General features: G+C 74.1%; 54 protein-coding genes (1 of these 54 cut by a window edge). 31 read left to right on the top strand and 23 right to left on the bottom strand.

The window, feature by feature from the left end:
- The first annotated feature begins 197 nt into the window (after positions 1–197).
- Positions 198–722 carry a hypothetical protein gene (locus FZ988_RS08685; protein ID WP_149203642.1) on the top strand — a complete coding sequence of 175 codons (525 nt, stop codon included), beginning with the start codon at positions 198–200 and terminating at the stop codon, positions 720–722.
- 273 nt (positions 723–995) lie between these two features.
- Entirely contained in the window at positions 996–1397 is a 402-nt protein-coding gene (gene msrB, locus FZ988_RS08690) for a peptide-methionine (R)-S-oxide reductase MsrB (protein ID WP_149203643.1), read from the top strand.
- Positions 1398–1488: 91 nt separating this feature from the next.
- On the opposite strand, the gene FZ988_RS08695 is transcribed toward msrB, so the two are convergent.
- The 3 genes from FZ988_RS08695 to FZ988_RS08705 form a co-directional block, all read right to left on the bottom strand.
- On the bottom strand, positions 1489–1944 hold the full coding sequence (locus FZ988_RS08695; protein WP_149203644.1) for a MarR family winged helix-turn-helix transcriptional regulator: 456 nt from the start codon (positions 1942–1944) through the stop codon (positions 1489–1491).
- Positions 1941–3587, bottom strand: a complete 1647-nt coding sequence (locus FZ988_RS08700; RefSeq protein WP_149203901.1) for an MDR family MFS transporter — start codon at positions 3585–3587, stop codon at positions 1941–1943. Before FZ988_RS08700 ends, FZ988_RS08695 begins: the two co-directional genes overlap by 4 nt.
- A gap of 107 nt (positions 3588–3694) precedes the next feature.
- Positions 3695–4156 carry a MarR family winged helix-turn-helix transcriptional regulator gene (locus FZ988_RS08705; RefSeq protein ID WP_188079043.1) on the bottom strand — a complete coding sequence of 154 codons (462 nt, stop codon included), beginning with the start codon at positions 4154–4156 and terminating at the stop codon, positions 3695–3697.
- 153 nt (positions 4157–4309) lie between these two features.
- On the opposite strand from FZ988_RS08705, the gene FZ988_RS08710 reads away from it, so the two are divergent.
- From FZ988_RS08710 to FZ988_RS08720, 3 genes are all read left to right on the top strand, one after another.
- A complete protein-coding gene (locus FZ988_RS08710) occupies positions 4310–4903 on the top strand; it encodes a hypothetical protein (protein WP_149203902.1) in 594 nt (197 codons plus the stop codon).
- A gap of 281 nt (positions 4904–5184) precedes the next feature.
- Positions 5185–5799, top strand: a complete 615-nt coding sequence (locus FZ988_RS08715; RefSeq protein WP_149203646.1) for a DUF47 domain-containing protein — start codon at positions 5185–5187, stop codon at positions 5797–5799.
- 5 nt (positions 5800–5804) lie between these two features.
- Positions 5805–6806 carry an inorganic phosphate transporter gene (locus FZ988_RS08720; protein WP_149203647.1) on the top strand — a complete coding sequence of 334 codons (1002 nt, stop codon included), beginning with the start codon at positions 5805–5807 and terminating at the stop codon, positions 6804–6806.
- A gap of 104 nt (positions 6807–6910) precedes the next feature.
- Here FZ988_RS08720 and FZ988_RS08725 read toward each other — a convergent pair whose 3' ends face one another.
- The 3 genes from FZ988_RS08725 to mshD are packed head-to-tail and all read right to left on the bottom strand — an operon-like array spanning position 6911 to position 11457.
- Entirely contained in the window at positions 6911–7912 is a 1002-nt protein-coding gene (locus tag FZ988_RS08725; RefSeq protein WP_149203648.1) for an NUDIX hydrolase, read from the bottom strand.
- A gap of 40 nt (positions 7913–7952) precedes the next feature.
- Positions 7953–10313, bottom strand: a complete 2361-nt coding sequence (locus FZ988_RS08730) for an RNA degradosome polyphosphate kinase (protein ID WP_246169353.1) — start codon at positions 10311–10313, stop codon at positions 7953–7955.
- A gap of 46 nt (positions 10314–10359) precedes the next feature.
- On the bottom strand, positions 10360–11457 hold the full coding sequence (mshD, locus tag FZ988_RS08735; protein WP_149203649.1) for a mycothiol synthase: 1098 nt from the start codon (positions 11455–11457) through the stop codon (positions 10360–10362).
- 147 nt (positions 11458–11604) lie between these two features.
- Between mshD and FZ988_RS08740 the strand changes: the two genes are divergently transcribed.
- Entirely contained in the window at positions 11605–12684 is a 1080-nt protein-coding gene (locus FZ988_RS08740) for an FAD-dependent oxidoreductase (RefSeq protein WP_149203650.1), read from the top strand.
- Between the two features lie 40 nt (positions 12685–12724).
- On the opposite strand, the gene acs is transcribed toward FZ988_RS08740, so the two are convergent.
- The 3 genes from acs to FZ988_RS08755 form a co-directional block, all read right to left on the bottom strand.
- Positions 12725–14767, bottom strand: coding sequence for an acetate--CoA ligase (acs, locus tag FZ988_RS08745; protein WP_246169354.1), 2043 nt, complete (start codon positions 14765–14767; stop codon positions 12725–12727).
- A gap of 246 nt (positions 14768–15013) precedes the next feature.
- Positions 15014–16159 carry a hypothetical protein gene (locus FZ988_RS08750; protein WP_149203651.1) on the bottom strand — a complete coding sequence of 382 codons (1146 nt, stop codon included), beginning with the start codon at positions 16157–16159 and terminating at the stop codon, positions 15014–15016.
- A gap of 83 nt (positions 16160–16242) precedes the next feature.
- A complete protein-coding gene (locus FZ988_RS08755; RefSeq protein ID WP_149203652.1) occupies positions 16243–17100 on the bottom strand; it encodes a formate/nitrite transporter family protein in 858 nt (285 codons plus the stop codon).
- 167 nt (positions 17101–17267) lie between these two features.
- On the opposite strand from FZ988_RS08755, the gene FZ988_RS08760 reads away from it, so the two are divergent.
- Positions 17268–18371: an NADH:flavin oxidoreductase/NADH oxidase gene (locus FZ988_RS08760; protein WP_149203653.1), complete on the top strand. Its 1104-nt coding sequence runs from the start codon at positions 17268–17270 to the stop codon at positions 18369–18371.
- A gap of 19 nt (positions 18372–18390) precedes the next feature.
- Here the strand turns inward: FZ988_RS08760 and FZ988_RS08765 are convergent, their stop codons facing one another.
- Positions 18391–19809 (bottom strand): NAD-dependent malic enzyme, encoded by a 1419-nt coding sequence (locus FZ988_RS08765; RefSeq protein ID WP_149203654.1) that lies wholly within the window; start codon positions 19807–19809, stop codon positions 18391–18393.
- A 55-nt stretch (positions 19810–19864) separates the two neighbouring features.
- On the opposite strand from FZ988_RS08765, the gene FZ988_RS08770 reads away from it, so the two are divergent.
- Together FZ988_RS08770 and FZ988_RS08775 are read left to right on the top strand one after the other, a co-directional pair.
- Positions 19865–20827: a Fic family protein gene (locus tag FZ988_RS08770; protein ID WP_149203655.1), complete on the top strand. Its 963-nt coding sequence runs from the start codon at positions 19865–19867 to the stop codon at positions 20825–20827.
- Between the two features lie 132 nt (positions 20828–20959).
- Positions 20960–22354 (top strand): MFS transporter, encoded by a 1395-nt coding sequence (locus FZ988_RS08775; RefSeq protein ID WP_149203905.1) that lies wholly within the window; start codon positions 20960–20962, stop codon positions 22352–22354.
- A 205-nt stretch (positions 22355–22559) separates the two neighbouring features.
- On the opposite strand, the gene FZ988_RS08780 is transcribed toward FZ988_RS08775, so the two are convergent.
- Positions 22560–23342, bottom strand: coding sequence for an HAD-IB family hydrolase (locus tag FZ988_RS08780; protein WP_149203656.1), 783 nt, complete (start codon positions 23340–23342; stop codon positions 22560–22562).
- A 395-nt stretch (positions 23343–23737) separates the two neighbouring features.
- Here FZ988_RS08780 and FZ988_RS08785 point away from each other — a divergent pair, with 395 nt between their 5' ends.
- The 7 genes from FZ988_RS08785 to FZ988_RS08815 all read left to right on the top strand — a co-directional run bounded on the left by FZ988_RS08785 (position 23738) and on the right by FZ988_RS08815 (position 28503).
- Positions 23738–24511 carry a nucleotide-binding protein gene (locus FZ988_RS08785; protein ID WP_149203657.1) on the top strand — a complete coding sequence of 258 codons (774 nt, stop codon included), beginning with the start codon at positions 23738–23740 and terminating at the stop codon, positions 24509–24511.
- The gene (locus tag FZ988_RS08790; RefSeq protein WP_246169356.1) at positions 24508–25767 is read left to right on the top strand and encodes a TadA family conjugal transfer-associated ATPase; all 1260 of its coding nucleotides are present in this window, start codon (positions 24508–24510) and stop codon (positions 25765–25767) included. The genes FZ988_RS08785 and FZ988_RS08790 overlap by 4 nt, the downstream gene beginning before the upstream one ends.
- 86 nt (positions 25768–25853) lie before the next feature.
- A complete protein-coding gene (locus tag FZ988_RS08795; RefSeq protein ID WP_246169358.1) occupies positions 25854–26558 on the top strand; it encodes a hypothetical protein in 705 nt (234 codons plus the stop codon).
- 254 nt (positions 26559–26812) lie between these two features.
- Complete coding sequence (locus FZ988_RS18510; RefSeq protein ID WP_188079044.1) at positions 26813–27223, top strand: type II secretion system F family protein; 411 nt, start codon at positions 26813–26815, stop codon at positions 27221–27223.
- A gap of 139 nt (positions 27224–27362) precedes the next feature.
- Complete coding sequence (locus FZ988_RS08805; RefSeq protein WP_149203659.1) at positions 27363–27629, top strand: DUF4244 domain-containing protein; 267 nt, start codon at positions 27363–27365, stop codon at positions 27627–27629.
- Complete coding sequence (locus tag FZ988_RS08810; RefSeq protein ID WP_149203660.1) at positions 27626–27979, top strand: TadE family type IV pilus minor pilin; 354 nt, start codon at positions 27626–27628, stop codon at positions 27977–27979. Before FZ988_RS08805 ends, FZ988_RS08810 begins: the two co-directional genes overlap by 4 nt.
- Before the next feature lie 65 nt (positions 27980–28044).
- Entirely contained in the window at positions 28045–28503 is a 459-nt protein-coding gene (locus FZ988_RS08815; protein ID WP_188079045.1) for a pilus assembly protein TadG-related protein, read from the top strand.
- Between the two features lie 47 nt (positions 28504–28550).
- Here the strand turns inward: FZ988_RS08815 and FZ988_RS08820 are convergent, their stop codons facing one another.
- Complete coding sequence (locus tag FZ988_RS08820; RefSeq protein ID WP_149203908.1) at positions 28551–30887, bottom strand: DEAD/DEAH box helicase; 2337 nt, start codon at positions 30885–30887, stop codon at positions 28551–28553.
- A 280-nt stretch (positions 30888–31167) separates the two neighbouring features.
- Between FZ988_RS08820 and FZ988_RS08825 the strand changes: the two genes are divergently transcribed.
- The 10 genes from FZ988_RS08825 (at position 31168) to FZ988_RS08870 (ending at position 39888) form a co-directional block, all read left to right on the top strand.
- Entirely contained in the window at positions 31168–31632 is a 465-nt protein-coding gene (locus FZ988_RS08825) for a WXG100 family type VII secretion target (protein ID WP_149203662.1), read from the top strand.
- The gene (locus FZ988_RS08830; RefSeq protein WP_149203663.1) at positions 31632–32675 is read left to right on the top strand and encodes a hypothetical protein; all 1044 of its coding nucleotides are present in this window, start codon (positions 31632–31634) and stop codon (positions 32673–32675) included. Before FZ988_RS08825 ends, FZ988_RS08830 begins: the two co-directional genes overlap by 1 nt.
- Positions 32672–34087, top strand: coding sequence for a hypothetical protein (locus tag FZ988_RS08835; protein ID WP_149203664.1), 1416 nt, complete (start codon positions 32672–32674; stop codon positions 34085–34087). The genes FZ988_RS08830 and FZ988_RS08835 overlap by 4 nt, the downstream gene beginning before the upstream one ends.
- A 41-nt stretch (positions 34088–34128) precedes the next feature.
- Positions 34129–34599 carry a hypothetical protein gene (locus FZ988_RS08840; RefSeq protein WP_149203665.1) on the top strand — a complete coding sequence of 157 codons (471 nt, stop codon included), beginning with the start codon at positions 34129–34131 and terminating at the stop codon, positions 34597–34599.
- Positions 34600–34762: 163 nt separating this feature from the next.
- Positions 34763–35107: a hypothetical protein gene (locus FZ988_RS08845; RefSeq protein ID WP_149203666.1), complete on the top strand. Its 345-nt coding sequence runs from the start codon at positions 34763–34765 to the stop codon at positions 35105–35107.
- Positions 35108–35211: 104 nt separating this feature from the next.
- Positions 35212–35625 (top strand): hypothetical protein, encoded by a 414-nt coding sequence (locus FZ988_RS08850; RefSeq protein WP_149203667.1) that lies wholly within the window; start codon positions 35212–35214, stop codon positions 35623–35625.
- Positions 35626–35824: 199 nt separating this feature from the next.
- The gene (locus FZ988_RS08855; protein ID WP_149203668.1) at positions 35825–37972 is read left to right on the top strand and encodes a ribonucleoside triphosphate reductase; all 2148 of its coding nucleotides are present in this window, start codon (positions 35825–35827) and stop codon (positions 37970–37972) included.
- A complete protein-coding gene (locus FZ988_RS08860) occupies positions 37972–38757 on the top strand; it encodes an anaerobic ribonucleoside-triphosphate reductase activating protein (RefSeq protein WP_149203669.1) in 786 nt (261 codons plus the stop codon). Before FZ988_RS08855 ends, FZ988_RS08860 begins: the two co-directional genes overlap by 1 nt.
- Positions 38758–38775: 18 nt before the next feature.
- Positions 38776–39405: an anaerobic ribonucleoside-triphosphate reductase activating protein gene (locus FZ988_RS08865; protein ID WP_149203670.1), complete on the top strand. Its 630-nt coding sequence runs from the start codon at positions 38776–38778 to the stop codon at positions 39403–39405.
- 147 nt (positions 39406–39552) lie between these two features.
- Positions 39553–39888, top strand: a complete 336-nt coding sequence (locus FZ988_RS08870; RefSeq protein ID WP_149203671.1) for an STAS domain-containing protein — start codon at positions 39553–39555, stop codon at positions 39886–39888.
- Positions 39889–39943: 55 nt separating this feature from the next.
- On the opposite strand, the gene FZ988_RS08875 is transcribed toward FZ988_RS08870, so the two are convergent.
- From FZ988_RS08875 to FZ988_RS08925, 10 genes are all read right to left on the bottom strand, one after another.
- A complete protein-coding gene (locus FZ988_RS08875; RefSeq protein ID WP_149203672.1) occupies positions 39944–40762 on the bottom strand; it encodes a hypothetical protein in 819 nt (272 codons plus the stop codon).
- Between the two features lie 180 nt (positions 40763–40942).
- Entirely contained in the window at positions 40943–41662 is a 720-nt protein-coding gene (locus tag FZ988_RS08880) for a hypothetical protein (protein WP_149203673.1), read from the bottom strand.
- 182 nt (positions 41663–41844) lie between these two features.
- A complete protein-coding gene (locus FZ988_RS18515) occupies positions 41845–42660 on the bottom strand; it encodes a hypothetical protein (RefSeq protein ID WP_188079046.1) in 816 nt (271 codons plus the stop codon).
- Positions 42657–43187 (bottom strand): RNA polymerase sigma factor, encoded by a 531-nt coding sequence (locus FZ988_RS08895; protein ID WP_149203676.1) that lies wholly within the window; start codon positions 43185–43187, stop codon positions 42657–42659. Before FZ988_RS08895 ends, FZ988_RS18515 begins: the two co-directional genes overlap by 4 nt.
- 221 nt (positions 43188–43408) lie before the next feature.
- On the bottom strand, positions 43409–44755 hold the full coding sequence (locus tag FZ988_RS08900) for a hypothetical protein (protein WP_188079047.1): 1347 nt from the start codon (positions 44753–44755) through the stop codon (positions 43409–43411).
- 1 nt (position 44756) lies between these two features.
- Positions 44757–45398 (bottom strand): RNA polymerase sigma factor, encoded by a 642-nt coding sequence (locus tag FZ988_RS08910; protein ID WP_149203679.1) that lies wholly within the window; start codon positions 45396–45398, stop codon positions 44757–44759.
- 192 nt (positions 45399–45590) lie between these two features.
- The gene (locus FZ988_RS08915) at positions 45591–46484 is read right to left on the bottom strand and encodes an SDR family oxidoreductase (protein WP_149203680.1); all 894 of its coding nucleotides are present in this window, start codon (positions 46482–46484) and stop codon (positions 45591–45593) included.
- Positions 46485–46571: 87 nt separating this feature from the next.
- Positions 46572–46724: a hypothetical protein gene (locus FZ988_RS18520; protein WP_188079048.1), complete on the bottom strand. Its 153-nt coding sequence runs from the start codon at positions 46722–46724 to the stop codon at positions 46572–46574.
- The gene (locus tag FZ988_RS08920; protein WP_149203681.1) at positions 46721–47992 is read right to left on the bottom strand and encodes a hypothetical protein; all 1272 of its coding nucleotides are present in this window, start codon (positions 47990–47992) and stop codon (positions 46721–46723) included. Before FZ988_RS08920 ends, FZ988_RS18520 begins: the two co-directional genes overlap by 4 nt.
- Positions 47989–48558, bottom strand: a complete 570-nt coding sequence (locus FZ988_RS08925; protein ID WP_149203682.1) for a sigma-70 family RNA polymerase sigma factor — start codon at positions 48556–48558, stop codon at positions 47989–47991. The genes FZ988_RS08920 and FZ988_RS08925 overlap by 4 nt, the downstream gene beginning before the upstream one ends.
- 281 nt (positions 48559–48839) lie before the next feature.
- Here FZ988_RS08925 and FZ988_RS08930 point away from each other — a divergent pair, with 281 nt between their 5' ends.
- A complete protein-coding gene (locus FZ988_RS08930) occupies positions 48840–51134 on the top strand; it encodes a sodium-translocating pyrophosphatase (protein WP_149203683.1) in 2295 nt (764 codons plus the stop codon).
- 91 nt (positions 51135–51225) lie between these two features.
- Here FZ988_RS08930 and FZ988_RS08935 read toward each other — a convergent pair whose 3' ends face one another.
- Positions 51226–51864, bottom strand: a complete 639-nt coding sequence (locus FZ988_RS08935) for a hypothetical protein (RefSeq protein ID WP_149203684.1) — start codon at positions 51862–51864, stop codon at positions 51226–51228.
- A 219-nt stretch (positions 51865–52083) separates the two neighbouring features.
- On the opposite strand from FZ988_RS08935, the gene FZ988_RS08940 reads away from it, so the two are divergent.
- From FZ988_RS08940 to FZ988_RS08955, 4 genes are all read left to right on the top strand, one after another.
- Complete coding sequence (locus FZ988_RS08940; RefSeq protein WP_188079049.1) at positions 52084–52740, top strand: endonuclease/exonuclease/phosphatase family protein; 657 nt, start codon at positions 52084–52086, stop codon at positions 52738–52740.
- Between the two features lie 23 nt (positions 52741–52763).
- A complete protein-coding gene (locus tag FZ988_RS08945; protein WP_149203909.1) occupies positions 52764–54392 on the top strand; it encodes a DUF7059 domain-containing protein in 1629 nt (542 codons plus the stop codon).
- Positions 54393–54595: 203 nt separating this feature from the next.
- A complete protein-coding gene (locus FZ988_RS08950; RefSeq protein WP_246169360.1) occupies positions 54596–56017 on the top strand; it encodes an efflux RND transporter periplasmic adaptor subunit in 1422 nt (473 codons plus the stop codon).
- A protein-coding gene (locus FZ988_RS08955) for an ABC transporter ATP-binding protein (protein WP_149203686.1) crosses the window boundary here: on the top strand, positions 56010–56371 show its beginning. Its footprint extends 394 nt past the window's final position; the window shows 362 of its 756 coding nt (coding positions 1–362); it begins with the start codon at positions 56010–56012; its stop codon lies off the right edge, out of view. The genes FZ988_RS08950 and FZ988_RS08955 overlap by 8 nt, the downstream gene beginning before the upstream one ends.

Here is a 56371-nt window from a genome sequence, read left to right on the forward strand (position 1 = left end):
ACTACGCTGCCCACAGCCTCACGCCAACAGCGGAGGTCTCACACCAGTGAGTCTCCGGACACGCCGGGGCGGTTCACGTCCCCGGGTAACATTGGTGCCGGGAACTTCGTGGGTGGCCGGTACTACGTGGCGCCGGATGGGCGCGGCGCCGCCTTCGATGCCAATGGTGTCTTCCAATACTTCGGGATGTATAAGCCGTGACGTCAAGTCTCATCGATGGCGTCGAGGGTCGTCCCCTCGTCGGTGTCACCTACCTCGGGCTCCCGTGGGACCCTGTGCCGGCGGATACGCAGCTCGTGGACGTGGTCAACAGGGCCGTCGTCCTCGACTTTGACGGTGTGCGCTTGGCCATCCGCTGGGACCTGCGCCCTCCCGTTGAACGGCTGGCGGTGGAGAGCTATGGCGAGTCCTCAGCTGTGGCGCCCCTGACGACCAGCCACGATGTTTCGCATCGGTGGCGGTCGGTCATCGGTGGCGTGCTGAACGCACATGCTTGGGGTTGGCATGAGGTCGAGAGTGGGACGGAGGTCTGGGCTGTGGCGTTGCGATTCAGCAATGCTCAGACGCTGTTCATCGCCCTCGGGGAACTCGTCGAGGGTGCTCCCATATACCTGCCAGATTCTCTCGTGGTCACGGCGAGTGAGCGCATAGCCAAGGCCTACAGGCCCCGGGCTGCCCTGAACATCCCGTGGGACGAGGGTGGAGCTGGAATGCAGGTATAGCCGTTGTGACGGGTTTCGGGGCCAATCCTGATTAGGAGGCGGCGTGCACTTTACTCAGCTGGCTCCCCTGTCGCGCGGCGACCATGATCGATCACGGCGAGGCACTCGCATGACAAGCGGGACGCACCGCCCTCCGGCGAGGACGCAGCCACCGAGAACGCCCCCGCGGAACACCCGCGCCGTCGGCCGCGTTGACCCGACCGAGGTGTGCGCCCGCTGGGTGCGACCGGGTCGCCCGTGGCCGTGACCGGCGGGCAGAGCGGAGGGAGTGCGATGACGTACGACGTCACCAAGTCCGAGGAGCAGTGGCGGGCGGAGCTCTCGCCCGAGGAGTTCGCGGTGCTCCGGCAGGCCGCGACCGAGCGTCCCTGGACGGGTGAGCTGCTCGAGGAGAAGCGTGTCGGCACGTACTCGTGCCGTGCGTGCGGGCAGGTCCTGTTCCAGGCCGAGACCAAGTTCGACTCGCACTGCGGGTGGCCCAGCTTCTACGCGCCCAAGGCCCAGGACGCCGTCGAGCTGATCGAGGACCGCAGCCTCGGGATGGTCCGCACGGAGGTCAGGTGCGCCCGGTGCGGCTCGCACCTCGGCCACCTCTTCGACGACGCGCCGCAGACCCCGACCGGGGACCGGTACTGCATGAACTCGGTGTCGCTCGCGTTCGACGCGCAGGCCTGACGCCCGGCCGGCCCGTCGGGCCGCACGCCCAACCCCGGGCGGCGGCTGGCGGGCCGGTCCGCCTATTCCCCGCGCGGGAACGGCAGCGTGATCAGCGCGGCGTCGGGTGCGCTGCCTCGCTCAGGGCGACGTTGAGCTGCGCGAGCGCGCGCGCGAGGGCCTCGACGTCGGCCTCCGGCCAGGCGGCCAGCGCGCCCCGGAGCCACGCGCGTCGCGCCTCGATCGTCTCCTGGACGCGTCGGTCACCCTCGGGCGTGAGCTCGAGGAGCTGACCGCGCGAGTCCTGCGGGTCCGGCCGGCGCGCCACGAGGCCCAAGCCCTCCAGGCGCTGGAGCTGCCGGGAGATCGTCGGCTTGCCGACGCCCACGTGCGCCGCGAGCTCGGCGGCCCTGATCCCCGGCACCTGACGGATTCGCACCAGCAGCGGGTACGCGCCCGGGTCGAGGTCCGGGTGCACGCGGGCCGCGACCGCTCCGGCGGACGCACGTGCCCGCCGGAGCAGCAGCCCGAGCTCGCGCTCGACGTCGGGGTACGGGTCGCTGCTCACCCGCCCATCATGGTGGCTGCGGCGTCCGCCGGCCGGTGCTCGGCGCCCTCGCCCGAGGGCGCGTCGTCGGCCCGCGCGTCGGACGCACGCGCCTCGGCCATGTGCGCGTCGGCCTCACGCGCGGCGGCCTCGCGCGCGAGGCGCTCCTGCATGCCGCTCCGCGTGCCCAGCGGGACCTCCTTGAGGAACAGCACGGCGACGAGCGCGACGAGCGCGACGGGCACGGACACGAGGAACAGGTCCGCGATGCTGTCTCCGTAGGCGGACTCGACCACGGTCCTGATCGGCCCCGGCAGGGTCGCGACGTCCGGGACCGCGCTGGTGCCGCCGCTCAGGCTCGCGACGTCGATCCCGATCGCCGCGAGACCCGACGTGATGCCCGACGTCACGCGCGACGCGAGGACGGCGCCCAGGGCCGAGACGCCGACGGCGCCGCCCAGGGTGCGGAAGAACGCGACCGTCGCGGTGCCCGAGCCCATCTCGGCGACGTCGAGCGTGTTCTGCGTCGCGAGCACCAGGTTCTGCATGAGCATGCCCACGCCGGTGCCGAGCAGGAACATGTACGTCCCGACGAGCAGGAAGCTCGTGTCGTAGTGGATCGTCCCCATGAGCGCGAGCCCGGCGGTGAGGACCACGGCGCCGATCGTCATGATCGCCTTGTAGCGGCCGGTGCGGGTCACGATGCGTCCGGCGATGGTCGACGCGAGGAGCTGGCCCAGGATCATCGGGATGGTCAGCAGACCCGACTCGGTGGGCGTCTTGCCGCGCGCGACCTGCATGTACTGGCTGAGGAACACGGACGTGCCGAACAGCGCGATGCCGACGGCGATGCTCGCGACGACCGCGAGCACGAGGGTCCGGTTGCGGAACAGGTGCAGCGGGATGATCGGCTCGGCCGCCCGCTGCTCGACGAGCACGGCGACCACGAGGAGCACGACGGCGCCGCCCACCATCGCCGCGGTCTGCGGCGACAGCCACTCGAAGCTCGACCCCGCGAACGTGATCCACAGGAGCAGCGTCGAGATCCCCGCGGACAGCAGGAGTGCACCCGCGTAGTCGATCCTCACGACCCGGCGCTTCAGGGGCATCAGGTGCAGGGTCCGCTGGAGCACGACGATCGCCGCGACCGCGAAGGGGATGCCGACGAAGAAGTTCCAGCGCCACCCCGGGCCGTCGGTCAGCACACCGCCGAGCAGCGGCCCACCGATCATGCCCACACCCATGACCGCGCCCATGAGGCCCATGTACTTGCCGCGCTCGCGCGGGGAGATGATGTCCGCGATGAGCACGGTGCCGAGCGCCGTCAGGCCGCCGGCGCCGATGCCCTGCAGCGCACGCATGCCGATGAGCACGCCCACGGACTGCGCCAGGCCCGCTGCGGCGGACGAGAGCACCGTCACGACCAGGGCGATCTGGATGAGCCGCTTGCGGTCCACGAGGTCCGCGAGCTTGCCCCAGATGGGCGTCGAGATCGTCGTCGTCAGCAGGGTCGCCGTGACCACCCACGTGAACGAGGACTGCGAGCCCTCGAGGTCCGTGATGATGCGCGGCAGGGAGGACGAGACGACGCTCGTGGCGAGGATCGACACGAAGAGCCCCAGGAGGATCCCGGAGAGCGCCTCGAGCACCTCGCGGTGCGTCATCGGGACGGCCTGGTCGGCGTCGATCGCGGCGATCGGGGCGTCACCCGTCAGCGTGGGGGCGTCGGGCCCCGGCGGCGTCATGGGGCGTGGGCGGGTGGTCATCGGCATCACATCCTGCTCGTCGTGCGGGGACGGTCGTAGGCGGCGACGGCGGCGCCCACACGGCTGATCTGCGCGGCCGCGGCGGAGAGCTCCTCCACGGACCAGGCAGCGAAGATGTCGTCGACGAGCCCGTCGAGGGCCGCGTCGGCGCGGGTCACGAGGTCCCGCCCGGCGGCGGTGAGCCGGACGGTGCGTGCGCGGCGGTCCTCGTCCGTGACCTCGCGCTCGACCAGGCCGGCATCGGACAACGTGCTGACCTGCCGGCTCGTCACGGAGATGTCGACGCGGCCGAGGACGGCCAGGTCGCCGATGGTGCGGGACCCGGTGCGGTCGAGGATCCGCAGGATGCCGAGGCCCGCGCGCGGGCAGCCGACCTCGCGGGCGATCTGCGTGTACGCCTCCCGCTGGGCGCGCGCAAGGTCCTCGAGCGAGCGGCTCAGGGCGCGGTGCGCCTCGTGGCGGGGCATGGGATCTCCTTGGTTGCTGAAAGCAACCATACGAACAAGTGGTTGCCTCAGGCAACCGAGGCGGACGTGCGCTCCGTCACGTGCAGCGGTCACACTGGGGCGATGAGCGACCCCACCGCGTCCTCCGGCCCCCGCCGCCCCCGCCGCCCGGCGATGCTGGACCCCCGCGCCGCCGACGAGCTCCCCGGCGACCTCGACCCCGCCCTCCGGTCCGAGGTCGCGCACACCACGGCCAACGCCCTCGTGCACCAGGGGCGGGCCGCGGAAGACCCCGTCGTCGTCGAACGCCTCGTGCGCCTCGTCGAGGCCGAGGGGCTCGACACCGTCGCCGGCATGTGGGCCGACAGCTCGCCGAACTCCCTGCCCGGTGCGCTGTGGCGGCTCTACGTGCTGCGCGAGTGGGTCCGACGCGACGCCCGCACGGTGTCCGAGCGCTACCGCATGGGCGTCCAGCGTGCCCAGGTGCACGTGGTCGTCGCAGGCGTCGCCAGCCCGCCCGGACCCACCGAGGTGAGCGAGGTCGTCGACTCGGTGCTCTCGGGCGTCTTCACGGGCGACCTCGCCGTCGCGCTCGAACGTGGGGCCGCGTTCTGCCGCGTCCTCGCGACCGGCTCCGCGCTCGACGCCGACTACACCGACGACGCCGACCTCGCCGGCCGGATCACCCGCGGCGCGTCGAGCCTGGTCAGGACCGCCGAGGAGCTCGAGGAGGCCGCAGGTCTGTGGCGAGCGGGCCGCCTGGAGTAGCACCGCGCGGACTGCGGCAGGCCGCCTGCCGGGTAAAATGGTGAACGACGTCGGGCCGCGGTAGCCCCGGGCTCCACACAAAGCCACCTCGAGTGGCCTTCGCGCCGACAGGCGCTCTGCGGTCCGGCGTCATCATTCGCGGGGGAGCCCCCGCGGGCGTCGCCGGGTTCACCCGCTCGTCGCCCCGATGTGGCCATCGCGACACCCCCGGGGTTGTGTGTTCACCGCCAGGCTGCCCTAGCCTTTGCACGACCGACCCCCCTCTCCCAACGGAGACCTCCGTGCGCCTCACCCCGCGCAACACATCCTTCTTCGACCTCCTCGCCGACTCCGCGCGCCAGCTCGTCGTCGGCGCCGAGCTGCTCACGCAGCTGCTCGGTGCGGAGCCCGGAGGCCGCAAGGCGATCGGCAAGCAGCTGCGCGAGGCGGAGCACGCGGCCGACGAGTCCACGCACTCGATCATGCGCCAGCTCAACCAGACGTTCGTGACGCCGTTCGACCGGCACGACATCTACGGCCTGGCCTCGGCGCTCGACGACTGCATGGACTACATGGAGGAGGCCGGTGACCTCATCGTCCTCTACAAGATCCAGTCGCTCCCGCCCCTGGTCAACGACCAGATGGACGTGCTGCGCCGCTGCGCCGAGCTCACCGCCGAGGCCATGCCCCGGCTGCGCTCGATGAAGGACCTCGCGGAGTACTGGGTCGAGGTCAACCGGCTCGAGAACCAGGCCGACCGCACCTACCGCAAGCTCGTCGCGCAGATGTTCAACGACGGCATGGACCCCATCGAGCTCATGAAGCTCAAGGACGTCGTGGACACGCTCGAGTCCGCCGCTGACGCCTTCGAGAAGGTCGCGAACATGGTCGAGACCATCGCGCTCAAGGAGTCCTGAGCTCGGTGGAGATCGCGCTTGTCGTCGTCGTCGTCGCCTTCTCCCTCGGCTTCGACTACACCAACGGCTTCCACGACGCGGCCAACGCGATCGCGACGTCGGTGTCCACCCGGGCCCTGACGCCGCGTGCCGCGCTCATCATGGCCGCGGTGTTCAACATGGTCGGTGCGCTGCTCGGCACCGGCGTCGCCGAGACCATCGGCAGCGGCATCATCGACATCGGTGAACGCGCGCCGCACACGGGCCTGATCATGGTCCTCTCGGCCGTCTTCGGCGCCATCGTGTGGAACCTCATCACGTGGTGGTTCGGCATGCCGTCGTCGTCGTCCCACGCGCTCATCGGCGCGCTCACGGGAGTCGGCCTCGCCGCCGGGATCACGGTGCACTGGGAGGTCATCCTCAACAAGGTCGTCATCCCGATGCTCATCTCGCCCGTCGTCGGGTTCGGGCTGGCCTTCGTGCTCATGGTCGGCCTGCTGTGGGCGTTCAAGAACGCCAACCCGCACAAGGTCACGCGGCGGTTCCGCATCGCGCAGACCGCCTCGGCCGCCGCGATGGCGCTGGGCCACGGCCTCCAGGACGCGCAGAAGACGATGGGCGTCATCGTCCTCGCGCTCGTCGCCGGCGGCTTCCAGGACACCCACGAGATCCCGCTGTGGGTCAAGATCTCCGCGGCCCTCGCGATCAGCGCGGGCACCTACTCGGGTGGCTGGCGCATCATGCGGACCCTCGGCCGCAAGGTCATCGAGCTCGACCCGGCGCGCGGCTTCGTCGCCGAGTCCGTGGCCGCATCGGTGCTCTACACGACGGCGTTCGTCTTCCAGGCGCCCATCTCGACCACCCAGACCATCACCTCGGCGATCATGGGCGTCGGCGCGACCAAGCGGCTCTCCGCGGTCCGCTGGGGCGTGGCCGGCAACATCGCCATCGCGTGGGTCCTGACGATCCCCGCCGCGGCGGCCGTCGCGGCCGCGATGTTCTACCTGCTCGACTTCATCATCGGCTGACGCGAGGCGCCCGGGCGCGGTACCTCCGGCACCTGAGCGCGGTCGCTGACCGCGGTACCTCCGGCACCTGAGCACCGTGCCTCAGGCGCCCGGGCCGCGGTGCCTCAGGCGCCGGGCCGCGGCGGACGATGGCGCTCGAGCCCCACGACGCGCGTCGCGCGTCCCGTCCCGACGACGTGCGCGACGAGTGCCTCACCGGTCCGCAGCCACGGCTCGGTGTGGGGGATCGTGCCCACGGTCCACCGGCGCCGCGCCTTCTCGACCACCGCGAGTGCCGTGGGCAGCACCGGCCGGTGCGTCGACAGCACGGTCGCGCGGCCCTCCGCGAGGTGCTCGGCGACGACCCGGGCGGCCTTCTTCGGGTCCGCGGCGTGGGCGGCCTCGGTGAGCGCGTCGACCGCCTCCAGGGGCAGCCCGGCGGCCTCGGCGTAGGGCACCACGGTGCGCATGCACCGCTCCCACGGGCTCGACACCACCGACGTGACACCGAACGCCGCGAGCACGGTGACCAGCGCCTCTGCCTGCGACGCCCCGGTGGCAGTGAGCGGCCTCGTCGCCTCGTCGCCGGTGTGCGCGGAGCGGCGGCGCGCCTGGCCGTGCCGTGCGATGACCGCGACGTGCGTGTCCAGCCGACCCTGCCCGTACAGGCGCTCCACGACGGCGAGCGGCGCGCGGTCCGTCCGCCGGGTCAGGAGCTCCTCGGCCGTGCGGAGGCTCACCCACACGACGTCGTCGATCTCCGTCAGCGCCGCGGGCTGCACCGGTGCGCGGGCGGCGAGGGCGGGGGCGTCGTCGGGCCCCGCGAGGCGCGCCGCCCAGTAGCGCACGTGCTTGCCCGCGCCGTCGGGCGTCCGGTAGTGCATGGCCGGCAGGGGCATGCCGAGCACGACCGGCTCGCCGATCTCCTCGGCGACCTCACGCGCCGCGGCCGCCGCGACCGCCTCCCCGGCGTCGAGCTTGCCCTTCGGCCACGACCAGTCCTTGTAGCGGGGCCGGTGCACGAGCGCGACCTCGAGCCGGCCCGCGCGCTCACGCCACACGACCGCACCCGCGGCGTGCACCACGCCGAGGTGTCCGGCGACGGTCCCGTCGAACGCCGTGCTCATGCGGCACCCACCGGCCGCACCCGACCGTTCACGCGCGTGCTCACCGGTCCCGTGACGGGCGGCGGCGCTGACGCGAGATGAGCATGGCCTGGAGGTCACGCAGCGGCGCGCCCTCGGCGTCGGTGTGGTGCCGCTGCCAGTCGCCGTCTGCGGCGAGGTGCCACGAGGCGGTCCGCTCGTCCATGGACACGTCGAGCAGGTCGAGCAGCTCCGCGACGTGGTCCGCGTCCGCGATGCGCACGAGCGTCTCGACGCGGCGGTCGAGGTTGCGGTGCATGAGGTCCGCCGAGCCGATGAACACCTCGGGGGCGTCCCCGCCGTTCGCGAACGCGAAGATGCGCGCGTGCTCGAGGAACCGGCCGAGGATCGAGCGGACCCGGATGGTCTCGCTGAGCCCCGGGACGCCGGGCCGGACGGCGCAGATGCCGCGCACGACCAGGTCGACGGGCACCCCCGCCTGCGAGGCGCGGTACAGGGCGTCGATCGTGGCCTCGTCGACCACGGAGTTGACCTTGAACCGGATCCAGGCGGGCTTGCCCGCGAGGTGCGCGGCCGTCTCACGCTCGATGCGCTCGATGAGGCCCGACCGCACCGAGCGGGGCGCGACGAGCAGACGCTGGAAGCGCGCCTTGGGCGCGTACCCCGAGAGCTGGTTGAACAGCCGCGTCAGGTCCTGGCCGACCTCCTGGTCCGCGGTCAGCAGGCCCAGGTCCTCGTAGAGGCGCGCGGTCTTCGGGTTGTAGTTGCCGGTGCCGACGTGGCAGTAGCGGCGCAGGCCGTCGTTCTCCTGCCGCACCACGAGCGAGAGCTTGCAGTGCGTCTTGAGGCCCACGATGCCGTAGACCACGTGCACGCCCGCCTGCTCGAGCTTGCGCGCCCAGGAGATGTTGGCCTGCTCGTCGAACCGTGCCTTGATCTCGACGAGCGCGAGGACCTGCTTGCCGGCCTCGGCCGCGTCGATGAGGGAGTCGACGATCGGGGAGTCGCCCGACGTCCGGTACAGGGTCTGCTTGATCGCGAGCACCTTGGGGTCCGCCGCGGCCTGCGCGAGGAACGTCTGCACCGACGTCGCGAACGAGTCGTACGGGTGGTGCAGCAGGATGTCGCGCGTGCGGATCGCCGCGAAGATGTCCGTCGGCTGGGCGCTCTCGACCTCCGCGAGGTGGCGGTGCGTGCCGCCGACGAACCGCGGGTAGTGCAGGTCGCCGCGGTCGAGGTCCGCGATGAGGTTCAGTCCCGTGAGGTCCAGCGGCGCGGGCAGCTCGTACACCTCGCTCGGGTCCACCCCGAGCTCACGGATGAGCAGCTGGCGCACGCGCGGCGCGATGTCCTCGGCGACCTCGAGGCGCACGGGCGGGCCGAACCGGCGCCGCAGGAGCTCCTTCTCCATCGCCTGGAGGATGTTCTCGGCGTCGTCCTCCTCGACCTCCACGTCCTCGTTGCGCGTGACCCGGAACGTGTGGTGCTCGCGCACCTCCATGCCCGGGAAGAGCGCGTCGAGGTGCACGGCGATGACGTCCTCGAGGGGCACGAACGACGTCGGGCCCTTCTCCGGGTCCGCCGTCTGCGTGCTGGGCGCCGACGGACGCCCGCGCGCGTCGACGGCGATGAAGCGCGGCAGCAGCGGCGGCACCTTGACGCGGGCGAAGTGCTCCTTGCCGGTCGTCGGGTTGATCACCACGACGGCCAGGTTGAGCGACAGGCCCGAGATGTAGGGGAACGGGTGCGCGGGGTCCACCGCGAGCGGGGTCAGGACGGGGAAGATCTGCCGGCGGAAGTACTTGTGCAGGCGCTCCTGCTCGTCGTTGCCCAGGTCGTCCCAGTGCACGAGCGTGATGCCCTCGGCGTCGAGCGCCGGCTGGACGGACCCGCTGAACACCGCCGAGTGACGCTCCATGAGCTCCTGCGCGCGCGCGTCGATGGCCTCGAGGACCTGACGTGGGCTCAGGCCCGACGCCGCGGTCACCGCCATGCCGGTCGCGATGCGCCGCTTGAGGCCCGCGACCCGCACCATGAAGAACTCGTCGAGGTTCGAGGCGAAGATCGCGAGGAAGCGCACGCGCTCGAGGAGCGGCAGGCTCTCGTCCTCCGCGAGCTCGAGCACCCGCTGGTTGAACGCGAGCCAGGACAGCTCGCGGTCCCCGAACCGGTCGTCCGGCAGCGGCTCGTCGTGAGCGGGCACGGCCGACGTGCCGGGCTCGTCGCTCGCGTCCGTGACGTCGGGCGGCGGCACCGAGGCGCCCACCGGTCCCGGTGTCTCGACGAGCCGGGCGGCCTCCTGGTCGAGCTCCTCGGCGAGGGCCTCCTCGTCCAGGCGGTCGGCCTCCCGGCTCTCGGGCGTGCTCAGGTCGCCGTCGGCAGCGGCGCGCTGGGCGGCGGCGGTGCGGGCGTCGGTGCTCATGGGGGCAATCGTCGCACCCTCGGGTGAACGGTGGGGGACGAGCCGGTCAGCGGTACTGCACGTCGATGCGCGACGGCGCGAACCCGGCCCGCTCGTACGTGCGGACCGCGGCCGTGTTGGTCGCCTCGGTGTACAGCACCGCGCGCCGCAGGCCCCGGGCCGCGAGCCTCGCGAGGGTCGCCGCCGTGAGCAGCCGGCCGAGGCCACGCCCCTGCGCGTCCGGGTCGACGCCCAGCACGTAGAGCTCGCCCTCGTCGCTGCCCGGCTCGACCTTGAGCCACACCGACGCCAGGAGTCGCCCGTCGTCCTCGGCGAGCAGGAGGTCGTCCGGCGAGAACCAGGGCTCACGCTCACGCGCCCGCAGGTCCTCGAGCGTCATGCGGCCCTGCTCGGGGTGCCCGGCGAACGCGCGCGCGTTGACCGCGAGCCACGCACCCTCGTCCTGCCCGACGACGAAGGCCCGCACCGTCACGCCGTCGGGGAGCGTCGGCGTGGGGGCGCTGTCCGGTGTGGTCGCTGCGGCCGGCGCCGCGGGGTTCGCCGGCGCCGCCGGGGCCGTGGGGTCGGCCGGGACGTCGGCCCCCAGGTCCCGCGTCATCCGCCACAGCTCACGCACGACACCCAGCCCGGCCGCAGCGGCGAGAGCCCGCGCACCGGGCAGGTTGCCGTGTGCCCACACGGCGGGGGACGGGTGGCCCGCCGACACGACGTCCCCGCGGACACGGTCGAGGAGGGCCCTGCCGATGCCCTGGCGGCGCACGTCGGGGGCGACCACGAGCTCGGCGCTCGGCACCGCGGCGTCGGGGCGTCCGGCGGCCGCTGCACACTGCGCACCGGCGGCGGCAGAGGCAGGCGCGTCGTCGGGCACCTCGGCCTGGGCGTACCCGACGAGCCGGTCGCCCGAGTGCACCGTCACGTGCAGGACCCTCGGGTGACCGCCCACCACGTCGGCGTCGTCCCCGCTGGCGCCCTCGCCGCTGCCGCCCTCGAGGCCTGCCTCGGTACCGCCCGCGAGGTGGAGGAGCGTCTGCTCGCCGAGCGCCTCGACGCCGTCGGCCTCCTCAGCGACCGCAGCGAGCGCGCGCACCTCGGCGGCGGTCGTCGCGTCGAGCCGGCCCCAGTGGTGCTGCACGGTGGTGCCCATCCAGCCATCCCATCACGCCGGCGTGGCGCACGGGGGTCGGGCGGGGGTGGGCCGCCCGGGTGACGTGCGGAACGTCCCCGGCGCGCTGGCCGTTGGACAGCCGTCGCACGGTGGAGGATCGTGCGGGAGCGCACAGGGGGAGGCGGAGTGGACCGGGTCGACGTGCTCGTCGTGGGCGCCGGGCAGGCGGGTCTCTCCGCGGCGTACCACCTCACGCGCGCGGGCCTGCGGCCAGGCCACGGCATGGTGGTGCTCGACGCCGGCGAGCGCCCGGGCGGCGCGTGGCAGCACCGGTGGGACGGGCTGACGATGGCGCACGCCCACGGCGTCCACGAGCTGCCGGGCATGGCGCTGCCCGACGTCGACCCGCAGGAGCGCGCGTCCGCTGCGGTCGCCCGGTACTTCGCCGCCTACGAGGCCGAGTTCGGGCTCGACGTCGTCCGGCCCGTGCGCGTCCGCCGGGTGCGCGAGGCGACGCCCGACGAGGGGGCCGGGCTGCTCGTCGTCGAGACCGACCGCGGGACGTGGCTCACGCGCGGGCTCGTCAACGCCACGGGCACGTGGGACAAGCCCTTCTGGCCGTCCTACCCGGGACGCGCGGACTTCGCCGGCCGCCAGCTCCACGCGCACGACTACCGGACGCCCGACGACGTCGCCGGCCAGCACGTCGTGGTCGTCGGGGGCGGCACCTCGGCCGTGCAGATCCTGCTCGAGATCGCCGAGGTCACGACCACCACGTGGGTCGCGCGCCGCGAGCCCATCTTCGCCGAGGCGGACTTCGACGAGGACGCGCGCCGGGCGGCCGTCGCGAAGGTCGAGGAGCGCACGCGCGCGGGCCTCCCGCCGCAGAGCGTCGTCTCGGTCACCGGGCTGCCGCTGACCGACGCCAACCGGAAGGGCCTCGAGAGCGGTGTGCTGCGACGCCTGCCGATGTTCGAGCGCATCGTGCCCGACGGCGTCGTGTGGGCGGCGCGCGACGTCCCGCCCGCACCCCCGCACCGGGAGGCGGGCGTGATCCTGTGGGCCACCGGCTACCGGCCGGCGCTCGACCACCTCGCCCCCCTGCGCCTGCGCTGCGCCGGCGGGGGGATCGTCATGGACGGCACCCAGGTGGTGGGCGAGCCGCGGGTCCAGCTCGTCGGCTACGGGCCCACGGCGAGCACCGTCGGGGCCAACCGTGCGGGGCGCACCGCGGTCCGCAACCTGCGCAGGCTGCTCGGCCTCTGAGCCGACACCCGAGCCCGCGCAGGTCGCGTCCGCACGGCCGTCAGTCGGCGGACCCCGTCGGCTGGTTCAGGCCCGCCGAGATGAGGTCCATGACCGTGGAGTCGGCGAGCGTCGTGACGTCGCCGACCGTCCGGTGCTCCGCGACGTCCCGCAGCAGACGGCGCATGATCTTGCCGGACCGCGTCTTGGGCAGCTCCTGCACGACGAGGATGGTGCGCGGCTTGGCGATCGGCCCGATCTCCTTGGCGACGTGCGCGCGCAGGGTCGCGGCGACGTCGGCCCCCTCGCCCGGCTCGTCCACGCGCTCGCGGTACTCGGCGCGCAGGATGACGAACGCCACGACGGCCTGGCCCGTGGTCTCGTCGCTCGCGCCGACGACAGCGGCCTCCGCGACCATCGGGTGCGAGACGAGCGCGGACTCGATCTCGGTCGTCGACAGGCGGTGCCCGGAGATGTTCATGACGTCGTCCACGCGGCCCAGCAGCCAGATGTCGCCGTCGGCGTCCTTCTTGGCGCCGTCGCCCGCGAAGTAGATGCCGGGGAACCGGGACCAGTACGTGTCGACGAACCGCTGCTGGTCGCCCCAGATGCCGCGGAGCATCGCGGGCCACGGCTCGGTGAGCACGAGGTAGCCGCCCGAGCCGTTGGGCACGGGGCGTGCCTCCTCGTCGACGACGTCCGCCGCGATGCCGGGCAGCGGCGTCTGCGCGGAGCCGGGCTTCGCGGCCGTGACCCCGGGCAGCGGGGAGATCATGATCCCGCCGGTCTCCGTCTGCCACCACGTGTCCACCACGGGCGTGCGCTCGCCGCCGATGACCCGGCGGTACCACATCCACGCCTCCGGGTTGATCGGCTCACCGACGCTGCCGAGCACGCGCAGCGACGACAGGTCGAACTGGCCGGGGATGTCCTCGCCCCACTTCATGCACGTGCGGATGGCGGTGGGCGCCGTGTAGAGGATCGTCACGCCGTACTTGGCGACGATCTCCCACCAGCGGCCCTTGTGCGGCGTGTCAGGCGTTCCCTCGTAGATGACCTGCGTGGCGCCGTTCACGAGCGGGGCGTACACGATGTAGCTGTGCCCGGTGACCCAGCCGACGTCGGCCGTGCACCAGTACACGTCCGTCTCGGGCTTGAGGTCGAACACGTTCAGGTGCGTGTAGGCGGTCTGCGTCAGGTACCCACCGGTCGTGTGGAAGATGCCCTTGGGCTTCCCGGTGGTGCCCGACGTGTAGAGGATGAACAGCGGGTGCTCGGACTCGACCCACACCGGCTCGTGCTCGTCGGACTCGGCCTCGAGCGCCTCGTGCCACCAGACGTCGCGCCCCGCGGTCCACGCGACGTCGGCCCCGGTGCGCCGCACCACGAGGACGTGGCGCACCGTGTGCGCGCCGCTGCCGTCGATCGGTCCCAGCGCGTCCTGCTCGCCGCCCAGCGCCTCGTCGACGGCCGGCTTGAGCGCGCTCGGCGTACCGCGGCGGAAGCCGCCGTCCGCGGTGATGACCAGGACGGCGCCCGCGTCATCGATGCGCGAGCGCAGCGCCTCCGCGGAGAACCCGCCGAACACCACGGAGTGCACCGCGCCGATGCGCGCGCACGCCAGCATCGCGATGACGGCCTCGGGGATCATCGGCAGGTAGATCGCGACCCGGTCGCCCGTCGTGACACCGAGCCGGACCAGGGCGTTGGCCGCGCGCGAGACCTCGCGCTGCAGCTCCGCGTACGTGAGCGTCCTGGTGTCGCCCGGCTCGCCCTCGAAGTGCAGCGCGACCCGGTCGCCGCGGCCGGCCTCCACGTGCCTGTCCACGGCGTTGTGGCAGGCGTTGAGGCGGCCGTCGCCGAACCACCGCGCGACGGGGGCGGCGGACCAGTCCAGGACCTCCGTGAACGGGGTCTGCCAGGACAGGAGCGTGCGGGCCTGCTCCGCCCAGAAGCCGAGGCGGTCCGCCGATGCCCAGGCGTAGATCTCGGAGCCGACGTTCGCCTGGGCCGCGAACTCGGCGCTGGGCGGGAAGCGGCGTTCTTCGACGGAGAGGTTCTCGAGGGCGGGTGAGGAGCCGCCGTTGGACACGTCGTGGGTCACAGTTCCTCCGGGCGCAGCGTCAGTGGTGCGGACGGTGCACCGGCGTGCCGGTGCCCTTGGATGGTAGACGCCCCGCGGGTGGGGCGCGCCAGTTCCAGGATCTTGGTCCCTTGACGCCGTCAGCGCACCCCCGACGCAGCGAACCCCGACGGCGCGCCCCTCGGCGGCGGAGCACCCCCCGGCGGAGCGCACCCACGGCGGAGCGCCGCCCGCGGCGCGCGGCCGCTCAGCCCACGCGGTCGGGCGTCACGCCGTCCGCTCGACGTGGGCCGCGGCCTCGTCGCGCTCCTCGCGCGCGCGGGCCACCGTCGACTCGCGGCGCCTGACGTCCTCGGCCGCGGCGTCCGCGGTCGCCACGCCCTGCGCCCACCGGCGACCCGCCCGCCGGGCCAGCCCGGCCACGAGGCCGGCCGCGACGAGCAGCCCGCCGGTCACGAGCAGTGCGCCGCTGCGGGCGTGGTCGCCCAGTTCGTCAGCCGCTGCGGGCAGCACCCGACCACCGGCGACCACGGCCATCACGTCCTCGACGACCCCGGGCAGGAACAGGTACATCACGCCCAGGGCGACGCCCCACACGAGACCGCCCGTGAGGGGGACCGCGGGCGACCAGACGCCGAGCAGCACGACGACCACGAGCAGGAGCACCGCGAGGCCGAGCAGGGTCAGCCCGAGGGCGTCCGACGCGGGGCCGTCGTTGCCGGTCGCGTCACGCAACCGCTCGACGCCGATGCCGACGAGCAGGAGGGCCACGGGTGTCAGGACAAGGCCCAGCAGCACGCCGAGGAGGTGCCGGCCGATGCCCGGCCGCGACGGGCGCTCCGGCAGGTCGCGCCGGGCCGCAGCGAGCGCGCGCTCCTCGTCGGCCTGCCGCTCCTCCGCGATGCGCAGCCGAGCGACCGCATCCTGGTGCTCGGTCTCCCGCTCGATCGCGAGCTGCCGGTCGACGACCTCCGGGTCCTCGCGCAGCGCGCGGCGGGTGTCACGACGCTCCGCGGCTGCAGCAGCGCCCGCGGCGGCCGCGCCGGTCAGCCCGGCCGACGCGGGCAGCACCGCCGTGCGGTCCACGCCCGCCACCGGGTTGCCGGGCGTGGCCTGCGGCTTCCCGGCCGAGGTGGTGACGGGGTTGCCCGGCGTCGCGAGGGGCGACGGGCCGGGCGTCGTGAGCGGGGAGACGTCGGGCGTGGTCAGCGGCGGCACGGGCGGGTAGGGCCGCGCCGCGGCGTGCTGGCCGGCGCCGGCGTCGAGCACCGGTGCGGTGGGGGTGGTCGCGGCGGTGGTCTGCGCGGTCGGATCGACCGGGCCGGTGGCGTCCCGCGTCGTGTCCGCCGCCGGGGCAGGCTCCGACGCGTGGGGGTCGCGCTCGTCGGGGTCCCGGTTCGTGGGCGTGGACATCTCGGCTCCTGTCGGCTCGGGCGGGCTCCCTGAGGGCAGGGGAACTCGCTTCAACCTAGCGCCGACGCCACGGCTGTGCCCGGTCAGACGGGCTCGGTCACACCCGCCTCGACCGGGGTCGCCGGGACCGTGACGGCCTCGGCGGGGGCCGTCCCGACGCCGGGGGTGCGCCGCGTGCGGCCCGCGACGGCGAACGCGGCGCCGACGAACAGGGCGCCGCCGACGGTGTTGCCCAGACCCACGACCGTCATGTTCCGGCCGAACTCCGCCCAGCTCGTCTCGGGGAGACCGCCGATGAGCCCGATCGCGAAGGTCGTCATGTTCGCGACGACGTGCTCGAACCCGGACGTGATGAAGGCGAGCAGGCACCAGAAGACGACGGCGAGCTTGGCGCCCTCGGACTTCAGGCGCGCCCCGGCCCAGATGGCGAGGCACACGAGCATGTTGCACAGGACGCCGCGCCAGAAGAGCTGGCCGATCGTCTCGTCGGCCTTGTGCTCGAGCATCGACGCGATCATGTCGCCGCCCGGGGTGCCCGGCAGCACGACGCCGGAGAGGTGGATCATGCCGGCGAACACGAACGCGCCCGCCATGTTGCCGCCGAACGAGAAGAGCAGCGTCCCGCCGCTGCGGAGCCACGTGGTGCGGCCCCCGAGCGCGCCCTGGGTGAGGGTCATCATGTTCGAGGTCGCGAGCTCACCCCCGGCGGCGACGACGAGCGTCAGGGCGACACCGAAGACGAGGCCCTGGACCAGGGCCTGGAACGGCGATCCCGCGTCCCGGAGCGGGCCCGCGGCGCTGACCATGAGGACCACGGCGATGCCGATGAAGGACCCGGCGAGCATCGCCTGCACGAGGTAGGAGACGGGGTCCGCGGTCGACGCGACCTTCTTGACCGCCGTCTGGTGCTGGGCGGCGAGGGTCTCGGGCAGTGTGAGCACACCACGAGGGTGCCGCCCCCGTGCGGCCACGTCATGGGACGAAAGCCCGCAGGGCCCGCGGAAGGACCTCGCGCGGAGCCACGGTGTGAGCAGCGTTACACCGATCCGGGGCCCGATGCGCGGCTCGCGGTGCGGGAGATGCCCGCACCCTCTGCTTGGCTGGCGCCGTGACCTCTCGCCTCTTCCAGCCCCTGACCCTGCGCGGCCTCACGCTGCGCAACCGCGTGTGGCTCGCGCCCATGTGCCAGTACTCCTCGACCGACGGCATGCCGTCGGACTGGCACCTCGTGCACCTCGGCGCGCGCGCCGCCGGAGGGTTCGGGCTCCTGCTCGTCGAGGCGACCGCCGTCGTGCCGGAGGGCCGCATCACGCCCCAGGACACGGGGCTGTGGAACGACGCGCAGGCGACGGCCTGGGCCCGGGTCGTCGACTTCGCCCACGCGCGCGGCGCGGCCGTCGGCGTCCAGCTCGCCCACGCGGGTCGCAAGGCCTCGACGTTCCGTCCGTGGGACGCCCGGCACGGCACGGTCCCGCCCGAGGACGGCGGCTGGCCCACGGTCGGCCCCTCGGCGCTCGCGTTCGAGGGCTACGTGGAGCCCGCAGCGCTGACGCCCGAGCAGCTCGACGGCGTGGTCGACGCCTTCGCGGCGGCCACGCACCGCGCCCACGCCGCGGGCTTCGACGTCGTCGAGGTCCACGCCGCGCACGGCTACCTGCTGCACCAGTTCCTCTCCCCGCTGTCCAACCGGCGCACCGACGAGTACGGCGGTTCCCTCGAGAACCGGGTGCGCCTCCTCGAGCGCGTCGTCGTCGCGGTGCGCGCCGCGTGGCCCGAGCGCAAGCCCGTGATGGTCCGCGTCTCCGCGACCGACTGGGCCGACGGCGGCCTGACCGTCGAGGACGTCGTCGAGGTGACCCGCCGCCTCGCCGGCCTCGGCGTCGACCTCGTCGACGTGTCGTCGGGCGGCAACGTCGCCGGCGCCATCCCCGTCGGCCCCGGCTACCAGGTGCCGCTCGCGCGTGCCGTGCGCGAGGGCTCGGGGCTGCCGGTCTCCGCCGTCGGGCTCCTCACGTCGGCCGAGCAGGCCGAGCAGGTCCTCGTCGACGGTGCCGCGGACGCCGTGATGATCGGCCGGCTCGCGCTGCGCGACCCGATGTGGCCCCTGCGTGCCGCGCACGAGCTCGGTGCGGACGCGGGGCACGGGATGCCCGACGACGCCGAGGCGAGCGTCGTGTGGCAGCCCCAGTACGTGCGCGGCGCCTGGCGCTGAACCCTCGCCGTCCCGGTGCCTACGGTGCCGGGACGGCCTCGCGCGCCTCGTCGCCGAGCCGAACGGCCTCCTGCACGGCGGCGGCCACGCGCGTGGTCACCTCCGGGTTGAACACGCTCGGGACGATGTACGTGGGGTTCAGCTCGTCCGCGCCGACCACCGACGCCAGGGCGCGCGCCGCCGCGAGCAGCAGCGCGTCGGTGACCCGGTGCGAGTGGGAGTCGAGGAGCCCGCGGAACACGCCCGGGAACGCGAGCACGTTGTTGATCTGGTTCGCGAAGTCGGAGCGGCCCGTGCCGACGATCGCGGCGTGCTGCGCGGCCTCGTCGGGGTCGACCTCGGGCCGCGGGTTGGCCATCGCGAACACGATCGAGTCGGGCGCCATGGTCGCGATGTCGTCGCCCGTGAGGATGTCGGGCGCCGACAGGCCGATGAACACGTCCGCGTCGGCGAGCGCGGCGCGCAGCGGGCCCGTCGCCGCACGCGGGTTGGTGTGCTCCGCGGTCCAGCGCAGCGACTCGTGCAGGCCGGGCCGGCCCGTGTGCACCACGCCCTCGATGTCGCACACGACCACGTCGCGCGCCCCGGCGGCGAGCAGCAGCTTGAGCACCGCGGTCCCGGCGGCGCCCGCACCGGACATGACGATCCGCACCGTGCCCATGTCCTTGCCGACGACCTTGAGCGCGTTCGTCAGGGCCGCGAGCGCGACGATCGCCGTGCCGTGCTGGTCGTCGTGGAACACCGGGATGTCGAGGCGCTCGCGCAGGCGCCGCTCGACCTCGAAGCAGCGCGGCGCGGAGATGTCCTCGAGGTTGATGCCCGCGAACACGGGGGCGATCGCGCACACCGTCTCGACGATCTGGTCGACGTCGGTCGTGTCGAGCGCGATGGGGAACGCGTCGATGTCGCCGAACCGCTTGAAGAGGGCCGCCTTGCCCTCCATCACCGGCAGCGCCGCGAGGGGACCGATGTCGCCGAGGCCGAGCACCGCCGTGCCGTCGGTGACGACCGCAATCGTGTTCCGCTTGATGGTCAGGTTCCGCGCGTCCTCGGGCCGCGCGGCGATGGCCTCGCACACGCGCGCGACGCCGGGCGTGTAGACCATCGACAGGTCGTCGCGGTTGCGGATCGGCACCTTCGACTCGATCGAGAGCTTGCCGCCCAGGTGCATGAGGAACGTGCGGTCGCTCACGCGGTCCACGACCACGCCGGCCAGCGCACGCAGAGCCTCGACGATCTCCGCGGCGTGCTCCTCGCCGCGCGTCGCGCACGTGACGTCGACCCCGATGCGCTCGTGGCCCGACGTCGTGACGTCCAGGGCGGTGACGATCCCGCCGGCGTGCTCGATCGCCGTCGTGAGCTCGCTCACGGCTGTCGGCCGCGCGCGGACCTCGAGCCGCACGGTGATGGACGAGGAGACACTCGGCGCTGAGCTCATGCGGCCATTGTGCAGGCCCGACCGTGCAGGCGGCGCGCACACCTAGGCTGGCCCGGTGCCCGGCCACCCCCTCGCCCCGCTGACCGACCTGCCCGGCGTGGCCGACGCCGTCGCGCAGGCCCGCACGGCGTGCGAGGAGCTGCGGTGGCACCGCGCGCTGCGACGGCAGTGGGCCGTGGCCCGCACCGAGTCGGGCATCCGGTCCGCGCGGGCCGGGCTCGAGATCGACGGGCTGCGTCGCCCCCTCGACCTGGTGCGCGACGTCGCGCGTGGGGCGGTACGTGCGCCGGAGGGGCCCGACGGGGACGCCGTCGTCGGAGCGCTGCGCGCCGAGGCGCACGTCGAGCAGCTCATGGCCGCACCCGGTGCGACGGGGACCGCGGGCGTCGTCCCGTTCGCCCAGCTCCTCGCGCGGGTGCACGCCGCGGTGGTCGGCCCCGCGGGACCGACACGCCGGGCGCCGCGGGCGGGCGCCAGGACGGATGCCGTCGGGCGCCCGAGGAGTGCGCACCAGCCGCTGGACCTGCGTGGCCTCGGCGCAGCACCCGAGGGCGCGGAGCTCGCCGCGCGGCTCGCGTCGCTCGCCGACCTCGTGGCCCTGCCGCTGCCCGCGAGCGTGCCCGCGCTCGTCCTCGCGGCCGTCGTCCACGGCGAGCTGCTCACGCTGCGCCCCTTCGAGCGAGGCAACGGCGCCGTCGCACGGGCCGTGCTGCGGCACCAGCTCACGCAGGGCGGCGTGGACCCCGTCGGCGTCGTCGTGCCCGCGGCGGCGTGGGCGGCCGAGCCGATGCTGTACCTCTCGACGGCAGCCGGGTACGCGACCGGGCGACCCGAGCGGGTCGCGGCGTGGCTCAGGTACTGCGCGCACGCCGTCGTGGCCGGCGCGGAGGAAGGCCGAGCGGTCGCGGACGCCGTGCTCGCCGGTCGGCTGGGGGACGGCGTGGCCGAGGGCGAGGTGGACGGGCCGGGGGACGGTGCGGCCGACGGCGCGGCGGGCGGCCCGGGGGACCGCACCTGAGCGCTGCGGTGCGGTCGGGCGGGCCCCGATGAGTTCCGCGGCCCGCGGTGGTCTGACCAGAGAACAGCCACTCGCCCGCTGAGAGGACCGGCCGTGACCCCCGACAGCGACCACCCCGCCCCGACGACCGCCATGCGCACGTTCCACCAGATCCTCGTCAACACCGCCGTCGCGAACATCACGACGAGCTTCCTGTGGTTCGCGCTGACGTTCTGGGTCTACCTGGGGACCCGGTCCGTGCTCGCCACGGGCCTCATCGGCGGCGCGTACATGCTCTTCGTGGCGGTCAGCAGCATCTTCTTCGGCTCGATCGTCGACCACCACCGCAAGCTCGCCGTCATGCGGCTGTCGAGCGTCCTCACGCTGGTCGCGTTCGCCGTCGCTGGAGCGATGTTCCTGCTGCTCGACGAGCCCACGCTGCTGGACCTGGGCCGGCCCTGGTTCTGGGCGTTCAGCGTGGTCATCCTCGCCGGCGCCGTGGTCGAGCAGCTGCGCAACATCGCGCTGTCCACCACCGTCACGATCCTGGTCCCCGACGACCGTCACGCGAACGCGAACGGGCTGGTCGGCACCGTGCAGGGCGTCGCGTTCATGGTCACGAGCGTGTTCAGCGGGCTCTCCGTGGGCCTCCTCGGGATGGGCTGGACGCTCGCCATCTCGCTGGGCCTCATGGCCGCGACGCTCGTGCACCTCGTGACGGTGAGGTTCCCCGAGGACCGGGTCGCGGCCGCGCCCGCGGACGGGGCGCGTGCGACGCTCGACCTGGCGGGGTCGATCGCCGTCATTCGCTCCGCGCGCGGCCTGTTCTCCCTCATCATCTTCGCGACGTTCAACAACCTCATCGGCGGCGTCTACATCGCGCTGATGGACGCCTACGGCCTCGAGCTGTTCTCCGTCGAGTCGTGGGGCCTCGTGCTCGGCGTCACCGCGACGGGCTTCATCATCGGTGGTGCCGCCGTGGCCAAGTTCGGGCTCGGCGCGAACCCGATGCGCACGATGCTGCTCGTGGTCGCCGGCATGGGGGTGCTCGGCGCACTGTTCACGGTGCGTGAGTGGTGGGTGCTGTACGCCGTCGGCATCTGGCTCTACATGTGCCTGATCCCCGTGGTCGAGGCAGCGGAGCAGACGGTCATCCAGCGGGTCGTGCCGCTCGAGCGGCAGGGCCGGGTGTTCGGGTTCGCGATGACCTTCGAGTCGGCGGCCGCACCGGTCACGGCGTTCGTCATCGCGCCGCTCGCCGAGCTCTGGATCATCCCGTACGCGCGCACGGACTCCGGCCGCGAGGTGCTCCGGCCCCTGCTCGGCGCCGGCGACACCCGCGGCATCGCGCTCGTGTTCCTCGCGAGCGGCCTGATCATGGTGGTGGCTGCGCTCGTCGCGTTCCGACTGCCCGCGTACCGGGTGATCTCGCGGACCTACCGGGAGTCGGCACCGGAGTCGGAGGACGGGGACACAGGCCGACGGCGTCCCCGGGGGGACGCCGTCGTCGACAGCACGGGTAGCGAGGTATCAGGCGCTGCACGATAGCTGCCGCAACGGGGCTAGCCCGGTCGGCAGGTCCTCTCGCGGACTGGTCGCGCGTGGGTTCTCGCTGCCCGCTGTGCTGTTGTTCTTCCTTTGTACGCCTCCGCCGCCCGGCTGGGAAGGGACGTCGGTCACTTGCCCACTTTTGTCCCGCTGGTGCTCCGCAGGGCGGCCGCCGGGGTCCGCCACGTGGACGATCACGGTCACGTCAGGCGCGCGGGTGCCGCCCTCGGCGCAGGAGGAGGACGGCGGCGACGCTCGCGACCACGACCAGCGCCAGGACGGGGACGCTGCGCCGCGGCGGCGGGAAGCTGGGCCGCAGCGCGACGGGGCGCACGAACGTCAGCGCGTCCCAGCCCTTCTCGACGGCGAGGCGCCGCAGGCCACGGTCCGGGTTGACGACCGAGGCGTTGCCCACGGCCGCCAGCATCGGCACGTCCGTGACCGAGTCGGAGTACGCAAAGCTCGACTCGAGGTCGTAGCCCTGCTCTGCCGCGAGCGCGCGGACCGCCTCCGCCTTCTTCTCCCCGTAGGCGTAGAAGGCGATCTCGCCCGTGTATCGGCCGTCGACGATCTCCATGCGCGTCGCGACCACGTGGTCGGCGCCGAGCAGCGCCGCGATGGGCTCCACGACCTCCGCGCCCGAGGCGGACACGATGACGACGTCGCGGCCCGCCGCGTGGTGCTCGTCGATGAGCGCGACGGCCTCCGCGTAGACGGTGGGCTCGATGTGCAGGTGCAGGGTCTCGTTGACGATCGAGGAGACCTGCGCGACGTCCCAGCCGGCGACCATCGACGACAGGTGCGCGCGCAGGCGCTCCGTCTGGTCGGCGTCGGCCCGGCCGAGGAGGAAGAGGAACTGCGCGTAGGCGGTCCGCAGCACGTCGCGTCGCGTGATGAGGCCGCCCGCGAAGAACGGCCGGGAGAACGCCGTGGCCGACGACGTCGCGATGATCGTCTTGTCGAGGTCGAAGAACGCGGCGGCGGTCATCGGCCTCCCCTCCCGGTCCGTGGCGACGGCCCGGGACGGCCCGGTGCCCCTGCGAGGGTATCGAGCCGCGGTGCCGCACCGAAGGGTTGCGACCTGCACATCCGTCCACGTGAGCGTGCCTGTGCGCGTCGCTGTGCGCCGGCTCGCCGGGTGCCGTCGCACCGGGGCTCGCTCGACTGGGCCGTGCTCGCCGGGTGCGGAGCGCGCCAGGCTCGCCCGACGGGCGCCTGCTCGCCGGGTGCTGCCTCGCCGGGTGGGCAGCGTGCCGCGTCGTGCACACCCCGGGCCGCTCGGGACGCGTCCCCAGGCCGTCGGGTCCTCGCACCCGGGCTCCCTGGGCCGGGGGCAGGGTCGGTCCTCCGCGGCGGGCCCACCGCCCGGGGCGAGGAGGTCGGATGTCCGCCGAGGTCGTGGTGGTCGTCGGTGCGTGCGGCGGCGTCGGGGCGTCGACGCTCGCGGCGCTCCTCGCCCGGCGCAGGGCACGTGAGGGGAGCACGGTCACGCTCGTCGACCTCGACCCGGGTGCGGGCGGGCTCGAGATCGTGCTCGGCACGGAGGACGTGCCGGGGGTCCGGTGGGCCGACCTCGCCGACGTTCGCGGCTCGCTCGCCGCCGCGGACCTCGTCGGCGTGCTCCCGCGGTGGGCGGGCGTCGACGTGCTCAGCGGCGACCGCCGCGCAGGGGGCCCCGCCCGGCACACCGTGGACGCGGTGCTGCCCGCGCTCGTCGACGGCTCGGCGACGGTCGTCGTCGACCTGCCGGGCCACGCGCTCCTCGCCGCGGCGTCGCAGCGGGCGCAGGGCGCGGCCTGGCGGGCGGACGAGGGCCCGGAGGCGCCCGACGACGGGCCCGCCGCACCCCTGGCCGCGCTGGGCGCACGAGCCCGGGCGGTGCTCCTGACTGGGCAGGACGTGCGTGGAGTCGCGAGCGCGATCGGCGTGCGGGACGCCCTGGGCCCTGTGCCGACCCTGCTGACCCTGCGCCGACGCCGCCGTGCGCGGGTCGCACCGCTCGCCGCCGCCCACGTGCTGGACCTGCCGCTGCTCGGGCTCCTGCCGGCGCAGCCGTCGGTGCGCGAGGCCTCGGACCGTGGCCTCGGGCCCGTCGTCGGCCCTCGGTCACGACTCGGCCGCGCCGTCGCGCACCTGGACCGAGGGCTCGGCCGGTGACCGCCGTACGGCCGGAGGGCAGCGCCGCCGCGCACGCACCGGTCAGGGTCGCCCCCGTGCTGCTCGACGAGGTCCGTCGACGTACCGCGTCCGGCGAGGCGCTGCCCGGCCGGGACGCGCTCGCGCGCATGGTCAGGGACCTCGGCGGTGTGCTCGGGCGCGAGGACCTCGAGGCGCTCGCCACGAGCGTGCGCGCCGAGGTGCAGGGCGCCGGGCCGCTCCAGCCTCTCCTCGAGAGCCCCGGCGTGACCGACGTCCTCGTCAACGGCCCGGGCGACGTGTGGGTCGACCGCGGTGCGGGTCTCGAGCGCGTGGACGTCGACGTGGGCGACGCGGCCCAGGTGCGGGCGCTCGCCGTGCGGCTGGCCTCCGCCGGCGGACAACGCCTCGACGACGCGGTGCCCGTGGTGGACGCCCGACTGCCGGACGGCACGCGTCTGCACGCCGTGCTCCCACCCGTGGCGCCCGGGTGCACGGTCCTCAGCCTGCGCGTGCACCGCGACGTCGCGTACACGCTCGACGAGCTCGTCACCGGCGGCACGGTCGCGGCGCCCATGGCCCTCGTGCTGCGCGGGCTCGTCGCGGGGCGCGCCAACCTGGTCGTCTCGGGCGCGACCGGGACCGGCAAGACGACCCTGCTCTCGACGCTTCTGTCCCTCGTGCCACGGACCGAGCGGATCGTGTGCATCGAGGAGGCGGGCGAGCTCGCACCCGACCACCCGCACGTCGTGCGCCTGCTCGCGCGGCGTCCCAACGTCGAGGGTGCGGGCGGTGTCGACCTCGCGACCCTCGTGCGCCAGGCGCTGCGCATGCGACCCGACCGGATCGTCCTGGGCGAGTGCCGTGGCGCCGAGGTCAGGGAGGTCCTGACCGCGCTCAACACGGGCCACGAGGGCGGCTGCGCGACCCTCCACGCGAACCGGGTCGAGGACGTGCCGGCGCGGCTCGAGGCGCTCGGGTCGCTCGCGGGGATGTCCCGGGAGGCGCTCGCGGCGCAGGCCGTCAGCGCGCTCGACGCCGTCGTGCACCTGCGACGTGACGCCGGGGTGCGGTACGTCGCCCAGGTGGGCGCCGTCGGGCGGGACCCGGACGGCGGCGGGCTCGTCGTGCGGGCCGTCCTCGAGGTCGGTGCGGGCGGCGACGTACGCCCCGGGCCGGGCTGGCCCGCGTTCGCGGCCCGGTGGGGGCCCGGGCGGGTGCCGCTCCCCGGCGGCCCGGGTGAATCCGCGTGGATGACCGCCGGCGGCCGGGCATGAGCCGCGCCGTCCGTGGGCATGCGCCGTCCCCGGCGGCGTGGTGGCCCGTTGCTCCGCGGCGTGGGGAGTCGTCGGCGCGGAGGTCGGTGTCCGGGGCGGAGGTGTTCGGTGTGCCGCTGTCCGGGGTGCTCGGTCGGGTCGGACGGCTCGGCCCCGCACGAGGGGCCCTGCTCGGCCCTGACCCGGGGTCCCGGGGCGGGCGGGGCGCGGCCGTGCCGGACGCCGGGGCGGGTCGCTCCGACGGGCGGACCCACCGGCGTCTTCCCGCGCGCGGTCGCCCGCGCGTCCCGGAGGTCGACGTCGCCACCCGCCTCACCGCGGTGGCGGCCGCGATGCGCAGCGGTGCGCCGGCGCCGATCGCGTGGCAACGGGGCATGGGTGTGCCCGCGCGTGACGGCGTGCCGCACTGGGCCGACCTCGTGGACGTGACCCGCGTCGACCGGTCGACCGCCCGCGCCGTGGCGGCAGCCGCCCGCCTCGCCCAGGCGACCGGCGCGCCGCCCGCGCCCGTCCTCGACGCCATGGCCGTCGCGCTCGCGCGGGACGCCGAGGCAGCGGGTCAGCGCCGGGCCGCGCTGGCCGGGCCGGCGGCGACCGCGCGGCTGCTCGGCGTCCTCCCGGTGCTCGGGGTCCTGCTCGGTGTCGCGCTGGGTGCGGACCCGCTCGCGGTGCTCCTCGACGGGGGTGGGGGCAGCGGGCTGCTCGGGGCGGGCCTCCTGCTCATGGCGGTCGGCCGTCGGTGGACGGCGCGGTACCTGCGCGCGGCGGTCGCGCAGGCGGAGGGCCCGTGAGCGGGCGCTCGTGGCTCGGGCCGCTGGTGGGTGGGAGCGTCCTGGGGCGCGCCGGGCGCGTGGTGCCTGCTGGTCACCCCACGGGTGACGACGGTGGTGCCGGGCGAACCACGGGAGGGCGGCCGGGGCGTGGTCCGGCGGCGGGGTCCGCCCGCGGGCGGGTTGGCGCCGGCGGGCGGGCCGGCGCCCGTGAGGTTGCACCCGGAGGTGCGGGCGCGCGCGACACGGAGGCCGGTGAGGTCGAGGTCGCTGTCGTGCTCGACCTCCTCGGCGCCGCGTGCGCGGCGGGAGCGAGCGTGCCCGCCGCTCTCGCGGCCACGGGTGTGGCGATCGAGGGTGAGCGGGGCGCGGTGCTGCTCCGAGCCGCCGCACTCGTGAGCCTGGGCGCCGAGTGGCAGGCCGCCTGGGTGGGCGCTGGGGCGCTCGCGCCCGTGAGGGACGCGCTCGAGCCGGCGTGGGTCGACGGCGCGCCGCCGGGCGAGGCCCTGCGAGCGACGGCCGCATCCGTGCGCCGGGAGCGCCAGGCCCGCGCCCTGGAAGCCGCGGGCCGGCTCGGCGTGCGCCTCGTGCTGCCGCTCGGGCTCTGCTACCTCCCGGCGTTCGTGCTGGTCGGGCTCGTGCCGGTGCTGGTCTCGATGGCGTCCGGGGCGCTCGGTGGGGGCTGACCGCTCCCCGGGCGTCCACAGCGCAGCGGCCGGCGGGGCCGTCCACCGGCCCGTGGGTCCGGCGGTTGCTGCGGTCGGTGCCCGGGCGAGCGTGGAGTGCGCGCCGATGGTCGGCGCGTGGACGAGGAGGAGGACGGACATGACAGCAACGACGGCGGACCGGGTGGCGGAGGTGTCGTCGGGACCGGCGACGGTGGAGGTGACCGGGGATGTAGCGCCGGAGTCGAGGCGTCGCACGCTCGCACGGTTGCGGGACGGTGGGCGGGACGCCGGCATGGCGACCGCGGAGTACGCCATCGCGACGGTCGCCGCGGCGGGCTTCGCGGGGCTCCTCATCCTGGTGCTGCGCAGCGACGAGGTCCGCGGGCTCCTGACGGGCATCGTGCGCAGCGCCCTGTCGCTGTGAGCGGGCGGCCGGCACGCGACGACACGGGTGCGGTCACGGCCGAGCTCGCGATCGCGCTGCCGGCCGTCGTCCTCGTCGTCGCCGTGGTGCTCGTGACAGCAGTGGCCGGGATCGGCCAGCTGCGCTGCGCGGACGCCGCCCGCACCGCGGCGCGCGTCGCCGCGCTGGGGGAGGCCGACGCCGAGGTGCGGGCGGCCGCGCGGCACGTGGCCGGGCCGGGCGCCCAGGTCCGCATCGAGCGCGAGCCGCCGTGGGTCGAGGTCGTCGTCGAGACGGACGGCCCGGCGACCTGGTTCACCGCGGGTGCGCTGCACCTCAGCGCGACGGCCACGGCGTGGGCCGAGCCGTGAGCGCGCGGGAGCGGCATCGGACGACCCGCGTGGGGAGAGCGCCTACCGCTGGGGAGCGGTGCTCGGTGGGTCGTGCTGGACCGGCCGTCGCGCTCGCGGCCCACGACGGGCCAGCGCGCCCCGTCGACGCGGCCGGTGAACGCGGCTCCGCGACCCTGCTCGTGGTCGGGGTGGTCGCGCTCGCGGTGGTCCTCGGGCTGGTGTGCGCGGTCGTGGCGCGGGCGTACGGGGTGCGGTCCGCCGCGCAGACTGCCGCCGACCTGGCCGCGCTCGCCGCCGCGCAGTCCGTCGCCGTCCCCGCGGGGGTGGTCATAGCACCCGGTGTGAGCCTCACCGGAACAGGCGGTGCCACGTCGGTGTCGCCGTGCGACCTCGCCGCGGAGTCTGCGCGGCGCAACGGCGGGGTGCTGTCCGGGTGCCTCCTGCTCCCGGGCGGCGTGGTCGAGGTGCGGGTCGCCGTGCACGCGGCGGTGGGGACGTCCGTCGCGAGTGCGCGGGCCGGGCCGGCCGAGGCGCGTCGGTGAGGGAGGCGTCGAGGCACGCCGGGGGCCTGGCCGAGGCTGCGGGCGTGTCAGTCCTCGTGCGCGAGGACCGCCTCGAGCAGCCGGATCGCGCCGGCCTTGTCCAGCGGGTTGTTGCCGTTGCCGCACTTCGGCGACTGCACGCACGCCGGGCAGCCCGCGGCGCACCCGCACCCGGCGATCGCGTCACGCGTCGCGCGCAGCCACGCCGCTCCGAGGTGGAAGCCGCGCTCGGCGAAGCCCGCCCCGCCCGGGTACGCGTCGTACACGAACACGGTCGCGCACTCGGTGTCGACGTGCAGCGCGGTGGACACCCCGCCGAGGTCCCAGCGGTCGCACGTCGCGAGCAGCGGCAGGAGGCCGATCGACGCGTGCTCGGCCGCGTGCAGCGACCCCGGCACGTCGCCGTCGTCGAGCTGCGCCTCCGCGAGCAGCGACGCGGGCGCCGTCCACCACACGGCAGTCGTCGTCAGCGTCCGGGCGGGCAGGTCCAGGACCTCACCGCCCACGGGCACCAGGTCCGGCAGCCGCCGCTTCTGGTAGCTGACCACCTGCGTCGTGACGTCCACGGGGCCGAACCCCCACGTCACAGAGCCCGCACGCCGCTCCTCGCGCACACCCTGGATCGCGATCGACGTCAGCCACTTCGACCACGTCCCGTAGTCCACCGTCCGCTCGCGCACCACCGCCACCGAGCCCTCGAGGTCCAGCTCGTCGACCACGAACGTCGCGCCCTGGTGCACGTAGACGGCACCCTCGTGCACAGTCGAGTCGGCGGCCGCGGCGTCGACCGTCCCGAGCAGCCGCCCGGTCGCCCCCTCGACGACCCGGACCGGCTCACCCCCGGAGCCGCGCAGGTCCGTCAGCCACGCCGCCGACTCCGCGTGCGTCCAGTACCAGCCCGACGTGCGCCGGCGCAGCGCACCCCGCTCGACGAGGACCGCGAGCAGCTCCGCCGTCCCGGGACCGAAGAGCGCCAGCTCCTCCGAGCGGATCGGCAGCTCGGACGCGGCGGCGCACAGGTGCGGGGCGAGCACGTACGGGTTGCCCGGGTCGAACACCGTCGCCTCCACCGGCGTCCGGAAGATCGCATCCGGGTGCCCCACCAGGTACGTGTCCAACGGGTCCTCGCGGGCGATGAGCGCGACGAGGCCGTCCGCGCCCGCGCGCCCGGCACGGCCCGCCTGCTGCCACAGGGACACGCGCGTCCCGGGCCACCCAGCGATGAGCACCGCGTCGAGGCCCGAGATGTCGACGCCGAGCTCGAGCGCGTTGGTCGTGGCGAGCGCGCGCAGGTCGCCCTCGCGGATGCGTCGCTCGAGCTCGCGTCGCTCCTCGGGCAGGTAGCCACCGCGGTACGCCGCCACCGACTGGCCGAGGCCCTTGCGCACGTGGTCCAGGTGGTCGCGGGTCGACCCGGCGACGGACTCGGCGCCGCGGCGCGACCGCGTGAACGCGAGCGTCCTGGCACCCGCGAGGGTCAGGTCCGTCAGCAGGTCGGCCATCTCGGCCGTGGCCGTGCGGTGCACGGGTGCCGTCGGGGCGTCGTCGTGCGACTCGTCCACGTCAGGCGCACCGAGCGTCGGGTCGAGCCCCGGCATGAGCGGCGGCTGCCACAGCGCGAACGTCTTGTGCCCGCGCGGGGACGTGTCACGCGTGACGGCCACGACGTCGTCCGCGTCGACCCCCAGCAGCCGCGCGGCGCTCTGCGCGGGGTCGGCCGTCGTCGCGGACGCGAGCACGAACGTCGGGTGCGCGCCGTGGTGCTCCGCGAGCCTGCGCAGCCTGCGCAGGACCGCCGCCACGTGCGCGCCGAAGACCCCGCGGAACGCGTGGCTCTCGTCCACGACCACGTAGCGCAGGCTCCGCAGCAGCCTGACCCACCGGCGGTGGCCCGGGAGCAGCGAGAAGTGCAGGAAGTCCGGGTTGGTCAGGACGACGTCCGCGTACTCCTGGACCCAGCGGCGCGCCGTCATGTCCGTGTCGCCGTCGCACGTGGAGGGGCGCAGGTCCGCCAGGCCGGCCGCGCGGAGCAGCGACTCGAGCCCCACGAGCTGGTCGGCGGCGAGGGCCTTGGTCGGGCACAGGTAGAGCACCGACCCGCGACGCTGCGTGGACTCGATCCGGCCCGGGTCGAGCAGCCCGGCGGCCCGGTCCCGGCGCACGGCCGTGAGCGCCGGCAGCCAGAACGCGAGGGACTTGCCGGAACCCGTCGACGTCGCGAGCACCGTGTGCCGGCCACCCCACGCGGCGTCGGCCGCCTCGACCTGGTGCACCCACGGCCGCTCGACGCCCAAGGCGCGGTACCCCCGGACGAGGTCCGCATCCGCCCACGCGGGCCACTCCGTCTGCGTGCCGGCCCGTGCCGGGATGTGCTCGACGTGCATCAGCCGGTCCTCGCGACGCCCACCGGCGAGGAGGACGTCGAGCAGAGCATCCGAGCCGGCCACCCCGCGATCCTCGCACCCGGCTCAGACGCCGTCGCCTGCACCGCGCCACCACCTCGCGGTCCGAGCCGTACGCGAGCACGGCGGTCCCCGCGGGCGGGACCGGCGTCGCCCGATCGGGGGAACCTCGCGGCGCCACGGACGTGCCCGCCGCAGGAAACGGACCAACCGGCCCGAAGCGCCCACCCCGCGACGCCAGGCGTTTCCTATACTCCCGGCCATGGACATCGGGGGCAGTCCGGAAGAGATCAGGGCCGAGGCACGGCGCGTGCGTGGCTGGGCCACGGCGCTCGAGACCACGAGCGGGCAGGTGCGCAAGGGCAACGGCGTGCAGTGGGTGGGCGTCGCCGCAGACAGGTACCGCGAGCGGCTCGCCGAGCACGCCCGGGCGGTCGGCGGCTCGCGTGACGAGGTGATCGACCTCGCGCAGGCGCTCGAGACCCTGGCCGACGAGCTCGAGGAGCGGCAGGCCGCGATCCGGCGGGCCGCCGAGCTCGTCGAGGACGCCATCGACGGCGCCCGCAGCACCCTCGGCCGCCTGGGCGGCATCGCACGGGACCTCCTCTCCGACGGCGAGAAGGCGGCGAGCTCGGCGGCTCAGCGCGTGCTCGACACGGTCGGCAACGCGCGACCGCCGGTCGGGTCACCGATCTGGCTCGACCTCTCGCGCTCGCTGGGGCACTGATGACGACGCTGACGCTCGAACGCCTCGACAACGGCGCGCGCTGCCGTTTCACCGAGGACCAGTGGTCGGTGGCCGCCGCCCTCGCCGGGCCCGAGGGCCTGCCCGAGTGGGCGAGGCCGCTGACCGACCTGCAGCCCGCGGACGCCGAGCCGTCGAGCACTGAGACGTCGAGCACTGAGGCGCTGAGGGCGCAGGCGCCCGAGACCGAGGCGACGCCGGCAGGCGCCGAGGACGCCGACGTGCCAGCCGACGACGCCAAGACGCCTGCCGATGACGCCGAGAGGCGCTCGGACGCCGACGGCTCGATGCACGACACCGAGGCGCCCACCGAGTCCGGCGCCGTGCCAGATGAGGCCGCCCGGCCCGAGACGGTCGAGCTCGACGACGCCCTGAGCGAGGCCGTCGCGATGCGCTCGACGGCGGTCATCGAGATCGAGCTGCGTGCCGTGGCGGGGGAGCGCGGCGTCCTCGCGATGCTGTGGACCGACGGGCGCGTCGGTGCGTCGCTGGTCCGCGGCGTGGAGCTCAGGCCCCAGGGCGGGGCCACGGCGTCGCGCCTGCGCCCGGGTGTCGAGGTCAGCGCGTTCGGCGTCGACCGCCTCGTCGACGAGGCCATGCGGCTCGTGCCCCCGGCGGAGAACACCGTCGGTGCGACCGAGGCCGTGGTGCCCAAGGAGCTGTCCGTCGCCCTGGCCCGCGCGCTGCGCGAGGGAAACGGGCGGGTCGTCGACGCGATCGTCGCCGACCTCGGGCTCCAGAGCGCGCCACCCGTGCTGGACGCCGTGGCGCGGTCCATGGACGGCAGCCTGACCGTCGTGACGCGCAGCGTCGGGAGCACCCGCGTCTCGGCCGGGTCGTGGCTGCGCTGCGACGCCGGCTGGGTCGAGCTGGCGCCCGCACCGCAGGAGATGGTGCGGCACACGCCGCGCACGGGGGAGCAGATCGCCCAGACGCTGCTGTTCGACCTCGCGGGCCGCCTCGACGCGGCCCTGCGTGGTGCGGACGGTGCGGCCGAGGCGCCGGAGCAGGGGGACGACGCATGACCATCGAGGTGAGCGGTGGCGCCGGCGGGATGGGCGCCGTCTACCAGGACCTCCTGGCCCAGGCGGGCATCCTGGACGACGCCGGCGACGAGGTCCGCCGCTGGTCCGACGACGTCGCGAAGGTCGCGTTCGACGACTCCGTGCTCGCGGCCGCGCTCCTGTGCCCCGTCGAGGCGGCCGCGGTCGGCATCGCCGTGGGCGTCGCGACCACCAGCCTGCTGACGGTCAGCACGACGCTCGAGGCCACGGCCCTGGTGCTGCAGGCGAGCGTCGAGACGTACCAGTTCTTCGACGCCGCCCAGCAGGCCGCCATGGAGGCGCTGCACCAGGTGGGCGGGTACGCCCTGGGTATGGCTCTTCCCGGCCTTCTGGCGAGCGGGGCGCTGCTGCTGGCCACGAACCCCGTGCTCACCGGGACGCTCGCCCTGATGATCGCGCGCGACCCCGACGCCGTGATGAACGGCGCCATGGAGACCCTGTTCGAGAACCCGTGGCTCATGGAGGAGCTCACCAAGACCGCGCCGTGGCTGATCCAGGGCCTCGCCTCCCAGCTCCCCGGCGGCCCGCTGCTGCCCTACCTGCTCTCGGGTGGCAGCTGGCCGACGACGGACTACGAGCAGGCCGTCGGCGGCCTCGTGTCGGTCGGCAACCTCTTCGGAGCGTTCCAGGACGAGGGTGACTTCGAGGTGCAGAGCGTCGGCGCTGGAGATGGTGCGGCACCGACGTCGGTGGCCGAGATCTTCGAGCAGCAGAGCATGCTTGGCAAGGACGCCAACCACGGGCAGATCCAGGTGACCCGTGTGGTGGACGCGGACGGGAACGAGTCGTTCATCGTGCAGATCCCGGGGACCCAGGAGTGGTCCCCGGCGCGCGGCGACAACCCTGTCGACCTGACGACCAATGTCCAGTTGATGAGCGGTCAGCAGACCCTGCTCCAGGAGCAGGTGGCTCAGGCCATGCGCGACGCAGGTGTGGACCCGGGGGAACCGGTCATGCTCACGGGGCACAGCCAGGGCGGGATCGCGTGCGCGTCCATGGCCTCGGACCCGTCGTTCACGCGCGAGTTCACCGTGCGAAGCATCGTCACCGGCGGTTCACCCATCGCACGGTTCGACATCCCGCCGGACGTTTCGGTCCTTGCGCTCGAGCACGACCAGGATCCGGTCCCCATGCTCGAGGGGCGCGAGAATCCCGACAGGCCCAACTGGGTCACGGTCGAGCGCGACGTCTCAGGAGTCGAAGGGCTGCACGGGCCCGGGGACGCGCACGGCACCGGCGTGTACCAGAGCACGGGCGCGCAGGTCGATAGCTCCAACGACCCGTCGATCCGGGCGTGGCAGGAGCAGAACGAGCGGTTCTTCACCGGGGACGCCACGGTGGATCGCTACCAGATCACGCCGAGTGCTCCGTGACGGCCACCACGTCGCGTCGGGACGCCAAGCGAGCGGTCGCCGTGCGCAGCTCGCTCGGAGGCCGCCGGCCGACAGTCCTGGTGGCTCTAGGCCTTGCCGTCGGCTCGCTCGCGGGGTGCGCGTTCGGCGGCGGCGCGCGTGCCGCCGCCGAGGACGACCGCGTACCCGTTCCTGACGAGGTGCTGTTCGACGCGGTCAGCGAGATTGCCGGGGTCGTCCGGGCGGATCTCTCGTACGAGGACGACGTCACTGACGGAAGCACCTACTTCGGCGACATCGAGGTGGACGCCGACGCTGATCCCGCCTGCGTCCTCGACCGTGCCTATGCGCTCCTGTGGCAGGGGCGGGACGCCTCGGTCTCGGTATCGGTCATTCAGGACGGGGCGTACACCCAGGAGGACGCGATAGGCGTCGAGGGCAACCAGTTCATGGGCGAGATGGAAGAGCGCTACGGCCGTCGTCCGAAGGACGGGGTGTTCGTCGAGCCGGAGACGCCGCCCGCATGCCGTTGAGCCACCCCCACAACCGGGATGTCGGGGCTCTTGGGCGTGGGGCGCAGATGGCCGCCTCGCCGACGGCGTCGTTGGGCACGAGGTCGAGGTGGCCTTCGCCGCGCTGACCGGGTGCGTGTCTCCGGACGGGTCCGGTGGCTCTCGCGAGGGTGAGCGTGTGCCCGTGCCCGACGACGTGCTCCTCGGGGCGATCGAGGACGTCCCCGGTGTCACCGACGTCGATGTCAGCTACGAGGACGACGTCACCAACGGTGAGCAGTACTCGGGTCGGCTCGAGGTCGACGACTCCGCAAACCCCGCGTGCGTGCTGGACCGGGTCTACGCAATCCTCTGGCAGGGCCGCGACGCGGTGATCGGCGTCTCGGTCGTCCAGGGCGGAGAGGTCACCGCGGAACCTCCGCCCGGCATCTCCTTCTTCCAGAAGACCGACGAGATGCAGGACCGCTACGGCCCTCGCCCGACGGAGGGCGTGCTCGTCGAACCCGAGGCGCCGCCCGCATGTCGTTGACCACGGAGCAGGAGATGGGCGCCGGGCCGCCTGCGAGCTCGCGGCGCGCACCCGGTGGGAGCCGCACATCGTCGCCTCGTGCGGCTGGAGGACGCCGGGCCCTCGTGCGCGGGCTGGCGACCGCGCTGGGTGTGTTCGCGCTGACCGGCTGCGTCTTCCCCGGCGGGTCGTCCGACAGACCTCATGAGGACGTGCGCATCCCGGTGCCCGACGAGGTGCTGTTCGACGCCGACGTGTCGTACGAGGACGACTTCACCGACGGCAGCAACTACGTCGGCGACATCGAGGTGGACGCCGACGCGGATCCCGGCTGCGTCCTCGACCGTGCCTATGCGCTCCTGCGGCAGGGGCGGGACGCCTCGATCGGCGTCTCGGTCATCCAGGACGGCGTCTTCACGCGCGGGCGCGACGTCGGCGTCGAGGGCAACCAGTTCATGGGCGAGCTCGAGGACCGCTACGGGCGGCGCCCCAAGGACGGGGTCTTCGTCGAGCCGGAGACGCCGCCCGCCTGCCGCTGAGGTAGGCCGAGCCACCCGCCGCACGCCGGCACCACCGTGATCATCAGCGACACGCCGCGACCTCGTCGCGCCCGCGTGCCGGATCCGCGCGCGCCCGGGACCAACGTCCCCCATCGCTCACCATCCCGACACTAGAAATGCCACATCTTGTGGTCGTCATCAGATCGGCCGCTACATCTTGTGCCAGGAGGCTTTGGTCATGACGTCCACCACGCACGCCCTCGCAGGGGTCATCAAGCGGTCCGGCGCCACCGCGACCTTCGACGCGGAGCTCATCACCGCGGCGATCGTCCGCGCCGCCACGGCGACCGGCGAGCCGTCGGTGGACGGCCCGGGGACGTGCGCGGACGTCGTCGTGCGGCTGGCCGAGGAGGGCGCCGCGTACCCGGACGTCGAGCACATCCAGGACCTCGTCGAGGAGGCGCTCCTGCGCCGCGGGCACACCGCCACCGCACGCGCCTACATCGCCTACCGCAGCCAGCACGCACGCCTGCGCGAGGACGCGCGCACGGTCGTCGAGGTCGGCAGCTCGATCAACGAGTACCTCGACCGCAGCGACTGGCGCGTCAACGCCAACGCCAACCAGGGCTACTCGCTCGGCGGGCTCATCCTCAACACGGCCGGCAAGGTGACCGCCAACTACTGGCTGTCGCACGTCTACCCGCCCGAGATCGGCCGCGCCCACCGCTCCGGGGCCCTGCACATCCACGACCTCGACATGCTCGCCGGCTACTGCGCCGGCTGGTCCCTGCGGACGCTCCTCACCGAGGGCCTCAACGGCGTGCCGGGCAAGGTCGAGGCGGCGCCGCCCCGCCACTTCAGCTCCGCCGTCGGGCAGATCGTCAACTTCCTCGGCACCATGCAGAACGAGTGGGCGGGCGCGCAGGCCTTCAGCTCGTTCGACACGTACATGGCGCCGTTCGTGCGCCTCGACGGCCTCGACTACGCGCAGGTGCGCCAGGGCATCCAGGAGCTCGTCTACAACCTCAACGTCCCCTCGCGCTGGGGCACGCAGACGCCCTTCACCAACCTGACCTTCGACTGGGTCTGCCCGCAGGACCTGCGCGCGCAGGTCCCCGTCGTCGCCGGCCAGGAGGTCGACTTCACCTACGGCGACCTGCAGGTCGAGATGGACCTCATCAACCGCGCCTACATCGACGTCATGACCACGGGCGACGCGAGCGGCCGCGTCTTCACGTTCCCCATCCCCACCTACAACATCACGCAGGACTTCGACTGGCACAGCGAGAACGCCGACCGTCTGTTCGAGATGACGGCGAAGTACGGCCTGCCCTACTTCCAGAACTTCATCAACTCCGAGCTGGACCCCAACCAGATCCGGTCGATGTGCTGCCGCCTCCAGCTCGACCTGCGCGAGCTCCTCAAGCGCGGCAACGGCCTGTTCGGCTCGGCCGAGCAGACCGGCTCCCTCGGCGTCGTGACCATCAACTGCGCCCGGCTCGGGCACGTGCACGCGGGCGACGAGGCGGGCCTCCTCGCCGAGCTCGACGGGCTGCTCCTGCTGGCCCGCGACTCCCTCGAGCTCAAGCGCAAGGTCATCCAGCGCTACATCGACGAGGGCCTGTTCCCGTACACGCGCCGCTACCTCGGCACGCTGCGCAACCACTTCTCGACGATCGGCGTCAACGGCATCAACGAGATGATCCGCAACCTCACCGGGGACGACCACGACATCACGACGCCCGAGGGGCACGCGATCGCCGTCCGCCTCCTCGAGCACGTGCGGGCCCGCATGGTCGAGTTCCAGGAGGAGACCGGCCACATGTACAACCTCGAGGCGACGCCGGCCGAGGGCACCACGTACCGGTTCGCCAAGGAGGACCGCAAGCGGTTCCCCGGGATCCTGCAGGCCGGCACGGACGAGAACCCGTACTACACGAACTCGTCCCAGCTCCCGGTGGGCTTCACGGACGACCCGTTCGAGGCGCTCGAGCGCCAGGACTCCCTGCAGACCATGTACACGGGCGGCACGGTGCTGCACCTGTACATGGCCGAGCGGATCTCCGACGCCGACGCGTGCCGCGAGCTCGTCCGCCGGGCGCTGACCCGCTTCCGGCTGCCCTACCTCACGGTGACGCCCACGTTCTCGATCTGCCCGCAGCACGGCTACCTCGCGGGCGAGCACCGCACCTGCGGCCGTTGCGCCGAGCTCGACCCGACGGCGCCGCCCGTCGAGTGCGAGGTGTGGACCCGCGTCATGGGCTACCACCGGCCCGTGAGCTCGTTCAACGTGGGCAAGAAGGGCGAGCACGCGGAGCGCACACCGTTCCAGGAGCCCGGGGACGTCCGCGCGACGTCGGCGGACCGGCAGCCGGTGCTCGTCTGATGCCCGAGCCGCGAGCCGTCCCGACCCAGGCGGGCCCCCGCGACCGGAGGCCGGCCCGCGCCGACGACCTCCCCGTCGCCGGGCTCACACGTCTGTCGACGTGCGACTGGCCGGGACGGCTCGTGGCCACGGCGTTCCTCCAGGGCTGCCCGTGGCGGTGCACGTACTGCCACAACACCGAGCTGCTCGACCCCCGCGTACCGGGCAGCGTCCCGTGGTCGACCGTCCGCGACCACCTCGGCGCACGCGTCGGCCTGCTCGACGGGCTCGTGCTGTCCGGCGGCGAACCCACCATGCACGCGGCGCTCCCCGCGGCGATGCGCGAGGTGCGGGCGGCGGGGTTCGGCGTCGGGCTGCACACGGGCGGTGCCTACCCGCGGCGCCTGGAGGAGGTCCTCGGGCTCGTCGACTGGGTGGGCCTCGACATCAAGGCCCCGCCCGACCTGTACCCCGCGGTGACCCGGGTCGGGGCGAGCGCCCGCGGCGCCTTCCGCTCGCTCGAGCTGGTCCTGGCCGCCGGCGTCGACGTCCAGGTGCGCACGACGGTCGACCCGACGATCCTCGGCCCGGGGGACGTCAAGCGCCTCCAGGAGCTCGTCCGCGACCTCGGCGTGCGCGAGCACGTGCTGCAGACCGTGCGCACCGAGGGAACGTCGGCCGAGTACCAGGAGGCGTACGCCGCGCAGCGCGTGCCAGGTCCGTCACACAGGGACGTTGGTCCGACGCGGTCCCCGGGCACGCGCCGACACTGGAGTGGCAGCCCCGTGCCGCGCGCTGCCCGCTGACGAGGGGACCTCGCAACCATGACCACTGCCTCGCTCCGCTCCATCCCGTCCGACGTCCTCTGGTCGGCGGACCGGCTGCAGATCGCCTCCTGGACGGCCACGTCCACGGTCGACTGGCCCGGCCGCACGGTGCTGACCGTGCTCGTCCAGGGCTGCCCCTGGGAGTGCGTCAACTGCGGAACCCCCGAGCTGAGGGACCCGATGCGGCCCGGTGCGATGCGGTGGCACGAGGTGCGCGACGTCCTCATGCGCTCGCGCGGCGGCCTCGACGGCGTCGTCTTCTCCGGTGGTGAGCCCACGCGCCAGGACGGCCTGGCCGACGCGATGGAGCAGGTCCGCGCCCTCGGGCTGCCCGTGGCGCTGCACACCTCGGGCTCCTACCCGCAGCGGCTCGCCGCGGTGCTGTCGCTGGCCGACCGCGTCGTGATCGAGATCAAGGCGCCCGCGACGCAGTACCGCGCGATCACCGGCGTCGGCTCGAGCGCGCACAAGGCGTTCGCGAGCCTGCGCCTCGCCCTCGACTCCGGCGTCGACCTGCAGGTCCGCACGACCGTCGCGCCCGAGGTGCTCGGCAGCGACGACCTCGCTCACCTCGAGGAGAACCTGCGCGCCATGGGCGTCCACGACCACGTGATCGTCCCGGCCTAGACCGACAGGCCGCGCCCGACGGCGGTAGATGCGATCATTCCTCCGGGGGGTCCGCACCGCTGCGGGGCCGACGGGTTCGGCTGCTCCCGGATGGTTTGGTTCAATGAGCCATCTGCCAGGCATGGACGAGGCGTTGAGGAGGCCGGTGTGGACGTGTCCGTCACGAGCCGCGCGAACGGCGACCGGACCGTGGTCGACGTCACGGGCGAGATCGACGTCTACACGGCGCCGGTGCTGCGCGAGGAGCTCGCCTCCCTGATCGACAGCGAGCACACCGACATCCTCGTCAACCTGACCGAGGTGCGTTTCATGGACTCCACGGGCCTCGGCGTCCTGGTGGGTGCGCTCAAGAAGGTCCGCACCCTCGGCGGTGACCTCCAGCTCGTCATCGACCAGGAGAAGATCCTCAAGGTCTTCCGTATCACCGCGCTCACCCAGGTCTTCACCATCCACACGACGGTCGACGAGGCCCTCCAGGCCTGAGCGGGCAGCCCGCTGCGCCCCCTGCGCGCAGCGGGCACGCCTCACCCGAGGCTGGTCACGGGTAGTACTGACCGACGAGCTGGACGACCTCGCCGCCACGGACGTCGAGCCAGTAGTCCTCACCGCGGCCTGGCTCGGCGGCGCCGCAGCGCTCGGACCCGAGGCCGCCCCACGCGGGCAGCGACGCCCAGCGGTCGAGCGGCAGCTCCTCCATGGTCAGCGGGTCGTCGACGCTGGTGCCGTACGGGCGGAAGCAGAAGCGCGTGACCCGCACGTCGTCGGCCAGCGGCAGGGTGCGGATCCGCGTGACGTCGTTCTGCCGCACGTACCCGTTGAGGGCGAAGCCGATCGCGGCGTACTGCTCGGGGTCGTGCTCCTCGAGCCACGCGTCGGCGTACTCGTTGGTGTGCAGGATGTAGATGTCGACGTCGACCGTCCGGGCCGCGAGGTCGACGCCGTGCAGCTGGGCGATGAAGTCGCCGTCCTCCAGGGACGTCCCGGACCGTGGGGCCGTGGACACCATCGGCGTCACGCCGTCCCACCGCTCGACCAACGGGTCCTTGAGGGGCAGGGTCGGCACGGCGTCGACGGGCGGTGCGACGGCCGCCGGTGGCGCGACGGCCTCGGGCGGCGCCGTCGGGGCGGACTCGGCGGGGGCCGGCCCGGGCGCCGGTGCCGGGAGGTCCGCGGGACCGGGTGCGGGCGTCGGCTCGTCGGCGTCGGCGCCCGAAGGCTCCTGGGTGGGCGTCGTCCCGGCGGCCGGGCCGGGCGTCCCCGTCCGCACCGGGGTGGGGCTCGAGGGCCCCGCCGACGCCGTGGGAGGCGGCTCCTCGCACGCGACGAGCGCGACGCCGGCGACCAGCACGGCCGCCACCGCACCGCACCTGACAGCCGTCCTGCGGGCTCTTCCGCTGCGCCGCCCCTGCTCCACGCCCCGCTGCGTGACCTGCATCGTCCTGGACATCACTGGCCCCCTGCTCTCTTCCCCCTGCGATCCACCGTGCGGTGATCGTCTTCGGTCACCCAGACGAGAAGGAGGTGGCTGCGGTTGGGGTCACGGGAAGTACTGGCCGACGAGCTGGGCGACCTCGCCGTCGCGCACGTCGACCCAGTAGTACTGGTTGCGCGCCTGGTCCGGGGCGTCGCACGTGATGCTGCCGCGCTCCGGCAGGGCGGCCCACTCGTCGAGCGCCCACTCGTACATCGGCTCCGTGTCGTAGCCCGTGCACCACATCGTGATGCGGGCGTCGTCGGCGAGCGGGAGCGTGCGCACCCGTTCGACGTCGTTGATCATCCGGTAGCCGTTCTCGACGCCGTCCGCGTAGTCCTCCGGGTCGTTCTGCTGCACCCAGGCGTCCGCGAGGTCGCCGGTGAGCAGGATCATGATGTCGACGTCGACGGTGCGCGCCGCCGTGTCGACGGAGATGAGCTCGCCGAAGTAGTCCCCGTCCTCGAGCGACGACCCGGACGTGGGGACGTCGGACGTGATCGACGCGGCGCCGTCCCATCGCCACGTCATCGGGTCCTTCAGGGGCAGGGCCGCCGGCGGGCTCGACGCCTCGGTCGGCGCGACCGGAGGCGCGGTGCTCGTGCTGGTGCCCGTGCTCGCGCTGGTACCCGTGGGGGAGGCCGTGGGCGGCGAGGCGCTGTCGCTCGGGGCGGCGGGCCCGCAGGCCAGGGCCGTGGCGGCGACGACCGCACCCGAGGCGGCGATCAGCGCGGCGTCACGGAAGCGGTGTGCGCGCCGCGAGGCGCCGACAGGGGCGTGGCGCACCCCGGCTCCGTCTCGATCGTGGTTCAGGCAGTCAGCCTGCTGGTCCCGTCGCATGGCAACCCCCGGTCCTCGTAGGGTCCGACGCACCGTGTGGTGATCGTCTCAACCCTTCAGACGAAGAGGTGGGGTGTCGCGTTGTGCGACGCGTGGCCGTGCGGACCGGCGACCACGCGTCGCGCTCGTCACGGGAAGAACTGGCCGACCAGCTGGGCGACCTCGCCGTCGCGCACGTCGACCCAGTAGTACCTGTTGCGCGTGGCGTCGTCGGGCGCGCAGGTCGTGTCGCCGGTGTCCGGAAGCGCCGCCCAGTCCTCGAACGTCCACTCCTGCTGCTGGATCCCGGGCGCGCCGGTGCACCACATCGTGATGCGGGCGTCGTCGGCGAGCGGGAGCGTGCGCGGCCGCTCGACGTCGTTGATGATCCGGTAGCCGTTCTCGACGCCGTCCGCGAAGTCCTCGGGGTCGTTCTCCCGGACCCACGCGTCGGCGAGGGCACCGGTGAGCAGGATCGTGATGTCGACCTCGACGGTGCGGGCCTTCGGGTCCACGGAGAGCAGGTCCGCGAAGTAGTCGCCGTCCTCGAGCGTGTCGCCCGACTCCGGGACGTCCGAGGAGAGGGAGGCGTCGCCCATCCACCGGGAGGCGAGCGGGTCCTTGAGGGGGAGCGTGCTCGGCGTGCTGGCCGGCGGCGGCGTGGGCTCGACCGGGGGCGTCACGGCCTCCGTCGGGGTGGGGGTCGGCGTGGGCGTCGGCGTCTCGACGGGTGTGGGCGAGACGGCGGGCGGCGGCGTCGGGTCGCGCTGGGCGAGGGTGGCGCCGGTCAGGGCGACCGCCACCACGGCCGCACCGGAGGCGGCCAGCAGGACCGTGTCGTGGATGCGGCGGCTGCGGCGTGCGCGCCCGACGATGTGGTCGACCGGCAGGGGGTCGCGACGGGAGTGGGCCTGGCCTGCGGTCGTGGCGAGCGTGCGCAGGCGGTCCTGGAGCGTCTCGTTCATCGTGTCCTCCGTGCCGTGGGCAGGACGTCGGCGGCGTCGCCGTCCTGCTCTGTGAGGAGCTGTCCCAGGTGTGCTCGGGCGTCCGACAGGTACCGCTTGACGGCGCCCTCGCTGATCTTGAGGGTGTCGGCGACCTCCCGGGTGGTCAGGTCGTCGAAGTACCGCAGGACCACGCAGGCGCGTTCGCGGGGGCCCAGGTGGGCGAGCGCGGCGTCGACGTCGGCCTTGTCGGTGGCGAGGGTGTCGGGTGCGTCGCTCGTGGTGGCTGCGGCGAGCTTGGGTGCGGTGCGGGTCCACAGGCGCCGGCGGCGGTAGGTGTCGAGGTACGCGTTGAGGATCGCCCGGCGCACGTAGGCCTCGAGCCACTCGACGTCGGCGGTGGAGCGGCGCCGCGAGAACGTGCGGATCAGGCCCTCCTGGACGAGGTCCTCCGCTGCGGGCAGGTTCCCGGTCAGCAGGTAGGCGTAGCCCACCAGGGCAGGGCCGCGCTCGCGTGCCAGGCTGCCCACCTGCTCCTCCCACGCCATGCCGCCCCCGGTCCTCGTCCCTCGTCGATCATGCGCCTCGTCGAACGATCTGATCGTCCCGGAACCTCAGACGACGAGGTGGCCCGTTCGGTTGGGGAAGACCTGCCGACGCACGACGCAGCCCCTCGGGTGACCCTGTGGCCACCCGAGGGGCTGTGCGTCCGCGGCGTCCGGGGCGTCGTCCGCCGGAGGTCGCCGCTCGCCTCAGGCCGCTGCCCGCGTCAGGGCACCGTGAGGGTCCACGGCCCGCCGTACATCATGTTGACGCCCGAGCTCGCGCTCAGGTCGCGGCGCACGCCCTGGATGGCCCACACCTGGTAGGTGCCCGAGGGCAGCGGCGCACCGGCGGCGACGCCGGCGACGGTGGTGCACGCGACCGCAGGCAGGGACGCGTGACGTGTCACGGTGCTGCCCGTGGTCCAGTTCACGAGGGCGAACGGCGTACGTGCCTCGTCCGGGGTCTGCGCGACGACGACGCCGTCGCGCGTGATCGTGACGAGCGGCTCGAAGGCAGCCCCCTGCGGGATGTCGAGGCCCGTCCCGGTGGACGTGACGTCGACCTCGACGGTCGCGCCGGTGTGTGCCACCGAGCCGCCGACCGACCACCACGTCGACGCCGGGACCGACGAGAACCAGGTGGCGCCGCACGCCGGCACCCCGATGGACCCGACCCCGTAGCCGACCGGCGCGAGCGTGCTCGGGTCGCCCGTCACCGGGGCCGGTGGTGCCGGCGGTGGCGGCGGTGGCGTGGCGGTGTCGTCCGTGTCGTCGGGGTCCCCGATGACGACGAGCCCGGAGGCAGCCGTCGTCGTCGTCGTCCCGTCCTCGGCGGAGAGGATCGTCTCGACCGTGAGGACGTAGACGTCCTCGGCTACCGGACCTGCTCCGCCGCCACCCGCCGTCGGCGAGCTGTCACATGCGGCGAACGTCGCGTCGAGCGTGCCGAGCACGAGGCCGTCAGGCTGCGTGGTCCCGGTCACGCTCAGGGTGACGGGGCTCGTGGCCACGGCCGCGATGCTGCCGGTCGCATCATCGCCGTTCCACACCCTCAGAACGCTTCGGCCGACGGTCGCTGTGACCGTCCCCGAGTCGTCGAGGCTCATCAGGCGCACCTCGGCGCGGACGGGGGCGCCCACGTCCGCGAGGACCTCGCCGTCGGCTCCTTCCCCGGTTGCCCACCCCCAGAGGCCCACCTCACCGCTCGCCCGGCCCCACTCCAGATCGGCGTCCGTGCCGCACAGGTCCCACGCGGGCTGGAACGCGGGCGGGGGCGGCGGGGTCGGCGTCGCGGTCGGTGTGGGCGTCGGGGTCGGCCTGGGCGTGGCCGTCGCGGTGCGCGTCGGTGCGGCCGGGGCCGGCTCGTGGACGGGCGGGCGGGCGTCGGCGAGGGTCACGCCCCCGACGACGAGCGCGGCGGCGGCACCCGTGCCGACGGCGCTGTAGGTGGTGGCGCGCACGGCGCGACGCCGGTGCGCACGGCGCAGGAGGGTGTCCACGGGCAGGACGGTCCCGCGAACGGCGGGATCGGCCCCCAGGTCACGCAGGCCGCGCTGCAGGTCGAAGTCCATGTCAGCTCCTCGGGACGGTGGTACGGGCGGTGGGGGTGTGCGCGACGGCGGCGCGCGGTGCGTGCGGCCGGTGGGGTGCGGCGGGGCGTGAGCCGGCGGGCACCGCGCCGGGCGTCGACGCGGGGCTCGGCGTGACGGGCAGCGACTCGTCGAGGCGTGCCATCGGCTGGCCGATGAGCGCCTCGAGGCGGTGCACCGCGTTGCTCAGGTAGCGCTTGACGGTGCCGGTCGCCAGGTTCATGCGCTGCGCGACCTCCGCGACAGGCAGGTCCTCGTAGTAGCGCAGCACCACGCACGCGCGCTCCTGGGGCGTGAGGCCGCCGAGCGCCGTGCGCAGGTCGAGCGCGTCCGCGGAGTCGACCGACGTGGTCTCGGCGCGTGCGACCAGGTGCGTGACGGCCGTCCAGCGCCTGCGTCGACGGAAGTCGTCGACGTAGAGCGTGAGGATGGTGCGCCGCACGTAGGCCTCGGCGACCTCGGGCGTGAACCCTGTGCGCAGGCGTCCGAAGACCTTGACGAACGCGTCCTGGACGAGGTCCTGCGCAGCGGCGACGTCTCCGGTCAGGAGGTAGGCGTAGGCCGTGAGGTCCCCGCCGCGTTCGCGTGCCAGCTCCGCGAGGACCTGGTCCCCGGGATGTGCCATGACCCGCTCCCTTCGATCCCAGGAGTCGGCGTCCCCCCTTGGTTGCCATCCTCCTGCGCTGCGTAGACGACCGGGAGGGTCCAAAGGTTGTAGCGGTGGGCATGCGCCGTACGACGACGGGCCCGGCGCGTCGGCGTGTGCCGGTGCGCCGGGCCTGGGGCAGGACCGTGGCCTGGGAGGGGTGCGTCTGCCCTACGGGAGGGGCTTGCCCCCGGTGACGCCGAGGCGCTCGCCCGTGATGTAGCTCGACTCCTGCGAGGCGAAGAACACGTAGGCGGGCGCCAGCTCGGCGGGCTGCCCTGCCCGACCCATGGGTGTGTCGCCGCCGAACTGCTTGACCTTCTCGCCCGGCATGGTCGCGGGGATGAGCGGGGTCCAGATGGGTCCGGGTGCAACCGCGTTGACGCGGATGCCCTGCTCGGCGAGCTGCTGGGCCAGCGCCTTGGTGAAGCTGAGGATCGCCGCCTTCGTCATCGCGTAGTCGAGCAGCTGGGGGCTCGGCTGGTAGCCCTGGATCGAGGCCGTGTTGATGATCGTCGCGCCGGGGCGCATGTGGGCGAGCGCGGCCTTGGTCAGCCAGAACATCGCGTAGACGTTCGTCTTCATCACCCGGTCGAGCTGCTCGGTGGTGATCCCGAAGATCCCGTCCTCCTGGGCCATCTGGTACGCCGCGTTGTTGACGAGCACGTCGATCCCGCCCAGCTCGGCGACGGCCCGGTCCACGACCGCGTGGCAGTGCGCCTCGTCCCTGAGGTCGCCGGGCACCGCGATGGCGCGCCGGCCCGCGGCCTCGACGTGGCCGACCGTGACCCGCGCGTCCTCCTCCTCCTCGGGCAGGTAGGTCAGGAGCACGTCGGCACCCTCGCGGGCGAAGGCGATCGCGACGGCCCGCCCGATCCCGGAGTCGCCGCCCGTGATCACCGCGCGCTTGCCCTCGAGCTTCCCGGAGCCGACGTAGGTGTCCTCGCCGTGGTCGGGCTCCTGCGCCATGTCCGACGTCACGCCCGGGTGGTCGATCGTCTGCGCCGGCTGCTCGGGCTCGGGGTGCTGCTGCGTCGGGTCCTGGGGCGTGTGCTGGTCGACCATCGGGTTCTCCTCGCCGTCATGCGCTGATGCGTCCTGTCCGACAGTCCTAACCCGATCCGCGCCGTCCCGCGCGGCGAGGCGTCCGGCTCAGAGCACGGCGAGCCAGGTGAGCGCGAGCACGAGGGCCGTCAGGCCGATGACGGCCAGCAGCCCGCCGCCGATGACCCGCGTGCGGGCTGCCGTGACGTGGCGGACCGCGCGGCCGGTCGCCGCGGGGCGCGTCTGCGGTGCCGGGTTCACCGGACCGTCACCGTGACCGGGTTGCTGCGCACCGTGACCGTGTCGTCGCGTGCCTCGGCGCTCCCGTCGGCCTCCGTGACGCGGCTCAGCATCACGTCCATGACCGCGTAGGCCTCGTACGTGCCCGCCGGCAGGGCGTGCGTGGGCTGCTCGGTCGACGGCAGCGAGCACAGGGCCATCTGCCCGGTGAGCGGCACGGCGGCCCCCGCCCCCGGCCGCACGTCGACCTTGCCGAGCTCCTCGACGTCCTGGAACAGGCTCCCGACGACGACGCCGGCGCGCGTCAGCACCAACGTCGCGCCGCTCGCCGGTGCCTCGCCCACGACGCTGCGCCCCGCTGTCGCGGCGAGCGTGGCCTCCCCGCCGACCTTCTCGTCCGAGGCGTAGGGCCTGTCCTCGAGGGTGAGCTGGAGCTCGAGCAGGGGATCACGTTCGGTGAGCACCTCGCTCCCGCAGGACGGGAACGTGCCGACGGGGCCCTGGCCGAGGACCGCGTCGAGGGCGGCTGCCGCCTCCGCCTCGAGCTCCGCGGCAGCGCGGGCCGCGTCGGCCGGTGCGTCCGAGGAGGGACTGGGCGACGACGTGGGCGACGCCTGTCCGGACCCGGCGGGCGTCACGGTGAGCGACGACGCACCGGTCACCACGGCGCGCGTCGTCGCCTGTCCGTCCACGCGCGTCGTCGCCTGGACGACGAGGAGCTCGTACTCGCCCGCCGCGAGCGGTGTGCCGGGGTCGGCGCATGAGGTGAGATCGAGCTCGAGCTCGTCGACAGGCGGCCAGGCGTCGCTGCGCGTGACCTGCACGGCCGGGTCGCTCACGACCCTGCCGTCCTGCACGGCGACGACGAGCGGGGCGTCCACGGTGTACCCGGTCGCGGAGCGGCCCTCGGGGTCGATCTGGACCTGGACCATGACCGGTTCGCCCTCGGCCACCGGGTCCGGGTGACCCCACTGGAGGCCGACGGTCTCCTGCGTGGGGGTGATTCCCGGCACCACGGTCCCGCACGCGACCGCTGCGGCCAGCGCCGGGTCGGCGGCCGGGGCCGCGTCACGGCCGTCGCCGAGGTGCCCGCTGAGCTGCATCCCGCCGACGGCCATCGCGGCCGCCGTGCCGATGCCCGCCGCGCCGGTGGCCGCGTGGCGGACCGTCCGACGACGCCGGATGCGCGTGACCATGTGCTGCACCTGGCCGGTGAGGCGTGCCGTGGCCCCGTCGTCGTGGACGGAGCGTGCGAGGTCGTCGAGCGATGCGCTGAGGTCGATGCTCACGGGGTCCTCCTCGTCGTCACCAGCGTGATGTCCATGACTTCCGTGCCCGCCTCGGCGTCGCCGGCCTCCGGCGGGTCGGTCACGGGGCCGAGGAGCCCCTCCATGCGCCTGACCCCGTCCGACAGGTACCGCTTGACCGCGCCCTCGCTGAGCGAGAGCGCCTCCGCGATGCCCGCGACCGTGAGGTCCTCGTAGAACCGCAGCACCACGCAGGCCCGTTCGCGCGGGGTCAGCGTCGCGAGCGCCGCGGCCACGTCGACGCGCGCGGCGACCCCGGCGTCCGCGGAGGCGCCGACGTCGTCCGAGCCGACGAGGTGCCGGACGGCGACCCAGCGGCGTCGTCGTCGGAACCCGTCGACGTACGTCGTGAGGATCGCGCGTCGCACGTAGCCCTCCAGGTTGCGCGCCTCGAGCCCGAGGCGCCCGCGGGAGAACGTCTTGACGAGGGCGTCCTGCACGAGGTCCTCGGCCTCACGCCGGTCGCCGCACAGCAGGTAGGCGTAGCCCACGAGCGCCGATGCGCGGGTGCGCACCAGCTCGTCGAGGCCCTGCTCCCATGCGGCCACGGCCGTCCCCCCGGTTCGGCGCCGCGTCGCGAGCACGGCGTCTGCCCATCATGACGACGACCGGCCGCAGAACGTTGGGGTCCCGGAGCGCAAGGACCCGGCCGGGTGTCGTGCACATCACACCGACCCTGGGCCCTTGTGCCCTGGTGACGGAGCGATCCGCCGCCGAACCGGGTTCGCGGGACGCCGCGTCGCACGTAGACTGCGGCCGTCGCGGCTCAGGGGGGTCGCGCCGCCGCCGGCAACGACGCCGCGTCGGCACCCACGCTCAAGGAGGACGGATGCCCTCGCTCGGAAGCTCGAGCCTCACCATCGTCGGCGTGATCGCAGCCATCGCGGTCGTCTCACTCGTCTTCGCCCTGGTCCTGCGCCGCCAGGTGCTCGCGGCGGGCGAGGGCACGGCCCGCATGCAGGAGATCGCGCTCGCGGTGCAGGAGGGGGCGTCTGCCTACCTGAACCGCATGTTCCGCACGCTGCTCCTGTTCGCCGCGCTCGTGTTCTGCCTGCTGTTCCTGCTGCCCGGCGACACCGGCATCAAGGTCGGGCGCTCGGTCTTCTTCCTCCTCGGCGCCGGGTTCTCGGCCGCGATCGGCTACCTCGGCATGTGGCTCGCGGTGCGTGCGAACGTGCGGGTCGCCGCGGCTGCCACGCGCCCGAACGGCCGCGCCGAGGGCTCGCGCATCGCCTTCCGCACGGGCGGCGTCGTCGGCATGTCCGTCGTCGGCCTCGGCCTCCTGGGTGCCGCGAGCGTCGTCCTCATCTACCGCGAGCAGGCCCCGGCCGTGCTCGAGGGCTTCGGGTTCGGCGCCGCGCTGCTCGCGATGTTCATGCGCGTCGGCGGCGGCATCTTCACCAAGGCGGCGGACGTCGGTGCGGACCTCGTCGGCAAGGTCGAGCAGGGCATCCCCGAGGACGACCCGCGCAACGCCGCGACCATCGCGGACAACGTGGGCGACAACGTCGGGGACTGCGCGGGCATGGCCGCCGACCTGTTCGAGTCGTACGCCGTGACGCTCGTCGCGGCGCTCATCCTCGGCAAGGTCGCGTTCGGTGAGCAGGGCCTCGTCTTCCCGCTGATCGTGACCGCGATCGGCGCCCTCACGGCGGCCCTCGGCGTCTACATCACCCGGGTGCGCGGCACCGAGAGCGGCCTCGCGGCGATCTACCGGGGCTTCTACACGTCGGCGCTCGCGGGTGCCCTCCTCGCCGCCGTCGCGGCCTTCGTCTACCTGCCGTCCACGTTCGCCGAGCTCAACGGCGTGGGCGAGGCGCTCGCCGACCACACGGCCGACCCGCGCGTCGTCGCGACCCTCGCGGTCGCCATCGGCATCGTCCTCGCCGGTGTCATCCTGTGGCTCACGGGCTACTTCACGGGCACGACGTCGAAGCCGACGCTGCACGTGGCACGCACCTCGCTCACGGGCGCCGCGACCGTGGTGCTCTCGGGCATCGGCGTGGGCTTCGAGTCCGCCGTGTACACCGCGGGCATCATCGCGGCGGCGATCTGCGGGGTCTTCCTCATCTCCGGCGGCTCGATCGTGCTGTCCCTGTTCCTCATCGCGCTCGCCGGCTGCGGCCTCCTCACGACGGTCGGCGTGATCGTCGCGATGGACACGTTCGGCCCCGTGAGCGACAACGCGCAGGGCATCGCGGAGATGTCGGGCGACGTCGACGCCGAGGGCGCGCAGATCCTCACCGACCTGGACGCCGTGGGCAACACGACCAAGGCGATCACCAAGGGCATCGCGATCGCGACCGCCGTCCTGGCCGCGACCGCCCTGTTCGGCTCCTACACCGACGCCGTGCGGCAGGCCGTCGCGGACCTCGGGGCCGCGCTCGACACCTCGGGCACGGCGCTCGCGATGATCTCCTACGAGGTCATCTCGCCGATCACGCTCGTGGGCGTCATCCTCGGCGCGGCGACCGTCTTCCTCTTCTCGGGCCTCGCGATCGACGCGGTGACCCGTGCGGCGGGCGCCATCGTCTTCGAGGTGCGGCGTCAGTTCCGCGAGATGCCCGGCATCATGACCGGCGAGGTCCGGCCCGAGTACGGCAAGGTCGTCGACATCTGCACGCGTGACTCCCTGCGCGAGCTCGCGACGCCCGGCCTGCTCGCCGCGTTCGCGCCCATCGCGGTGGGCTTCGGCCTCGGCGTCGGGCCGCTCGCGGGGTTCCTCGCCGGGGCGATCGCCGCGGGCGTGCTCATGGCCGTGTTCCTCGCGAACTCGGGCGGCGCCTGGGACAACGCGAAGAAGATCGTCGAGGACGGCCGGTACGGCGGCAAGAACTCCGACGCGCACGCGGCGGTGGTCATCGGAGACACCGTCGGCGACCCGTTCAAGGACACCGCCGGGCCGGCGATCAACCCGCTGATCAAGGTCATGAACCTCGTCGCGCTGCTCATCGCGCCCGCCGTGGTCCAGGTCAGCCTCGGCGCCGACGCCAACCACGCGCTTCGGCTCGCCATCGCGACCGTCGCCGCCCTCATCGCGTTCGGCGCGGTCATCGTGTCCCGGCTGCGTGCCGCGCAGGTCGACCGCGAGGGCCGGCTCGAGCACGAGGCGCACCTGGTCTAGGTGTCCCGGGACCGGGCGGCCACCTGCGGGTGGCCGCCCGGCTCTGCCGGAAGCCGCTACCGGGCTCGGCACCGTTGCCGGTGCCCGCGCGTCAGCGGCGCAGGATCTGCACGAAGCTGCTCGTGTCCGTGCCCTCGACGACCGGCGTGAGCCGGAGCTCGGTGTCCGTGCAGGTGTACGTGAAGGTGCCGCCCTGGTCGAGGCCCGACCCCTCGAGGTCCTGCACGTCCGGGGTCTCGATCTCCTCGCCGTCGACGATCGACCTGCTCGTGACCGTGAGTCCAGCGACGTCCACGTCCGTCACGACCAGGTCGGCGTCCGTCGCGGTGTACTGGCCGACGACCGTGCCGTCGTACGTCGCCTGGGTGACGTACTCCTGGCCCTTCATGGTCAGCGTCACCTGGGACACCTGGCTCGTGTACTCGGTCGTCATCGCGGAGCCGTCGAACGTCACACGGGACTCGCCCGTGACGCTGACCTCCGGGTCGAGGTCGGCGATCCCGGGGGCCGCGAGGGTCGCCTCGCGCAGCGCCTCGATGTCCGTCGTCCACTCGCCCTCGAGGCACGAGGCGCCGCCGCTCTCCGCGGCCTGCGTGTCCTGCGAACCCCGCGCCGTGCTCGCGTCCGCGCCGCGGTCCTTGTCGCCCGCCGCGTCGGAGCCGCCGCAGGCCGTGAGCAGGAGCAGGCCTCCCACGGCGAGGGGCGCGACGAAGGTACGGGACAGGCGCATGCGGGGCTCCAGGGGTGCGGCGGCCGGCGACGGCGGCCGGTCGGGCAGTCATCGTTCCACGTGACGCGCGGTCACGACGACGCCGTGACCGGATCGGAACGTTCCGCCCCCGGTCGTGACCGGATCGGGACCTGACACGCCGACGACGCTCCTGCGGGCCGCGAACACCGTGCTCCGGAGCACGGTGCACCCGGCCCCCACGGCCGGGAGATGGGTGCCATGCCGAGCGCGCTGCGGGTCCTGACGTTCAACGTCCGTCAGCTCAAGGACGACGTCGACGCCGTCGTGGCGGTGCTGCGGGACGCGGACGCGGACGTCGTCGCCGTCCAGGAGCCGCCACGCGGGCCGACCGGTCGGCGGCGCCTGCGGACGGTCGCCCGGCGCGCGGGCTACGAGCCCGTCGTCAGCGGGGGCGCGGCGCGCACCACGGCCCTGCTGGTCCGCGCGGGCACGCCGGTCACAGGACCGCGCGCGGTCCGCCTGCCCTGGCGCCCGGGGCGCACCCGGCGGGGCCTCGCCGTGGCCGACGTCCACGGCGTCCGGGTGATCAGCGCGCACCTGAGCCTCGTCCCGTCCGAGCGCGAGAAGCACGTGCGGCGCCTGCTCCTGCTCGTCGCGGCGTCGCCGGGCGGCTGCGTCGTCGCAGGCGACCTCAACGAGGAGCCCGGCGGCCCCACGTGGGTCCGGCTCGGGCGGCACCTGCACGACGTGACCGCGGGCGTCGGCCCCACGTTCACCGCGCGACGGCCGCGACGGCGGCTCGACGCGGTGCTCGCGACGAGCGGGATGCGCGGCCACGCGGCGCACGTGGTCCGCTCCGACGACGCGGACCGTGCCAGCGACCACCTGCCCGTGGTCGTCGAGGTGACCTGGTGACCGGCGCCGGCCCGACCGCGGGCGTGCACGACGCCTCGGCCGACCGGCCCCGCGACACCCCCGTCGCGGACCCCGCGCTGCTCGACGCGCTGCGGGCCGACCTCGCCGGCGCAGGGTTCACGGTTGCGGGCGTCGAGGAGCTGCTGGGCCCGGTGGCCGCTGCGGCGCTGCACCGGGAGCAGGTGCTGCCCGCGCTCCTGGGCACGCGCGCGCACCAGGGGCCCACGGCGACGCTCGTCCGGCTCTTCCTGCTCGGCGCGACCACGCAACGGCGCCTCGTCGACGCCGCCCTCCCGCGGCTCACGGCCGACGGCGCGGCCCGGCTCGGCCTGCTCGACGCAGCGGGCCACGGCGGGGCCGACGAGGTCCGGGCACGCGTGGACCTGCGTCCCTACGCGTGGTCGGACGAGGGCGGCACGGCCGCGGGCGCGGACGTGGGGGCCGCGGACGCCGCCGCTCCCGGGCCCCGCGGCGACGGCGCGTGGTGGGTCACGTCCGACCTCGGCGAGGCCGTGACGGGTCGCGCACTGCGGACCGATCACGTGCTGGGTGTGGGCGGCGCGTCGACGACGCTCGCGCAGGTGACGATCCGCGACCCGCGCCGCCGCACGCTCGACCTCGGCACGGGCTGCGGCATCCAGGCGCTGCACGCGTCACGCCACAGCGCGACGGTCGTCGCGACCGACATCTCCGCGCGGGCCCTCGCGTTCGCCGAGTTCAACGCGGCGCTCGCAGGCGTGCGCCTCGACCTGCGGCTCGGCTCGATGCTGGAGCCCGCCCTCCCGGCACACGAGGACGACGCGTTCGACCTCGTGGTCTCGAACCCGCCGTTCGTCATCACCCCACGTACCGCCGGGCGGTCCGTCTACGAGTACCGGGACGGCGGTCGGGCCGGCGACGACCTGGTGCGGGACCTCGTCGTCGAGGTCGGTGGCGTGCTCGCCCCGGGCGGTGTCGCCCAGCTCCTCGGGAACTGGGAGCACCGGCGCCACGAGGGCTGGCGCGAGCGCGTGGGGGAGTGGGCCGACCGCTCGGGCCTGGACGCGTGGGTCGTCCAGCGCGAGGTGCTCGACCCGGCCCAGTACGCGGAGACCTGGCTGCGCGACGGCGGCACCACACCCGATCGCGACCCGCAGGGCTGGAGTGCCGGCTACGCCGCGTGGCTCGACGACTTCGCCGCGCGTGACGTCGAGGCCGTGGGCTTCGGCATGGTCCTGCTGCGCCGGCCCCTGGACGGCGCCCGCCCCACGGTGCGGCGCCTCGAGGAGCACGAGGGGCCAGTGCGGCAGCCGCTCGGCGCGCACCTCGCCGCGGGCCTGGCCGCGCACGACTGGCTCGCGGGACGGGACGACGCGGGGCTCGCCGCGGCACGGCTCGTGGTCGCGGCGGACGTGACGGAGGAGCGCCACCTCGTCCCGGGCGCCGCGGACCCGACGGTCGTGCTGCTGCGTCAGGGTGGTGGCTTCGGTCGCACCGTCCAGGTGGGCACCGCGCTGGCCGGCCTCGTCGGCGCGTGCGACGGCGAGCTGACGGTCGGGCAGATCCTCGGCGGCCTCGGCGCGCTGCTCGAGGTGCCGGCCGACGCGCTCGCCGCCGAGCTGCTGCCCGCCGTCGCCTCGCTCGTCCGCGACGGGCTCCTCGCCCCGGCCTGAGCCGCCCCTGGCTCCCCGCTCGCCGCTTCCCGCTCGCGGCGCCCGGCGTCGGCTCCCGCGTCCCGCTCGCTGCTTCCCGCTCTCGGCTCCCCGCTCCCGGCTCACAGCCCAGCCACAGCGAGCGCCTACGAGGCGTCCAGCCCCGCTCCTTAGGTTCGCCAGCGCGGGCCAGACCCGCTACCGGACGCGAGCGAAGGACGAGGATGCGCACACGGGGCAGGCCCGCGGGCAGGGAGCGGGAGAGCACGGTCGAGGCCCCCGGGGCGCACGTGCTGGGCGAGCCGGGCGCGCCAGACATGCCGGGCGCGCCAGACGTGCCGGGCGCAGCGGGGCGGACGTCGGGCGGCGCCTCGGCACGCCGGGCCTCGCCCCGCCTGCGGCGCTCCCTGCGACCGGTCGCGGCGGTCGCCGCGCTCGCCCTCGTCGGCGGTGGCGGGTACTGGTTCGGGGCGCGCGGCACCCCGGCCGCGGCGGCGGTGACGCCCGAGTCCACCACGCAGGCCGTCGCGGCGAGCCTGACGACGATCGAGAAGAGCGTCTCCGCGAGCGGCACGCTCACGCCGTCGGTGCAGGAGGAGGTCGGCTTCGAGGTCTCCGGGACCGTGACGAGCGTGCAGGTCACGCAGGGCCAGGTGGTCACGGCGGGCCAGGTGCTCGCGACGGTGGACACGCTCGAGCTCGAGGCGGACCTGCTGAGCGCCAGGGCGACGCTCGCCTCCGCGGAGGCGGACCTCGACGAGGCGGAGACGGACGACGACGGCACGGACGCCGCCGAGGCGCAGGTCGCCGCGCGTGCCGCGCAGGTCGAGGTCGCCCAGGCGGCCGTCGACACCGCGACCGAGGCGATGGCGGGCGCGACGCTCGTCGCCCCCGTCGGCGGGCTCCTGACGACCGTCGACCTCGAGGTCGGAGACGTCGTGAGCGGGTCCGGCGCGAGCGCCTCGGGTGCGTCCAGCGAGTCCGGCGCGGCTGCGTCGACGTCCGGCGTGGGCTCGAGCGGGGCGTCGAGCGCGACGTCGGGCACGACGGCGTCGTTCGTCATCGTCGGCACCGACGCGTGGCAGCTCGACGTCACGGTGGACGACACGGACGTCGCGCTCATCGCCGTCGGCGACCAGGCGGAGATCACCATCGAGGACGTCGCGGACACCGTGTTCGGCACCGTCGGCGAGATCGGCCTGGTCTCCACGAGCACGTCCGGCGTCGCCGCCTACCCCGTCGTCGTGACGGTCACTGGGCAGCCCGAGGGCGTGTACGACGGCGTGGCGGCGGACGTCGAGATCGTCTACGAGCGCCGGACGGACGTGCTCACGGTGCCGTCAGCGGCCGTCCGGACCGTCGACGGCACGTCCGTCGTCACGCAGGCGGGCGAGGACGGCGAGGAGATCTCCACGACCGTGACGGTCGGGGAGACCGTCGGGGACACGACCGAGATCACCGAGGGGCTCGTGGAGGGCGACGAGGTGCTCGTGACCGTCGTGACCCAGACCCCGGGCTCGGCCACGACGACCGACCAGGAGAGCGGCATGCGCGGCCAGGTGCCCGAGGGCTTCGACCCCAGCCAGATGCAGCTCCCCGAGGGCTTCGACCCCAGCCAGCTGCCGGGCGGTCCGGCCGATGGCTGAGACGACGACGGCCGACGCACGGCCGGCACCCGCAGGCGCGCCCTGGTCCGAGGGGGTCGCGGCCCCCGTCATCGACCTCGCGGGCGTCGGCAAGACGTACCGCACGGGTGCGATCGAGTACGAGGCGCTGCGAGACATCCACCTGCGCATCGACGAGGGCGAGTACGTCGCGATCATGGGCCCGTCGGGCTCCGGGAAGTCGACGCTCATGAACCTCATCGGCTGCCTCGACACCCTCACGGTCGGGCGGTACCTCCTCGCGGGCGACGACGTCGCGGACCTCGACGAGGTCGACCTCGCCGAGATCCGCAACCGGCGCATCGGCTTCGTGTTCCAGCAGTTCCACCTGCTGCC

The organism is Actinotalea subterranea, assembly GCF_008364845.1.
GTDB lineage: Bacteria > Actinomycetota > Actinomycetes > Actinomycetales > Cellulomonadaceae > Actinotalea > Actinotalea subterranea.

What these genes read in the sequence shown, in the direction of transcription:
- msrB (WP_149203643.1), top strand. Translation starts at nt 996, where the DNA reads ATGACGTACGACGTCACCAAGTCCGAGGAGCAGTGGCGGGCGGAGCTC.
- FZ988_RS08700 (WP_149203901.1), bottom strand. Translation starts at nt 3,587, where the DNA reads ATGACGCACCGCGAGGTGCTCGAGGCGCTCTCCGGGATCCTCCTGGGG.
- FZ988_RS08705 (WP_188079043.1), bottom strand. Translation starts at nt 4,156, where the DNA reads ATGCCCCGCCACGAGGCGCACCGCGCCCTGAGCCGCTCGCTCGAGGAC.
- FZ988_RS08710 (WP_149203902.1), top strand. Translation starts at nt 4,310, where the DNA reads ATGCTGGACCCCCGCGCCGCCGACGAGCTCCCCGGCGACCTCGACCCC.
- FZ988_RS08725 (WP_149203648.1), bottom strand. Translation starts at nt 7,912, where the DNA reads ATGAGCACGGCGTTCGACGGGACCGTCGCCGGACACCTCGGCGTGGTG.
- FZ988_RS08730 (WP_246169353.1), bottom strand. Translation starts at nt 10,313, where the DNA reads ATGAGCACCGACGCCCGCACCGCCGCCGCCCAGCGCGCCGCTGCCGAC.
- mshD (WP_149203649.1), bottom strand. Translation starts at nt 11,457, where the DNA reads ATGGGCACCACCGTGCAGCACCACTGGGGCCGGCTCGACGCGACGACC.
- FZ988_RS08750 (WP_149203651.1), bottom strand. Translation starts at nt 16,159, where the DNA reads ATGTCCACGCCCACGAACCGGGACCCCGACGAGCGCGACCCCCACGCG.
- FZ988_RS08765 (WP_149203654.1), bottom strand. Translation starts at nt 19,809, where the DNA reads ATGAGCTCAGCGCCGAGTGTCTCCTCGTCCATCACCGTGCGGCTCGAG.
- FZ988_RS08775 (WP_149203905.1), top strand. Translation starts at nt 20,960, where the DNA reads ATGCGCACGTTCCACCAGATCCTCGTCAACACCGCCGTCGCGAACATC.
- FZ988_RS08780 (WP_149203656.1), bottom strand. Translation starts at nt 23,342, where the DNA reads ATGACCGCCGCCGCGTTCTTCGACCTCGACAAGACGATCATCGCGACG.
- FZ988_RS08785 (WP_149203657.1), top strand. Translation starts at nt 23,738, where the DNA reads ATGTCCGCCGAGGTCGTGGTGGTCGTCGGTGCGTGCGGCGGCGTCGGG.
- FZ988_RS08805 (WP_149203659.1), top strand. Translation starts at nt 27,363, where the DNA reads ATGACAGCAACGACGGCGGACCGGGTGGCGGAGGTGTCGTCGGGACCG.
- FZ988_RS08820 (WP_149203908.1), bottom strand. Translation starts at nt 30,887, where the DNA reads ATGCACGTCGAGCACATCCCGGCACGGGCCGGCACGCAGACGGAGTGG.
- FZ988_RS08825 (WP_149203662.1), top strand. Translation starts at nt 31,168, where the DNA reads ATGGACATCGGGGGCAGTCCGGAAGAGATCAGGGCCGAGGCACGGCGC.
- FZ988_RS08830 (WP_149203663.1), top strand. Translation starts at nt 31,632, where the DNA reads ATGACGACGCTGACGCTCGAACGCCTCGACAACGGCGCGCGCTGCCGT.
- FZ988_RS08835 (WP_149203664.1), top strand. Translation starts at nt 32,672, where the DNA reads ATGACCATCGAGGTGAGCGGTGGCGCCGGCGGGATGGGCGCCGTCTAC.
- FZ988_RS08855 (WP_149203668.1), top strand. Translation starts at nt 35,825, where the DNA reads ATGACGTCCACCACGCACGCCCTCGCAGGGGTCATCAAGCGGTCCGGC.
- FZ988_RS08860 (WP_149203669.1), top strand. Translation starts at nt 37,972, where the DNA reads ATGCCCGAGCCGCGAGCCGTCCCGACCCAGGCGGGCCCCCGCGACCGG.
- FZ988_RS08865 (WP_149203670.1), top strand. Translation starts at nt 38,776, where the DNA reads ATGACCACTGCCTCGCTCCGCTCCATCCCGTCCGACGTCCTCTGGTCG.
- FZ988_RS18515 (WP_188079046.1), bottom strand. Translation starts at nt 42,660, where the DNA reads ATGAACGAGACGCTCCAGGACCGCCTGCGCACGCTCGCCACGACCGCA.
- FZ988_RS08895 (WP_149203676.1), bottom strand. Translation starts at nt 43,187, where the DNA reads ATGGCGTGGGAGGAGCAGGTGGGCAGCCTGGCACGCGAGCGCGGCCCT.
- FZ988_RS08900 (WP_188079047.1), bottom strand. Translation starts at nt 44,755, where the DNA reads ATGGACTTCGACCTGCAGCGCGGCCTGCGTGACCTGGGGGCCGATCCC.
- FZ988_RS08910 (WP_149203679.1), bottom strand. Translation starts at nt 45,398, where the DNA reads ATGGCACATCCCGGGGACCAGGTCCTCGCGGAGCTGGCACGCGAACGC.
- FZ988_RS08915 (WP_149203680.1), bottom strand. Translation starts at nt 46,484, where the DNA reads ATGGTCGACCAGCACACGCCCCAGGACCCGACGCAGCAGCACCCCGAG.
- FZ988_RS08930 (WP_149203683.1), top strand. Translation starts at nt 48,840, where the DNA reads ATGCCCTCGCTCGGAAGCTCGAGCCTCACCATCGTCGGCGTGATCGCA.
- FZ988_RS08935 (WP_149203684.1), bottom strand. Translation starts at nt 51,864, where the DNA reads ATGCGCCTGTCCCGTACCTTCGTCGCGCCCCTCGCCGTGGGAGGCCTG.
- FZ988_RS08940 (WP_188079049.1), top strand. Translation starts at nt 52,084, where the DNA reads ATGCCGAGCGCGCTGCGGGTCCTGACGTTCAACGTCCGTCAGCTCAAG.
- FZ988_RS08950 (WP_246169360.1), top strand. Translation starts at nt 54,596, where the DNA reads ATGCGCACACGGGGCAGGCCCGCGGGCAGGGAGCGGGAGAGCACGGTC.